General features: G+C 57.4%; 54 protein-coding genes (2 of these 54 only partly in view). 35 read left to right on the top strand and 19 right to left on the bottom strand.

What is annotated here, in order from left to right:
* The 4 genes from SERAS12_RS10440 to SERAS12_RS10425 form a co-directional block, all read right to left on the bottom strand.
* Nucleotides 1–1,322, bottom strand: the 5' portion of a protein-coding gene (locus SERAS12_RS10440) for a cytochrome c (RefSeq protein ID WP_013812627.1). It extends 16 nt beyond the left edge of the window; only the first 1,322 of its 1,338 coding nucleotides appear in the window; its start codon is at nt 1,320–1,322; its stop codon lies off the left edge, out of view.
* A 12-nt stretch (nt 1,323–1,334) separates the two neighbouring features.
* Complete coding sequence (locus SERAS12_RS10435; protein ID WP_013812626.1) at nt 1,335–3,116, bottom strand: GMC family oxidoreductase; 1,782 nt, start codon at nt 3,114–3,116, stop codon at nt 1,335–1,337.
* A 2-nt stretch (nt 3,117–3,118) separates the two neighbouring features.
* Entirely contained in the window at nt 3,119–3,838 is a 720-nt protein-coding gene (locus SERAS12_RS10430; RefSeq protein WP_013812625.1) for a gluconate 2-dehydrogenase subunit 3 family protein, read from the bottom strand.
* A gap of 310 nt (nt 3,839–4,148) precedes the next feature.
* Entirely contained in the window at nt 4,149–4,814 is a 666-nt protein-coding gene (locus SERAS12_RS10425; RefSeq protein WP_013812624.1) for a transglycosylase SLT domain-containing protein, read from the bottom strand.
* Between the two features lie 109 nt (nt 4,815–4,923).
* Here SERAS12_RS10425 and ghoS point away from each other — a divergent pair, with 109 nt between their 5' ends.
* From ghoS to SERAS12_RS10400, 5 genes are all read left to right on the top strand, one after another.
* Nucleotides 4,924–5,223 (top strand): type V toxin-antitoxin system endoribonuclease antitoxin GhoS, encoded by a 300-nt coding sequence (ghoS, locus tag SERAS12_RS10420; RefSeq protein ID WP_013812623.1) that lies wholly within the window; start codon nt 4,924–4,926, stop codon nt 5,221–5,223.
* Nucleotides 5,224–5,353: 130 nt separating this feature from the next.
* Nucleotides 5,354–6,298, top strand: a complete 945-nt coding sequence (locus SERAS12_RS10415) for a metal ABC transporter substrate-binding protein (RefSeq protein ID WP_013812622.1) — start codon at nt 5,354–5,356, stop codon at nt 6,296–6,298.
* Nucleotides 6,295–7,185, top strand: coding sequence for a manganese/iron ABC transporter ATP-binding protein (locus SERAS12_RS10410; RefSeq protein ID WP_013812621.1), 891 nt, complete (start codon nt 6,295–6,297; stop codon nt 7,183–7,185). The genes SERAS12_RS10415 and SERAS12_RS10410 overlap by 4 nt, the downstream gene beginning before the upstream one ends.
* Nucleotides 7,185–8,045 carry an iron/manganese ABC transporter permease subunit YfeC gene (gene yfeC / locus SERAS12_RS10405; protein ID WP_013812620.1) on the top strand — a complete coding sequence of 287 codons (861 nt, stop codon included), beginning with the start codon at nt 7,185–7,187 and terminating at the stop codon, nt 8,043–8,045. Before SERAS12_RS10410 ends, yfeC begins: the two co-directional genes overlap by 1 nt.
* Nucleotides 8,045–8,905, top strand: coding sequence for a metal ABC transporter permease (locus SERAS12_RS10400; protein ID WP_013812619.1), 861 nt, complete (start codon nt 8,045–8,047; stop codon nt 8,903–8,905). Before yfeC ends, SERAS12_RS10400 begins: the two co-directional genes overlap by 1 nt.
* Before the next feature lie 37 nt (nt 8,906–8,942).
* Here the strand turns inward: SERAS12_RS10400 and SERAS12_RS10395 are convergent, their stop codons facing one another.
* Entirely contained in the window at nt 8,943–9,392 is a 450-nt protein-coding gene (locus tag SERAS12_RS10395) for a GNAT family N-acetyltransferase (RefSeq protein WP_013812618.1), read from the bottom strand.
* A 255-nt stretch (nt 9,393–9,647) separates the two neighbouring features.
* On the opposite strand from SERAS12_RS10395, the gene SERAS12_RS10390 reads away from it, so the two are divergent.
* On the top strand, nt 9,648–10,517 hold the full coding sequence (locus tag SERAS12_RS10390; RefSeq protein ID WP_013812617.1) for a fructosamine kinase family protein: 870 nt from the start codon (nt 9,648–9,650) through the stop codon (nt 10,515–10,517).
* Nucleotides 10,518–10,557: 40 nt separating this feature from the next.
* Here SERAS12_RS10390 and SERAS12_RS10385 read toward each other — a convergent pair whose 3' ends face one another.
* Complete coding sequence (locus tag SERAS12_RS10385) at nt 10,558–11,118, bottom strand: YniB family protein (RefSeq protein ID WP_013812616.1); 561 nt, start codon at nt 11,116–11,118, stop codon at nt 10,558–10,560.
* 195 nt (nt 11,119–11,313) lie between these two features.
* On the opposite strand from SERAS12_RS10385, the gene SERAS12_RS10380 reads away from it, so the two are divergent.
* From SERAS12_RS10380 to SERAS12_RS10365, 4 genes are all read left to right on the top strand, one after another.
* Nucleotides 11,314–12,606 (top strand): HdeD family acid-resistance protein, encoded by a 1,293-nt coding sequence (locus SERAS12_RS10380; protein WP_013812615.1) that lies wholly within the window; start codon nt 11,314–11,316, stop codon nt 12,604–12,606.
* A gap of 63 nt (nt 12,607–12,669) precedes the next feature.
* Nucleotides 12,670–13,335, top strand: a complete 666-nt coding sequence (hxpB, locus tag SERAS12_RS10375; RefSeq protein ID WP_013812614.1) for a hexitol phosphatase HxpB — start codon at nt 12,670–12,672, stop codon at nt 13,333–13,335.
* Nucleotides 13,336–13,783: 448 nt separating this feature from the next.
* Entirely contained in the window at nt 13,784–14,332 is a 549-nt protein-coding gene (locus tag SERAS12_RS10370) for a metal-dependent hydrolase (RefSeq protein ID WP_004943534.1), read from the top strand.
* Nucleotides 14,333–14,514: 182 nt separating this feature from the next.
* Nucleotides 14,515–15,906 carry an L-cystine transporter gene (locus tag SERAS12_RS10365; RefSeq protein ID WP_013812613.1) on the top strand — a complete coding sequence of 464 codons (1,392 nt, stop codon included), beginning with the start codon at nt 14,515–14,517 and terminating at the stop codon, nt 15,904–15,906.
* A gap of 127 nt (nt 15,907–16,033) precedes the next feature.
* On the opposite strand, the gene kdgR is transcribed toward SERAS12_RS10365, so the two are convergent.
* A complete protein-coding gene (gene kdgR / locus SERAS12_RS10360; RefSeq protein ID WP_013812612.1) occupies nt 16,034–16,825 on the bottom strand; it encodes a DNA-binding transcriptional regulator KdgR in 792 nt (263 codons plus the stop codon).
* Nucleotides 16,826–17,055: 230 nt separating this feature from the next.
* Here kdgR and SERAS12_RS10355 point away from each other — a divergent pair, with 230 nt between their 5' ends.
* Nucleotides 17,056–18,450, top strand: a complete 1,395-nt coding sequence (locus SERAS12_RS10355) for an MFS transporter (RefSeq protein ID WP_013812611.1) — start codon at nt 17,056–17,058, stop codon at nt 18,448–18,450.
* Nucleotides 18,451–18,497: 47 nt separating this feature from the next.
* Here SERAS12_RS10355 and htpX read toward each other — a convergent pair whose 3' ends face one another.
* From htpX to SERAS12_RS10330, 5 genes are all read right to left on the bottom strand, one after another.
* Complete coding sequence (gene htpX / locus SERAS12_RS10350; protein ID WP_006320327.1) at nt 18,498–19,376, bottom strand: protease HtpX; 879 nt, start codon at nt 19,374–19,376, stop codon at nt 18,498–18,500.
* 196 nt (nt 19,377–19,572) lie between these two features.
* The gene (locus SERAS12_RS10345; RefSeq protein ID WP_013812610.1) at nt 19,573–19,953 is read right to left on the bottom strand and encodes a DUF4260 domain-containing protein; all 381 of its coding nucleotides are present in this window, start codon (nt 19,951–19,953) and stop codon (nt 19,573–19,575) included.
* Nucleotides 19,954–20,047: 94 nt separating this feature from the next.
* Complete coding sequence (prc, locus tag SERAS12_RS10340; protein WP_013812609.1) at nt 20,048–22,093, bottom strand: carboxy terminal-processing peptidase; 2,046 nt, start codon at nt 22,091–22,093, stop codon at nt 20,048–20,050.
* Between the two features lie 19 nt (nt 22,094–22,112).
* Nucleotides 22,113–22,823, bottom strand: coding sequence for an RNA chaperone ProQ (proQ, locus tag SERAS12_RS10335; RefSeq protein ID WP_004943519.1), 711 nt, complete (start codon nt 22,821–22,823; stop codon nt 22,113–22,115).
* Between the two features lie 95 nt (nt 22,824–22,918).
* Nucleotides 22,919–23,416: a GAF domain-containing protein gene (locus SERAS12_RS10330; RefSeq protein WP_013812608.1), complete on the bottom strand. Its 498-nt coding sequence runs from the start codon at nt 23,414–23,416 to the stop codon at nt 22,919–22,921.
* A 603-nt stretch (nt 23,417–24,019) separates the two neighbouring features.
* On the opposite strand from SERAS12_RS10330, the gene yebS reads away from it, so the two are divergent.
* From yebS to SERAS12_RS10280, 10 genes are all read left to right on the top strand, one after another.
* Nucleotides 24,020–25,267, top strand: a complete 1,248-nt coding sequence (yebS, locus tag SERAS12_RS10325) for a membrane integrity lipid transport subunit YebS (protein WP_041416567.1) — start codon at nt 24,020–24,022, stop codon at nt 25,265–25,267.
* On the top strand, nt 25,236–27,866 hold the full coding sequence (locus SERAS12_RS10320) for a PqiB family protein (protein WP_013812606.1): 2,631 nt from the start codon (nt 25,236–25,238) through the stop codon (nt 27,864–27,866). Before yebS ends, SERAS12_RS10320 begins: the two co-directional genes overlap by 32 nt.
* A gap of 101 nt (nt 27,867–27,967) precedes the next feature.
* Entirely contained in the window at nt 27,968–29,404 is a 1,437-nt protein-coding gene (gene rsmF, locus SERAS12_RS10315) for a 16S rRNA (cytosine(1407)-C(5))-methyltransferase RsmF (RefSeq protein ID WP_013812605.1), read from the top strand.
* 272 nt (nt 29,405–29,676) lie between these two features.
* Entirely contained in the window at nt 29,677–30,216 is a 540-nt protein-coding gene (locus SERAS12_RS10310) for a spore coat U domain-containing protein (protein ID WP_013812604.1), read from the top strand.
* A 2-nt stretch (nt 30,217–30,218) separates the two neighbouring features.
* Nucleotides 30,219–30,722: a spore coat U domain-containing protein gene (locus SERAS12_RS10305; RefSeq protein WP_013812603.1), complete on the top strand. Its 504-nt coding sequence runs from the start codon at nt 30,219–30,221 to the stop codon at nt 30,720–30,722.
* 5 nt (nt 30,723–30,727) lie between these two features.
* A complete protein-coding gene (locus SERAS12_RS10300) occupies nt 30,728–31,276 on the top strand; it encodes a spore coat U domain-containing protein (RefSeq protein WP_013812602.1) in 549 nt (182 codons plus the stop codon).
* Nucleotides 31,277–31,299: 23 nt separating this feature from the next.
* Nucleotides 31,300–32,064, top strand: a complete 765-nt coding sequence (locus tag SERAS12_RS10295) for a molecular chaperone (RefSeq protein ID WP_013812601.1) — start codon at nt 31,300–31,302, stop codon at nt 32,062–32,064.
* Between the two features lie 7 nt (nt 32,065–32,071).
* The gene (locus SERAS12_RS10290) at nt 32,072–34,561 is read left to right on the top strand and encodes a fimbria/pilus outer membrane usher protein (RefSeq protein WP_013812600.1); all 2,490 of its coding nucleotides are present in this window, start codon (nt 32,072–32,074) and stop codon (nt 34,559–34,561) included.
* Nucleotides 34,562–34,580: 19 nt separating this feature from the next.
* Nucleotides 34,581–35,513 carry a spore coat protein U domain-containing protein gene (locus SERAS12_RS10285; RefSeq protein ID WP_013812599.1) on the top strand — a complete coding sequence of 311 codons (933 nt, stop codon included), beginning with the start codon at nt 34,581–34,583 and terminating at the stop codon, nt 35,511–35,513.
* A 137-nt stretch (nt 35,514–35,650) separates the two neighbouring features.
* The gene (locus tag SERAS12_RS10280) at nt 35,651–35,890 is read left to right on the top strand and encodes a YebV family protein (RefSeq protein WP_004943489.1); all 240 of its coding nucleotides are present in this window, start codon (nt 35,651–35,653) and stop codon (nt 35,888–35,890) included.
* Nucleotides 35,891–35,944: 54 nt separating this feature from the next.
* On the opposite strand, the gene SERAS12_RS10275 is transcribed toward SERAS12_RS10280, so the two are convergent.
* Both SERAS12_RS10275 and SERAS12_RS10270 read right to left on the bottom strand, forming a co-directional pair.
* A complete protein-coding gene (locus SERAS12_RS10275; protein ID WP_013812598.1) occupies nt 35,945–36,547 on the bottom strand; it encodes a C39 family peptidase in 603 nt (200 codons plus the stop codon).
* A 1-nt stretch (nt 36,548) separates the two neighbouring features.
* The gene (locus SERAS12_RS10270; RefSeq protein WP_013812597.1) at nt 36,549–36,941 is read right to left on the bottom strand and encodes an ASCH domain-containing protein; all 393 of its coding nucleotides are present in this window, start codon (nt 36,939–36,941) and stop codon (nt 36,549–36,551) included.
* 330 nt (nt 36,942–37,271) lie between these two features.
* Here SERAS12_RS10270 and yniD point away from each other — a divergent pair, with 330 nt between their 5' ends.
* The gene (gene yniD / locus SERAS12_RS26605) at nt 37,272–37,379 is read left to right on the top strand and encodes a small membrane protein YniD (protein WP_020438901.1); all 108 of its coding nucleotides are present in this window, start codon (nt 37,272–37,274) and stop codon (nt 37,377–37,379) included.
* 30 nt (nt 37,380–37,409) lie between these two features.
* Here yniD and SERAS12_RS26445 read toward each other — a convergent pair whose 3' ends face one another.
* Complete coding sequence (locus SERAS12_RS26445) at nt 37,410–37,574, bottom strand: hypothetical protein (RefSeq protein WP_013812596.1); 165 nt, start codon at nt 37,572–37,574, stop codon at nt 37,410–37,412.
* A 168-nt stretch (nt 37,575–37,742) separates the two neighbouring features.
* Between SERAS12_RS26445 and SERAS12_RS10265 the strand changes: the two genes are divergently transcribed.
* On the top strand, nt 37,743–37,952 hold the full coding sequence (locus tag SERAS12_RS10265; RefSeq protein ID WP_004943477.1) for a hypothetical protein: 210 nt from the start codon (nt 37,743–37,745) through the stop codon (nt 37,950–37,952).
* Between the two features lie 208 nt (nt 37,953–38,160).
* On the opposite strand, the gene SERAS12_RS10260 is transcribed toward SERAS12_RS10265, so the two are convergent.
* Nucleotides 38,161–39,465 (bottom strand): 2-hydroxycarboxylate transporter family protein, encoded by a 1,305-nt coding sequence (locus SERAS12_RS10260; protein ID WP_371105546.1) that lies wholly within the window; start codon nt 39,463–39,465, stop codon nt 38,161–38,163.
* Between the two features lie 530 nt (nt 39,466–39,995).
* On the opposite strand from SERAS12_RS10260, the gene pckA reads away from it, so the two are divergent.
* Entirely contained in the window at nt 39,996–41,615 is a 1,620-nt protein-coding gene (pckA, locus tag SERAS12_RS10255) for a phosphoenolpyruvate carboxykinase (ATP) (RefSeq protein ID WP_041416061.1), read from the top strand.
* A gap of 146 nt (nt 41,616–41,761) precedes the next feature.
* On the opposite strand, the gene SERAS12_RS10250 is transcribed toward pckA, so the two are convergent.
* Nucleotides 41,762–43,159, bottom strand: coding sequence for an amidohydrolase family protein (locus SERAS12_RS10250; protein WP_013812593.1), 1,398 nt, complete (start codon nt 43,157–43,159; stop codon nt 41,762–41,764).
* Between the two features lie 147 nt (nt 43,160–43,306).
* Between SERAS12_RS10250 and SERAS12_RS10245 the strand changes: the two genes are divergently transcribed.
* Nucleotides 43,307–44,221, top strand: coding sequence for a LysR family transcriptional regulator (locus SERAS12_RS10245; RefSeq protein ID WP_013812592.1), 915 nt, complete (start codon nt 43,307–43,309; stop codon nt 44,219–44,221).
* Nucleotides 44,222–44,224: 3 nt separating this feature from the next.
* Here SERAS12_RS10245 and SERAS12_RS10240 read toward each other — a convergent pair whose 3' ends face one another.
* Complete coding sequence (locus tag SERAS12_RS10240) at nt 44,225–44,887, bottom strand: TetR/AcrR family transcriptional regulator (protein ID WP_013812591.1); 663 nt, start codon at nt 44,885–44,887, stop codon at nt 44,225–44,227.
* 93 nt (nt 44,888–44,980) lie between these two features.
* Between SERAS12_RS10240 and SERAS12_RS10235 the strand changes: the two genes are divergently transcribed.
* From SERAS12_RS10235 to SERAS12_RS10190, 10 genes are all read left to right on the top strand, one after another.
* Nucleotides 44,981–45,679: a DAPG hydrolase family protein gene (locus tag SERAS12_RS10235; protein WP_013812590.1), complete on the top strand. Its 699-nt coding sequence runs from the start codon at nt 44,981–44,983 to the stop codon at nt 45,677–45,679.
* A 92-nt stretch (nt 45,680–45,771) separates the two neighbouring features.
* Nucleotides 45,772–47,082 carry an MFS transporter gene (locus SERAS12_RS10230; RefSeq protein ID WP_013812589.1) on the top strand — a complete coding sequence of 437 codons (1,311 nt, stop codon included), beginning with the start codon at nt 45,772–45,774 and terminating at the stop codon, nt 47,080–47,082.
* Between the two features lie 267 nt (nt 47,083–47,349).
* Nucleotides 47,350–48,351 carry an ABC transporter substrate-binding protein gene (locus SERAS12_RS10225; protein WP_006324869.1) on the top strand — a complete coding sequence of 334 codons (1,002 nt, stop codon included), beginning with the start codon at nt 47,350–47,352 and terminating at the stop codon, nt 48,349–48,351.
* A gap of 64 nt (nt 48,352–48,415) precedes the next feature.
* Nucleotides 48,416–49,288 carry an ABC transporter permease gene (locus SERAS12_RS10220; protein ID WP_013812588.1) on the top strand — a complete coding sequence of 291 codons (873 nt, stop codon included), beginning with the start codon at nt 48,416–48,418 and terminating at the stop codon, nt 49,286–49,288.
* Entirely contained in the window at nt 49,288–50,058 is a 771-nt protein-coding gene (locus SERAS12_RS10215; protein WP_013812587.1) for an ABC transporter ATP-binding protein, read from the top strand. The genes SERAS12_RS10220 and SERAS12_RS10215 overlap by 1 nt, the downstream gene beginning before the upstream one ends.
* Nucleotides 50,059–50,068: 10 nt before the next feature.
* Complete coding sequence (gene hisD / locus SERAS12_RS10210) at nt 50,069–51,397, top strand: histidinol dehydrogenase (protein ID WP_013812586.1); 1,329 nt, start codon at nt 50,069–50,071, stop codon at nt 51,395–51,397.
* Between the two features lie 18 nt (nt 51,398–51,415).
* Nucleotides 51,416–52,750, top strand: a complete 1,335-nt coding sequence (locus SERAS12_RS10205; protein WP_013812585.1) for a hypothetical protein — start codon at nt 51,416–51,418, stop codon at nt 52,748–52,750.
* A gap of 60 nt (nt 52,751–52,810) precedes the next feature.
* Nucleotides 52,811–53,593, top strand: a complete 783-nt coding sequence (locus SERAS12_RS10200; RefSeq protein WP_013812584.1) for an SDR family NAD(P)-dependent oxidoreductase — start codon at nt 52,811–52,813, stop codon at nt 53,591–53,593.
* Nucleotides 53,594–53,784: 191 nt separating this feature from the next.
* Complete coding sequence (locus SERAS12_RS10195; protein WP_013812583.1) at nt 53,785–55,044, top strand: MFS transporter; 1,260 nt, start codon at nt 53,785–53,787, stop codon at nt 55,042–55,044.
* Nucleotides 55,041–56,483, top strand: coding sequence for a glycoside hydrolase family 32 protein (locus SERAS12_RS10190; protein ID WP_013812582.1), 1,443 nt, complete (start codon nt 55,041–55,043; stop codon nt 56,481–56,483). Before SERAS12_RS10195 ends, SERAS12_RS10190 begins: the two co-directional genes overlap by 4 nt.
* Nucleotides 56,484–56,532: 49 nt before the next feature.
* Here the strand turns inward: SERAS12_RS10190 and SERAS12_RS10185 are convergent, their stop codons facing one another.
* A protein-coding gene (locus SERAS12_RS10185) for a LacI family DNA-binding transcriptional regulator (RefSeq protein ID WP_013812581.1) crosses the window boundary here: on the bottom strand, nt 56,533–57,237 show its 3' portion. 297 nt of this gene lie beyond the right edge of the window; only the last 705 of its 1,002 coding nucleotides appear in the window; its start codon lies off the right edge, out of view; its stop codon occupies nt 56,533–56,535.

Below are 57,237 nucleotides of genomic sequence, written 5' to 3'. Positions count from 1 at the left end.
GGATGGTCCGGCACTTCGGCGCTACCCATCTCCTTCTCATTGCGGATCATCGTGCGATCTTTACGCACGTCGGCCACGTCCGAGGCATCGATAGGCTTGGCGCTGTTGCCCCAGCTGGAACGGATAAAGTTGACTACGTCCGCCACCTGCTGGTCGTTCAGGCGCCAACCGAACGGCGGCATGGTGAGGTTGGACACCGCCCCTTTCACCGCCGGCGTGGTATTGCCGGTCAGCACGATGTGGATCAGCGAGGTCGCATCGTCGGTTTGCACCACCGGGTTGCCCTTCAGAGCCGGGAAGGCGCGTTTGTAGCCCACACCGTCGGTACGGTGACAGGCCGCGCAGTTATCGACGTACAACGCCGCTCCTGGCTTGCTGTCGTTGCCGCGCCACAGATCCTTGGCAACGCTATCCTCGACCGGTGCCGCCTGCTGCTTGCCATCTTTCGGCGGCAGCGTTTTCAGGTAGCGCGAGATCGCCGTCAGATCTTCATCACTGAGATACTGCAGGCTGTGTTCAACCACATCGCTCATGCCGCCGAACACGATGGATTTGTCGTTGCGACCGGTTTTCAGGAACTCGGTCAGTTCGGCTTCGCTCCAGGACCCCAATCCGTCCTTGGTATCTCCGCGCAGGCTGGAGGCTACCCAACCGTCGATCGGCGCGTTGCTGCCCGACAGGTAGTTGTCGCCGTCGTTATTGCTCAGCGATTTTTCCTGCATGGTGATACTGCGCGGCGTGTGGCAGGCACCGCAGTGCCCCAATCCTTCCACCAGATAACGACCGCGCTCGACCACCGGATCGGCTTTGGCGTCAGCGACAAAATCCGCCGGCGTCGGTGCAAACATGCCGCGCCAAATACTCAACGGCCAGCGCATTGACAGCGGCCAGGGGATATCGGAATCCTTATTAGCCTGCTCCACCGGCTGCACGCCGTGCATGAAATAAGCGTACATGGCGCGCATGTCGTCCTCTTTCACCAGCGCGAACGACGGATAAGGCATCGCCGGGTACAAAGTGCTGCCGTTTTTGGCTACGCCCTTGCGCACTGCGTTATCGAAGTCTTCAAAGCTGTAATCACCGATACCGGTTTTTTTATCCGGCGAGATATTGGTGGAGTAAATGGTGCCGATCGGCGTTTCCATCGCCAAACCACCGGCAAACTCTTTACCGCTTTTACCGTTGGTGTGGCAGGCCACGCAGTCACCGGCACGCGCCAGATACTCGCCGCGTTTGATCAACTCGCTGCTGACCGTGGCGTCCTGCGCCCAAACGGAAAAACTCAATGCACTGAGAACCAGTGCGGGAACAAATGCTTTCATCGATCGCCGTCCTTATGCCTGCACCAGAGGGCCTGGGTTTTTCAGATACTGCTCGCGAATCGCGCGGGCAGACCAGTAAGCCAACGCGGCCACGGTGCCGGTCGGGTTGTAACCCAGCCCCTGCGGGAAGGCCGACGCGCCGATGGAAAACACGTTGTGCACGTCCCAGCTTTGCAGATAGCGGTTTACCGCGCTGGTCTTCGGATCTTCGCCCATTACCGCACCGCCGTTCATGTGCGTGGTCTGGTAACTGGTGGTGTCAAAATGGCTGTTGGCGTTTTTCGGGCTGCCGGCGATCAATTTCGGGTTCATCGCTTTGGCGATCGGCGCCATTTTGTCGTACATGAATTGGGCCATCTTGACGTCGTTTTCCTGCCAGTCGAACGTCATGCGCAGCAGCGGCTGACCAAACACGTTCTTGTAGGTGGGATCGAGGTCCAGATAGTTGCTGCGGTACGACTGGTGCGCGCCGTGGGCGTCCATCGACACGTGATGGGTGTAGGCGTCCGCCACTGCCGCTTTCCACTTGCTGCCCCAGGCTGGGGTGCCCGGAGGCGTCGGCAAGCCGGAAATCGGTTTGGTGCCCGCCTGGTTGACCCAGAATGGCGAACCGCCGACGAAACCTTCTTTGGCATGGTCGAAGTTATCGGCGTTGAAATCGTCCACCCCGACGCCGTTGCCGCCGGCACCGATGAACGGGTTGGTGAACACGTCTTTGTCGAAGAACGCCTTAATGGTGGTCAAGTTCTGATAGGCGAAATTACGCCCAACCACGCCCTCGCCGGTCACCGGATCGTAAGGTTTACCAATGCCGGACAACAGCATCAGATGCACGTTGTGGAATTGGAAAGCACCCAGGATCACCAGTTCCGCTGGCTGTTCAATTTCGCGGCCCTGCGCATCGACATAATTCACGCCGGTGGCTCGGGATTTGTCAGCGCTCAGGTTCACTTTCAGCACGTTGGCGTTGGTACGCAGCTCGAAGCGCTTCTCCATGCGCAACGCCGGCAAAATATTGACGTTCGGCGATGCCTTGGAATACATGTAGCAGGCGTAACCACTGCAGAAACCGCAGAAGTTGCACGGCCCCATCTGCGCGCCGTACGGGTTGGTATAGGAGTCGGAGGTGTTGGCGGAAGGCAGATTATACGGGTGATAGCCCACATCCCGCGCAGCCTTCTCAAACAGCTGCGCCGAAAAGGTATTCTTCTGCGCCGGCAGCGGGAAGGGATTCGATCGGTCGGCCGCGAACGGGTTACCGCCCTTTTGGCTCGCTCTCTGGCCTTTTACCGTCCAGGCGGTGCCGGAAGTGCCAAACACTTTTTCGGCTTTATCGAAGAACGGCTCCAGTTCGTCGTAAGTCACGCCGAAATCCTGAATGGTCATGTCTTTCGGGATAAAACTCTTGCCGTAGCGCTCTTCGTAGTGGCTGCGCATGCGCAACTCGATCGGGTCAACGCGAAAATGCACGCCGGACCAGTGCAAGCCCGCGCCACCTACGCCGGTGCCCGGCAGGAAGGCCGCCAGTTGGCGATAAGGCACTGCGGTTTGGCTGGTATTATGTCGAATGGTCACGGTGCTTTTCGACAGATCCTGGAACAATTTGCGGCGGATATTATAGGTTAGTTCGTCAATCACCTGCGGGTAGGAGCCGTCCGGATAGGTATCGCGCATCGGGCCGCGCTCCAGCGCCACCACGTTCAGGCCCGCCTCGGTCAGTTCTTTGGCCATAATCGCGCCGACCCAACCGAAGCCGACGATCACCGCGTCCACTTTTTTCATTACCGTTGCCATTGTTACCCCCTCTCCCCACGAATTGATACCGGTGGGAAGGGATAACGTTCCCCTCGCTCAACCCAGTCCATAAAGTCGGCGCGCGCGCCCGGAAAATTAATCAGCTTCCAGCCAACCATGTCTTTGTTGCCGCCATGGATTGGATCGCTGAAGAAACCTTCGCGGGTGTTTTGCAACAGGTAGGAAAAGAACAGTTTGGCCGGTAACTGCGAGAACTCCGCCTCACCTGATTCAAACTTCTGCAGCAGCGCATCCTGCTGTGCAGCGTCCAGCTCGGCAAAGGGTTTGCCGGCGGTTTTCTTGCAGTAGGCATCGGCGTCACTGATGCCCAGGTTGTAAATCTGTTTCGGCACCAGCGGTAGCTGGTAACCCATCTCTTTCGGCACATCCGGGTTGAATGGCCCTTGCATGTACCAGATTGAACCGGTGGCATACGGGGTATTCATCTGGCGATCGATAAACTCCGGCACGCCGGCTTCCAGGGCACCAGGGCCGCGATCGTCAGCCGGGATCAGGCGCGCCGCAGCAGCCTTGATAAATGCCCATTCTTCCGGGGTGAAAAACGTGGGCTGGTAGTCCGTTGGGGTGTCTGTAGCCGCAACAGCAGGCATGGGTGTCGTCAGGGCAGTGACGCCACTGCCGCCAATCACTGCTGCGGGAATTAAAGTCATCGATTTCAGCAGGAAATCGCGCCGTGAGTTGTTAGTTTTATCGTCCGACATGTCACATTCCATCCAAAGATAATCACAACTATTTAACCTCAACCTTGTGAACATTGCGGGATTTAAAAATAATTTGTTACGTATTTGTCTATTTTTTGAAGGTTACTTTGTAAACCAAAGCCAAAATGTTACCGGTAACTTATTGAATGAACGTAAAGAAATGACCGTTAATGTAAAATTAACTATTTGTGCGGTTTTTGAGGTAACAGAATGGGAAATAACGAAAAATGAGAGATACGTCGCGATGTTGTCGCGTCGATAAAGAAAAACCGGCCGCTGCGAGCGACCGGTTTTTAGTGAGAAATAAAGCTTACTGCGACATCGCCTGATAGGCCGTCGTGACCTTCCATAAATAGCGCGGCGCTTGCGGGGCCGGGTGCTTTTTCTGGATGTGCTGGTAAAACTCATCCGGGCTCATCTGATTAATGCGGTTTACCGCCACGCGCTTGTCTGATGAGAACGTGCGCAACATGGCGCCTGCCCCATTGACATAAGAAACGATGGTGGCGTAACGCAAGGTCTGTGGGTTGTTGATCCCGGCTAGCTGCTGGCTTTGAAGAATATTGATATAGGCCGTTCCCAGATCAATATTGACCGCCGGATCCTTCAACTCACGCGAGCTGGGTTGCCCACTTCTTCCCTTCATACGATAGGCATCACGCCCGGCGGTTGAAGGTTTCAGCTGCATTAATCCCACGGCGTTCGAGGTGCTGACCACGTTCGGGTTAAACCCGGACTCCACCTGAATAATCGCTTTAATCAGCGTTTCGTCAACGCCATAACTGCTGGCGGCCTGACGAATGTAATCGTTATAGGCTATCGGCGTCCCTGTGCGGTTAACCGGAGCCTGCGGGGGAGTTTTTAACCAACCGCCGCGCGATGTGCCACTGCCTGAAATAGTACTTGTCGTTTGCGGGTCTTTGGCGCACCCCGACAAAAGCAAAATTGCCGTCAGGCAACCGATTTTTGTTTTCACAGAATCCCTCACTCCTTTCAATGGGTTGCGTAGCATATACAACTTGTAAGGACGCCTGCATAATTTTTTTGGTCTAATCTCAAGCTATTCATATACCAAGAGGTGATTTATGAGTCAATCTGCGACGACGTGTTTTGTGGTGACTTTCCGCTATCAGGAAGAAGGATTGGCTGATTTGGCCAAGCTTACCGGACAATTAACCCGCGATGGATTTGTCACTTCTGTGACAGATGAACAGGGCATTCCGCATCCGTTGAGCAGCAACAGTTTTGCGTTTATAACCTCATTGGATCAACAGGATGTACAACAGTTGGCGCAAAAGCTCGGGGAGGTTGCCCTGGGGAAAACGCCGGAAGTCGACATAGCCCGCTATGAGGAGTACGTTAAGCGGTTACATACTGATACATAAAATGCTATAACTCACCTGACGGTATTATTTTTGCAATGGATTGATAACCTGCCGTCAGCCTGAAGGTGACGCTTGACTTTGCTATAAATGATATTGATAATCATTTTCATTTGAGCCAGGAGATGTCACCATGTTTTTGAAACAACGCGCTTTTCCCCGCCAGCCACTCATTCAGGCTACGGCGTTTTACCGCCCTTTTGCCCTGCTGTGGCTGCTGCTTGTCGCGGGCCTCGCCAGCAATCCCGCTTTAGCGGAAAAGAAACTGCGCGTGGTGACGACCTTCACCATCATTCAGGACATCGCTCAAAACGTGGCCGGCGACGCCGCGGTGGTTGAGTCTATTACCAAACCGGGAGCGGAGATCCACGATTATCAGCCAACGCCACGCGATATCGTTAAAGCACAGCACGCCGATTTGATCCTGTGGAACGGTATGAACCTCGAACGTTGGTTCCAACGCTTCTTCGAGAACATCAAACAGGTTCCCGCCGCCGTGGTAACCGAAGGCATCACCCCGCTGCCAATCCGCGAAGGGCCGTATAACGGCAACCCGAATCCGCATGCCTGGATGTCTGCCAGCAATGCGCTCATCTATATAGAAAACATCCGTAAAGCCCTGGTGCAGCACGACCCGGCCAACGCAGAAACCTATAACCGCAACGCCAAAGCCTATGCCGCCAAAATCAGCGCACTGGATGCCCCGCTGCGCGAGCGCCTGTCGCGTATTCCCGCAGCCCAACGTTGGTTGGTTACCAGCGAAGGCGCATTCAGCTATCTGGCGAAAGACTATCAGTTGAAAGAAGTCTATCTGTGGCCAATTAACGCCGACGAGCAAGGTTCGCCGCAGCAAGTTCGCCGGGTCATCGACGCCGTTCGCGCCAACCGCATTCCGGTGGTCTTCAGCGAAAGCACCATCTCCGACAAACCGGCCAGGCAGGTGGCGAAAGAAACCGGAGCGAAGTACGGCGGCGTGCTGTATGTCGATTCGTTGTCCACCCAGGGCGGCCCGGTACCGACGTATATAGACCTGCTGAACGTCACCGTACAAACCATCGCCAAAGGATTTGATCAATGACCACAGAGGTTTTTGTCCGCCCTGAGCTGATCGTGGATGACGTTACCGTTACCTATAACAACGGCCATACCGCGATCCACAACGCCAGTTTTAACCTGAGCGGCGGCGCCATTTGCGCGTTGGTCGGCGTCAACGGCAGCGGCAAGTCGACGCTGTTCAAAAGCATCATGGGGCTGGTCAAACCCACCACCGGCCGTGTGCAGTTGAACGACAAACCGGTGGCGCAAGCGCTGAAAAAAAATATTATTGCCTATGTCCCGCAAACCGAAGACGTCGACTGGAACTTCCCGGTCCTGGTGGAAGACGTAGTGATGATGGGCCGCTACGGCAAGATGAATTTTCTGCGCATCCCCTCCCGTGAAGACCGACTGCGCGTCGACAAGGCTCTGGAGCGCGTTGGCCTGAGCGAACTGCGCACCCGCCAGATCGGCGAGCTTTCCGGTGGGCAGAAAAAACGGGTGTTCCTGGCGCGGGCGCTGGCGCAACAAGGTTCCGTGCTGCTGCTGGATGAACCCTTCACCGGCGTGGACGTCAAAACCGAGAACGCAATTATCGATCTGCTGCGCGCGTTGCGTGATGAGGGTCACCTGATCCTGGTTTCCACCCATAACCTGGGCAGCGTGCCGGAATTCTGCGACCGGGTGATCCTGATTAACCGCACGGTGCTGGCCGCCGGCCCAACCGAAACCACCTTTACCCAAAGCAACCTGGAGCAGGCGTTCGGCGGCGTGTTGCGCCATATCAACCTGTCCGGCCCGGATCTGCATGACGATAACGATCCGCGCACCGTGACGGTATTGACCGATGACGAACGTCCGGCGGTGTTCTATGGCCATACCAAGAGCGACCCTCCGGCGCAAAGCCAGCCAAAGGAGAAGCAACTCTGATGCTGGACATTTTGCTGCAACCCTTCAATTACAACTACATGGTCAAAGCGATCTGGGTCAGCGCCATCGTCGGTGCCGCCTGCGCGTTCCTGTCGGCCTATCTGATGCTGAAAGGCTGGTCGCTGATGGGCGATGCGCTGTCGCACTCGGTGGTGCCTGGCGTCGCCGGGGCCTATGCCCTTGGTCTGCCGTACGCCGCCGGGGCCTTCTTCACCGGCATGCTGGCCGCGCTCGCCATGACGCTGGTACGCCACGTCACCCGCCTGCGCGAAGACGCAATCATCGGCTTTATTTTTTCGACCTTCTTCGCCGTTGGGCTGCTGATCATTTCACTCAATCCTACGTCGATTAACGTGCAGTCGATTATCTTCGGCAATATTCTCGGCATCGCCGACGAAGACGTACTGCAAGTCGAGATTATCATCGGCGTCTCGCTGCTGATTCTGTGCCTGGTGTGGAAAGACCTGCTGGCGGTGTTCTTTGACGAAAGCCACGCGGTGTCGATTGGTCTGTCGCCGCTGCGGATGAAAATCCTGTTCTTCACCCTGCTCAGCGCCTGCACCGTCGCGGCATTACAAACCGTCGGGGCGATTTTGGTGATCGCCATGGTGATTACGCCAGGCGCCACCGCCTATCTGCTGACCGACCGCTTTAGCCGTTTAGTGATTATCGCCATCGTCATCGGCGCGCTGACCAGCGGTGTCGGTGCCTACCTGAGCTTCTTCCTTGACGGCGCTACCGGCGGCGTGATCGTGACCCTGCAGACGCTGGTGTTCCTGGCGGCGTTTTTCTTCGCCCCCAAACACGGCCTGCTGGCGTCCCGGCGCCGCGTAGCCCGTGAACAGACCGGAGGCCACTGATGGAAACCCTGTATCAACTGCTCAGCGAACCCTTCGCCTACCCGTTTATGCAGCGGGCGATCCTGGCTGCTATCGTTACCGGCGTGGTGTGTGCTGTGCTGTCGTGCTATCTGGTGCTCAAAGGCTGGTCGCTGATGGGCGATGCTATCTCTCATGCTGTTCTGCCCGGCATTGTCGTGGCGTTCGTGCTTGGCATCCCGGTGGTTATCGGCGCGTTTTTCTCCGGCATTTTCTGCGCGCTAGCCACCGGCTATCTGAAAGAGAACAGCCGGGTAAAAGAGGACACGGTGATGGGCATCGTTTTCTCCGGCATGTTCGCCTTCGGGCTGGTACTGTTTTCCCGCGTCGATACCGATCAGCATCTGAGCCACATCCTGTTCGGCAATATGCTGGGGATTACCGACGCCGAGCTGAAACAAACGCTGCTGATTGCCGGCATTACGCTGGTGGTGGTGTTGCTCAAGCGCAAAGATCTGATGCTCTACTGTTTCGACCCGAGCCATGCCAGGGTCATCGGTCTGCCGGTAAAACTGCTGCATTATGGGCTGCTGTGCCTGCTGGCGCTGACGATTGTCGCTTCTCTGCAGGCGGTCGGGGTGATACTGGTGATTGCGATGCTGATAGCGCCAGGCATTATTGCCTTTATGCTGTGCCGCAGTTTTGATCGCATGCTGATCATCGCGACTCTGGTGTCGGTATTCTCCTGCGTGCTCGGCACCCTGATCAGCTTTCACATCGACGGTGCCACCGGCCCCTGTATTGTGATCGTCCAAGCAGTTGCGTTTATTGTCGCCCTGCTCTACAGCAAACTCAGGCCGTTACAACGTCACGAAGAGGCGTTGTTCAGCGAGAAACCTTAACGCTTGCGGCGGTGCGCCCCCTCACCGCCGCTTATCGTTATTGCTGCCGGTAGATATCTGGCCGGACGATATGCCAGACAAAGTCCTGACGATTCAGCGCTTCATATCCCACTTTTTGATACAGCCACGGCGCAGTGCCGGTCACCAGCATAACGCGTCGCAACCGCTGCAGCACGGGATGCTCCAGCGTGCAGTCCATCAGCCAGCGGGCCAGACCACGCCCCTGATAATCCGGTGCGACAAACACATCGCACAGATAACCGAAGGTGGCGTAATCCGTCACCAGACGCGCAAAACCTATCTGTTGCCGGTGATGATAGAGGCCAAAACACAGGCTGTTGTCGATGGAAAGTTGCACCGTCTCCTGCGAAATGCCTGACGCCCAACTCGAGGTGGTCAAAAATGCGTGGGTGAACGCCAAATTTAATTCATTTTTATCCGTATCGATCAGGTATTCATCGCGCTGCCACTGTGGGTTCTGCTCCATAAATCCCTCATCTTATTGATTATAAATATCATTCTATAAGTACCCCACTGCCGCCAACCTGATAAACATCGCTCCGGTGCCACGAAGTTGCAATAGGCCGCGTGCTTAAATGAATCAATAGCGTATATACTTTGAGCAAACGCGACTGACGAAAAAATCGCCTGCCGTCGGTGCCAGCTGTGCGCCAGGTCGTGTTTTCGGAACGGTAAAGAGGCTAACCTAATGAATTCGCAGGCAACACAGAGGGGGTGTACCATGTGGCAAGCCGTTAGCCGTCTGTTAAGTGAACATCTTGGCAGCGCAGAAATCCGCGAAAGGACTGAACTGCCCGGGGGAGAAATCCACCCGGCGTGGCGCGTGAGTTACGGTGACAACGAGGTATTTGTCAAATGTGATGCCCGCGAAATGCTACCGATCTTTACCGCCGAAGCCGATCAGCTGGCCTTACTGGCACGCAGTAAAACCGTGCGGGTGCCGCAGGTTTATGGCGTCGGCAGCGATCGTGACTACAGCTTCCTGCTGCTGGAATACCAGCCGCTGAAACCCTTCAGCGCCCACGACGCTCATTGCCTCGGCCAACAGCTGGCCCATCTGCATAAATGGAGTGAACAGCCGCAGTTCGGCCTCGACTTCGATAACGATTTGACCACCACCCCACAACCCAATGCCTGGCAGCGCCGCTGGTCGGAATTCTTTGCCGAGCAGCGCATCGGTTGGCAGTTGCAGTTGGCGGCGGAGAAAGGCATGACCTTTGGTGATATTGATGAAATTATCGACGTAGTGTATTTACGCCTGCAGCACCATCAGCCGCAACCTTCACTGCTGCACGGCAACCTGTGGCCGGGAAACTGCGGCATGACCACCGACGGTCCGATCCTGTTCGATCCTGCCAGCTACTGGGGCGATCGCGAGTGCGATCTGGCGATGCTGCCGCTGCACCCTGAGCTCCCGCCGCAGATTTATGACGGGTATCAGAGTGTCTGGCCGTTGGAACATGGCTTTATTGAACGCCAGCCGCTGTATCAGCTGTATTACCTGCTTAACCACAGCAACCTGTTCGGCGGCCAGCATCTGGTCAAGGCGCAGCGTGCAATAGACGCGTTGCTGCACCCTCAAGCCCGATAGTGTCAAGGCGCTGAATCCAGCGCCTTGACCTGACATGGTCTTAAGCCGCGCCGGCCAGTTGGCCGAGTAACTTGATGACGAACCAGGCAATGACCGCGATCACGACCGGCAGAATGTACAACGGGAAATACTGCAGAAAAATGGTGTGGCGTGGCAGCGTAATGCGTTCTTCCAGTTGTACACGCGTATGCCCTTCACTGCCCTTGGCCTGCTCGAGGATCATCTGGTCCTCCAGGCCTTCACGGATAAACCTCACCTGGCGCGACATGCGTGCGCCCGAGGCTTGCAACGCCAGCCCGACAAAAATCAAAAAATAGATAACGATAAACATCAGATTGGCGCCGCTGAACAGGCTTTTCGCTACGTCCGGCACCGGCGAGTTATACCAAAAGATATTCAGGAACGGCGTATTGAAGCGCACCATGTCCACCATGACGTGGACAAAATCCAGCATCACCGCATTGATGCCTTTGGTCTTCTCACTGTGTTGATAGAAAAACAGCAGCAGCGAGATCAGCGTTGACAGCAACGCAGGGATGAAAACTACCCAGCCAAGAATACGTTTCACAATGGCGATGCGCCCAGCCTGTTGATACGTCATGTGTTCCCCTTGTAAGCGACGTAACCGTAATTGGCTAAGTCTACCTGTAGTTACTGAAACTCGCCCACCGTTTTCTTTAGCCTTGCTGTGCTACAAGCGTAGCCGGGATTATCCGTTTTCAACAACTTAACAGCGACAGCGCATTCTCGTTAAATGGCTATATAGTTAATTCAATCCATTCTGAATGGGGGCGTCATGATTCGCCTTATCATCTTGTTATTGGGCCCACAGGCGCTGCGCGGCCAGCGACGTGCGCTGTTGCTGTTTGGCTGGGTATGGTTCGCCGTCGGTCTGCTGATGTTAGTTGACGTGCTAGAAGATGGCCGCTCGGTGTTGGCGCTGGATGCACTGGCGGTGGTGCTGGCGCTCGCGGGACTGGTGGCGATCTCCGCCGCACTGGTGATTGGCTCCGCCGCCAGCCGACCGGTATTGCTGAAGGGGCTGGGATTTCTGGTGATGGCTTTTTTGGTGCTGGACGTCCCCGCAGACGACAATATTGTCGCCACGCTGGTGTTCGGCAGCGCGTTGTTGCTGGACGGCTCAGTGCGTATCGCCTCTTCTACCCTGATCCAGCACAGCCGCTGGAAACTGGTCGCGTTGGCGGGCGGTTTCGAAATCTTGCTGTCGCTGTTTATTTTTACCGGCTGGCCGGCGCCGCACCGCATGACGGTCCCCTTTTGCGTCGGCGTCATGCTTTTGCTGTCGGGCTGGGCGTTACTGCGCATTGCGCAGCGGCTAGAGAACTTCTCCCTGAACCGACAACAGCCTGCTGCTGCGCTAACGGTTCAGGCCGCCCCCCTGACGGTCTATGTCTGGACACCGGTGGCGGCGGCGAAAGATGCGCGCCGGCGCTACATTGTTGACCGCTATATCGCCGCAGTGGATGGCGGCGGCCATATCTCCACCGGGCATGCCGCTCTGGCGCTGGCCCCGGATTTGTACATCAGCCATTATCCGCTGAATGACATCAGCCATTCAGTGCAGGATTTCCGCCAGTTACTGCACTCCGGCGAACAAAACAACGTCGAAGGTCGCTTTCTGCCCGGCTTGCAGCAAGAGGTGGCGGCCTGGTGCGCACCCGACAAGAAAATCCAGTTCCGCCGCTATAACCCCTCTGCCTTGCATGCTTTCTGGCAAGAGTATCGCCAGGACACAACCTACAACCTGACGCGACGCAACTGTTCCACCACGGTGATCCTGGCGCTGGACAGTGCGCTGGAGGGCATATTGGGCGACAAGCCTCTGTGGCGGCGTTTTCTGTTTTTGATCCTCGACCCCAACCTGTGGATGCTGGCGGTGTTGCGTAGCCGCGGCGAGACCATGACCTGGACGCCGGGGTTGGTGTTGGACTATGCGCGCATGCTGCAGCAGGTTACCGAGCGACAGCACCAGCGCTGGTGGTCAAAACTGCGCGATCTGTGGCGAATCCTGCGTTTCGGTAAGGCGTCCAGAGCGAATGCGGCGCAATCAGGCAGGCAAAAATTTTAGTCTGGTTCCCGGCGATGATAAGGTGGTGGCACATTCACCGACGCCGGCAGGAGTTAATCGCTAATGGCCTATTCGCAACGCATTGAAACCGCTATTTTTGATATGGACGGTTTGTTGATCGACTCAGAACCGCTGTGGCTACAGGCGGAACTGGATATCTTTGGCGCGCTGGGGCTGGATCTGTCTGACCGTCATAAACTGCCGGACACCCTCGGGTTACGCATCGATCTGGTGGTGAAAATGTGGTTTCAGGCCATGCCGTGGCAAGGCGTTTCGCTGGAGAAGGTCTCCGCGCGGATTATTGAACGCGCCATTGAGCTGGTGCATGAAAAACGGCCGTTGCTGCCGGGCGTGCAACAGGCGTTGGAACTGTGCCGCACTCTGGATCTGAAGATTGGTCTGGCCTCCGCATCGCCGCTGCACATGCAACAACAGGTGTTGAAGATGTTCGATCTGGCGGGGTATTTCGATCAACTGGTGTCCGCCGAATATCTGCCTTACAGCAAACCGCACCCGGAGGTTTACCTTATCGCCGCCGAACGTCTCGGCAGCGATCCGTTGCGCTGCATCACGCTGGAAGACTCGTTCAACGGTATGATTGCCACCAAGGCCGCGAGAATGCGTTCTATCGTTATCCCGGCGCAAGAATATCGCCACGACACGCGCTGGGCACTGGCGGACCATAAACTCGATACCCTCGAACAGCTCACTCCCGGCCATCTGGCGTAATCTTCGGGGCGGCGTTATCCTGCTGCCGCCCTGCGTCTCCCTTTTATCTCCGGGTTCCTCCCGCTAATTTTCAAAACCCTGCCTTAGGTCTAAAAATAAATAAAACATTATTTCATTTTTATTGAATTAACGTACCACCGTCTCTATGCTGGGACATCCAGAAAGCGCCGGGTGGCCGGCGAGCGTTGTCACTGCCACGCAGCGCAACTCTACCGCTCGGCGCTTTCTCCCGCATGCCCGCAGTCGAGATCTATTGGAGGAAGGTAGTCAACGCATTCCTCGCGATCGTCCACGACATCCACAACGGTCAATACTTAACCTTTTACGTAACAACTCATTGTAAAACCGGGTAAAACAAACAATTAGTTACAGGGTAACCGCTTCCGCAACTGTTAATTTTCCCATATACTGGATAAATTAACAGTTTATCAGCCGGAACAACAACAGCATGACCGCGGAAGGACATCTTATTTTCTCTGTCGCTTGCGCGATTTTCGCCAAGAAGGCCGAGGTGACACCGGAGCTGGCCACCGGCGACTGGTGGCACATTATTCCTGCCGCACTGCTAACCTCACTGCTGCCCGATATCGATCATCCCAAATCGGTCTTGGGCCAACGCCTGCGCTGGATTGCCATTCCCATCTCCCGTGCCTTCGGGCATCGCGGTTTCACCCACAGCCTGCTGGCGATCGCCGGCGGCATGGCGCTGTTCCAGTTAGATGTACCGCGCAGTTGGCCGATCCCGCCCGACGTGCTGCATGCGATGATTATTGGCTACTTCAGCCACCTGCTGGCCGATATGCTCACCCCTGCCGGCGTGCCGTTGCTTTGGCCCTGTCGCTGGCGTTTTCGCCTGCCGGTGCTAAATTCTCAGAAAGGCAACCAGCTGGAGCGCGCCCTTTGCCTCTGCCTGGTGGCCTTCGCCATCTACTGGCAGGGAGGATGCACCATTCCCGTGCAGTCATATTTTGAGCAAATCAAAAATATCAGACTGTGATCACAAAAAACCGGCTACCAAGCATTCATCAAGTATATTAATTAAACAAATTCATATTCAAAGTTATATCAAATTCCATTTGGATATAAGTGAGCTGTTGCGCAAACTGTTACGATATTTGATTCGCTACACCTTGGCGCGTAGCCGTTTTTATATAAGAAAAATGATTGGAGACATTGGGGATGAATTTTCCGCTGGTAATTAACGTGGTGGTTTTTGTCGCCCTCCTTTTGCTGTTGGCGCAAACCCGCCATAAGCAATGGAGCCTGGCGAAAAAAGTACTGGTCGGCCTGGTAATCGGCGTAGTGTTCGGCCTGGGCCTGCAACTGGTGTATGGCTCGGATAACCCGGTCCTGAAAGAATCCATCAGTTGGTTCAACATTGTCGGTAACGGCTATGTGCAACTGCTGCAAATGATCGTAATGCCGCTGGTATTTGCCTCAATCCTGAGCGCGGTAGCCAAGCTGCACAATGCCTCTTCACTGGGCAAGATCAGTTTCCTGACCATCGGCACCCTCCTGTTCACCACGCTTATCGCCGCGTTGGTAGGTGTGCTGGTGACCAACCTGTTTGGCCTGACCGCAGAAGGCCTGGTGCAAGGCACGCAAGAAAGCGCGCGCATGGCGGCGATCCAGAGCAACTACGTCGGTAAAGTGGCGGATCTGACCGTACCGCAACTGGTGCTGTCGTTCGTGCCGAAAAACCCGTTTGCCGATCTGACCGGCGCCAGCCCGACTTCGATCATCAGCGTAGTGATCTTCGCCGCCTTCCTGGGCGTGGCTTCGCTGCAATTGTTGAAAGACGATAAAGAGAAAGGCCAGCGCGTGCTGGTGGCTATCGACACCCTGCAAGCCTGGGTGATGAAGCTGGTGCGCCTGGTGATGAAACTGACTCCGTACGGCGTACTGGCATTAATGACCAAAGTGGTGGCCGGTTCCAATATCCATGACATCGTAAAACTCGGCAGCTTCGTGGTGGCGTCTTATCTCGGTCTGGCAATCATGTTTGGGGTGCACGCCCTGCTGCTGGCCTTCACCGGCGTTAACCCGGCGAAATTCTTCCGCAAGGTCTGGCCGGTCATCACCTTCGCCTTCACCAGCCGCTCCAGCGCCGCCAGCATTCCGCTGAACGTTGAAGCGCAGACTCGCCGCCTGGGTGTACCGGAATCCATCGCCAGCTTCTCCGCTTCGTTCGGTGCTACCATCGGCCAGAATGGGTGTGCAGGTCTGTATCCGGCGATGTTGGCGGTTATGGTTGCCCCAACCGTTGGCATCAACCCGCTGGATCCGGTGTGGATCGCCACGCTGGTGGGTATCGTCACCATCAGTTCTGCCGGCGTTGCCGGTGTGGGCGGCGGTGCCACCTTCGCCGCGTTGATTGTACTGCCTGCGCTGGGCCTGCCGGTCACGCTGGTCGCTTTGCTGATTTCGGTCGAACCGCTGATCGACATGGGCCGTACCGCGCTGAACGTCAGCGGTTCAATGACCGCCGGCACCGTCACCAGCCAGTTGATGAAGCAGACGGACAAAAGCATTATGGACAGCGAAGACGAAGTGGAACTGGCTCACCAGTAAGTGTCGTCCGCAATAAAAAACCGGAGCTGCGATGCTCCGGTTTTTTTATGTCTGCGACAGCGGTTCATTTAAAGGATAAAGGCGCTCCCGTGAGCGGCGCACCTTTACGCATCAACCACCGGCAGGATCAGAAGGGGTAATCGTGGTAGCCCATTTGCTCGGAAATGTTACGCGCGGCGGTATGCAGGCGTTTAACGTAATCCGCCTTGGCATCTTCGGAGAAACGGATAGTGGGGAACGAAATGCTAAGCCCGGCGATCACCACGCCAAAGCGATCGAATACCGGCACCGCAATGCAACGCAGCCCCTCTTCCTGTTCTTCAATATCTTCACCCACTCCGTGCTCGCGCACCTGTTCCAATACTGACAGCAGCGCAGCGGCGCTGGTAAGGGTATTTGGAGTACTGCGGGTAAACTCAATCTGCGACAGGATTGCTTCCACTTCCGCCCGATCGCGCCAAGCCAGCAGCACTTTACCGATGGCGGTGCTATGCAATGGGTTACGGCGGCCGATGCGGGAATACATCTGCAGGTTGTACATCGAGTCGATTTTATGGATGTAGACAATACTGTCTTCATCCAGCGCCCCGAGGTGAATGGTTTCACGGGTGTGATTCGACAACTCGCGCATCTGAATATCGGCGCTGCGGACCAGATCGACGTTCTGCAGCGACTTGGCGCCGAGTTCAAACAGCTTGAGAGTAAGCGCATATTTTTCCGATTCCCCTTCCTGCGACACATAGCCCAGCGACTTCATGGTCTGCAGAAAACGATAGACGGTGCTTTTGGACATCATCACCCGTTGGGAAAGCTCAGTAATGCCGATTTCGCGTTCATCGCCCAGTGCTTGCAAGAGACCAAACACTTTCAGCACTGATGAAACAGAATCCGGTTGTTTATCTAAATCTGCGTTAGCCATAGTAAATACCCTACTCAGCTTTTCTGTTTTAAGAAATTTGAACACGGGTTTCAGTATACGCGCAAGCCCTGACACCGTGCAATGAAACCAAGAAAAAATGCTTGAAGATTAATGAATTAGACTCTCATTCTCATCGGTTATTACAATTGAGCCGGCCACTGAAGGTGCAATTACCGACGAATATGATTAGCATGTTAATACTCCCCTGTATTAATACCTTCGAGATCAACATGCGTTCTTGTACTGACGGCCTCCCCGTCCCACAACGCTATGGGGCCATCCTCGCTATCGCCCTGGGCATTACCGTTTCCGTGCTTGACGGTGCGATCGCCAATGTGGCGCTGCCCACCATCGCACGCGATCTGAACGCCAGCCCGGCCAGTTCGATCTGGGTGGTTAACGCCTATCAGTTGGCCATCACCATTTCACTGCTGTCGCTGGCCTCGCTCGGTGACCTGATTGGTTATCGCCGTATCTATCAGGCCGGCTTGTTGGTCTTCAGCATTACCTCGCTGTTTTGCGCCCTATCCGATTCGCTGGTGACATTGACCATAGCCCGCGTGCTGCAGGGGTTTGGCGCCGCCGCCATCATGAGCGTCAACACTGCGCTTATCCGCATTATCTATCCGCAGCGCTTTCTCGGGCGCGGCATGGGCATCAACTCACTGATTGTCGCTTTTTCCTCGGCGGCGGGCCCCACGGTAGCGGCGGCGATACTGTCCGTGGCATCCTGGCAATGGCTGTTCGCCATAAATCTGCCGATTGGTATTGTGGCGCTGGCGCTGGGGATGAAGTACCTGCCCGCCAACAGCCAGAAAAGCAGCAATCAGCGTTTTGACCCGACCAGCGCCGTGATGAACGCCCTGACCTTCGGGCTGCTGATCACGGCCATCAGCGGCTTTGCCCAAGGTCAGAGCCTGACGCTGATATTCAGCGAGATCGCCGTACTGCTGGTGATCGGCTTCTTCTTCGTCCGCCGCCAGCTGCGGCAAGAGTTTCCACTGCTGCCGGTCGACCTGTTGCGCATCCCGATTTTCGCCCTGTCGATGGGCACCTCGATCTGTTCCTTCGCTGCGCAAATGCTGGCAATGGTCTCGTTGCCGTTCTTTCTGCAAAGCACGTTGGGACGTGATGAGGTGGCTACCGGGCTGCTGCTGACCCCCTGGCCGCTGGCGATTATCGTTATGGCGCCGATCGCCGGGCGGCTGGTGGAGCGCGTTCACGCCGGGCTGTTGGGCTGTATCGGGTTGGGAGTGTTTGCGCTAGGGCTGTTCCTGCTGGCGATGCTGCCGCATAACCCGTCGGATCTGGATATCATCTGGCGTATGGTGCTGTGCGGCGCCGGATTCGGGCTGTTCCAGTCACCCAATAACCACACCATTATTTCTGCCGCGCCCCGCAACCGCAGCGGCGGAGCCAGCGGCATGCTCGGCACCGCCCGCCTGTTAGGACAAACCTCCGGCGCCGCGCTGGTGGCGCTGATGTTCAACCTGTTCCCCACCTCCGGTACGCACGCCTCGCTGATCCTCGCCGGTACCTTCGCCACGCTGGCGGCAGCGGTCAGCAGCCTGCGTATCACCCAACCGCGCGCGGAGCCGGTGGAACACAGCCCGCAGGCCAAATAGCAGGCATAAAAAACCCCGGCAAGCCGGGGTGTTTAACCTTCTCAGCGTTACTTCAGATACTGACCTGAACGCAGCGCTTCGATACGCTTGTCGAGCGGTGGGTGCGACATGAACAGTTCGCTGAACGACTTGGATTTGCCGTTGATGCAAAACGCCATCATGCTGCCCGCTTCCTGCGGCTCGTAGCTGGTTTTCAGACGCTGCAGCGCAGCAATCATCTTCTCGCGGCCCACCAATTTGGCGGAACCTGCATCGGCGTAGAACTCACGGTGGCGTGAGAACCACATGGTGATGATGCTGGCCAGAATGCCGAACACCAATTCCAGCACCATCGACACACCGAAGTAAATCATCGGGTTGCCGTTGCTCTCGCCTTCACCGTCGCGGTTGCCGAGGAAACCGGCGGCCACTTGCGCAATCAGGCGCGAGATAAAGATCACGAAGGTGTTCACGATGCCCTGAATCAGCGTCATGGTGACCATGTCGCCGTTGGCGACGTGGCTGATTTCGTGTGCGATAACCGCTTCCGCTTCATCCCGACTCATGCTCTGCAACAGGCCGGTACTGACGGCAACCAGTGAAGCATCACGGCGTGCGCCGGTAGCGAAAGCGTTAATGTCCGGTGCGTGATAAATAGCGACCTGCGGCATGGCAATGCCTGCCTGCTGCGACTGGCGGCGCACCGTTTCCAGCAACCAGTTTTCGGTTTCGTTACGCGGCTGTTCAATCACTTCCCCGCCTACGGAGCGCAGCGCCATCCATTTGGACATCAGCAAGGAGACAAACGCACCGCCGAAACCAAACAGACCGGCCATAATCATCAGACCCTGAACGCTACTGGATTGGATTCCTGTCAGGCTGAGCACCAGCCCGAAAACCAACATCACCGCCAGGTTGGTGAGCAGGAACAGAGCTATACGCATCATAAAATGTTTACTTCCTCATAAATGTTAACAAAACACTGTCTCGGATACCCTAGATCGTATGGGCATTCGTCACAGTTTCAAGAGTTGCACGCCATTAACCTACTAAAAATACGAAACTTTACAAAATCGGCGTTCCAGCATGGCTTTTCAAATTGTAAACGATTGTTGCGTAATGCGGTGGTTTTTCTGCGGCAAATCAGCGGTGTTTGTTGTTCAAACGCCCAAGGTGGGTATAGGCGAAACCTTGGGCATATTTCAACCCGTAACCCAAGGTGCGGTCAAAGCCGATATGGGCACTCCAAATCAGCGCCGTCATCAGCCAGAACGGCTGCGGGAAAAAGACAAACAGTAAGGCGCACAGCGCCGGACCGATATAGGAATGAGCAAGGTTATAACCGATCGCCCCCACCTTTTTGCCAAACGCATAGCCCAGGAATGAAATGTCCGGTATCAGGAAACAGCCAGCGAACAGCCACCCGCTGTAATCCCGGTGGTGATACAACGCTACGGACACCAACAGAACCAGCAGCGACTCAAGCCGCAGAGTAACGCGCATCGGGGGAGTTAGTTCGCTCATCTTGCCTCACAGGATGTTTGACGCCTAAATGCGCCTTCAGCGGCGCTTAACAAAAAACGCACCCGAAGGTGCGTTTTTTATTTACTCGACTGCGTTATTTCGCCGCCGGCTGTTGGGTTGGCTGCGCCTGTTCAAGGTGAGCCAGATCCAGCGCGATATGCACGCTTTCATCCAGGTATGGGTCCGGCTCCTGGTAATCCTTCGGCAAATCTTCCAACGCCTTCAACGGTTTTTTACCGGCACGCTGCAGACGATCGTTGATGCGCTGCAAACGGGTAGCGTCATCATCGTGGTTCTCTTTCTCGCGCTGAACAAGATTGAGTGAGACGATGTTACGCTTGTCTTTCAGCGCCTTGTAATGAGCGATGTCCTGCGCGATGTACTGGAACTCCGGATCCTTGGCGATTCGCTGCTCATGGTCTTTCAGCAGTTCAGGATCGAACGCCGTCAGGTCGCCGGTTTTGCTGTAGGTAGCCGCATTGATGCTGTCCCAAGGCATGGCATTATCTTCGAACGCCTCGCCGGTTTCCGCTGGATCGACACCGGTAGGCATCAAGATGTCCGGCGTTACGCCCTTACGCTGGGTACTGCCGCCGTTAACGCGATAGAACTTCTGGATGGTGTATTGCACCGAGCCCAGCGCCGGCCATTCCGGCCGCAGCATTTGATCGTAAATGCGGTTCAGCGAGCGATACTGTTGCACCGTACCTTTACCGAAGGTCGGTTCACCAACAATCAGCGCACGGCCGTAGTCCTGCATCGCAGCGGCAAAGATCTCGGAAGCAGAGGCGCTGAAGCGGTCAACCAGCACCACCAGCGGGCCTTTGTAGTAAACGATGCCGTCGGTGTCCGCGTCTTCACGCACTTTGCCGTTGTTGTCACGCACCTGCACCACCGGGCCGCTCGGAATGAACAAACCGGAGAGCGAGACCGCTTCGGTCAACGCGCCGCCGCCGTTGGTTCGCAGATCGATGATCAGGCTCTTGACGTTCTGCTTGGCCATCTTCTGCAGTTGCACTTTTACGTCATCGGTCAGGCCCACGTAGAAGCCAGGAATGTCCATCACCGCCACTTTCTCTTTGCCGACGGTCTTGATGGTCATTTTCACCGCACGGTCTTCCAGGCGGATACGTTCGCGGGTCAGCGTCACTACGCGGGTTTTGGTGCCCTTGCCGGCTGGCAGGATTTCCAGACGCACTTTGCTGCCCTTCGGCCCTTTGATCAGGGAAACCACGTCGTCCAGACGCCAGCCGATAACATCGACCACAGGTTTACCCGTCTGGCCGACGCCGACAATGCGGTCACCCACGGTGATCGCCTTGCTCTTCGCGGCCGGGCCGCCCGGCACCATGGAGTTGATCAACGTGTAATCGTCATCCATCTGCAGCACCGCACCAATGCCTTCCAATGACAGGCTCATCTCGGTGTTGAACTGTTCGGTGTTGCGCGGGGAGAGATAGTTGGTGTGCGGGTCGATCTCATGCGCAAAGGCATTCATCGCCAGTTGGAACACGTCTTCGCTGTTGCTTTGCGTCAGGCGCTTAATGGCGAACTGATAACGTTTGATCAGCGTTTCGCGGATTTCTTTGTCGGTTTTGCCGGTCAGCTTGAGGTTCAGCTCGTCATATTTGACTTTCGCATCCCACAGGCTGTCCAGTTCGGCCTTGTCTTTCGGCCACGGCGTTTTGCTGCGGTCGAGATCGATAGTTTCGTTGCCGGTAAAGTTCATCGGCTTTTCGAGCAACGACAACGCATAGGTGTAACGCTCAAAACGGCGTTTCTGGGCCAGATTGTACAGCGCGTATGGCGTATCCAGCTTACCGCTTTTCAGTTCTTCGCCCAGCTGATTGCGCTTGTCGGCGAACTGCGCCACGTCGGAGGCCAGCAACACGTTATGGTTGTAGTCCAGCATATTCAGGTAGCGATCGAAGATCTTGCCTGAAAAATCCGCATCGAGGGCAAACTGGCGGTAATGAGAGCGAGTGAAGCGCGAGGTTACGCGCTCACTCACAGTAGCATGCTGCGGTTCCTGATGAAGCTGAGGCAGTTGGTCGATGCGGATGTTGGCTGTATCCGCTCCGTAACTGACACCCGCCCACAACAGACCCGCGACCGCTGTTAATCTGACAAATTTGTTCATGCCTTGGTTGGCCTCCGTATCAGAACTGCAAGTGTTCTGCGCGCACAATCATCGCCAGACCGGAAGAGAGCTGCACACGTACGCCATCTTTAGCGATTTCAAGTACGGTTGCATCCATCGCGCTCTGGCCTGCTCTGACTTTGATTTCTTGGCCAATTTGCAGTTTAGAGATATCCGTGACTGGCACATGACGCTGCTGGCTTTCCTCTTTTGCTGCACGAGGTTGGCGAGCTTGCTGTGGGCGAGTTTGTGGGCGCGGCTTGCGGTTCTCCGGTGCGGCTCCGCCTTCGCGACGTGCAGCAGGTTTTTTACCGGCTGGACGTGGACGGCGTGGCTCGGCATCGGCTGATTCACCGGCAGCTTCACGTTTTTTGGCATTTTGTTCGGCACGCTGAGCCTGAACGCGCGCTTTGGCTTCTTCAAGCTGTTGGCGGGCATGGTCGACATGCTGCTGTTCCAGCTCACCGCACGGATTACCGTCCAGATCGACGCGCTGCGCGCCAACTTTGACACCGTACAGATAACGCCAGCTTGAGGTGTACAGGCGCAGTGCAGAACGTAATTGCGTTTTGCTTAAGCTTTCTTCCCCCTGAACACGCTCTACCAGATCTTGAAAAATACCGATTTTCAACGGGCGAGCTTCGCCCTCGGCGCTAAAGCAGAGCGGAAAACGCTCGGCAAGAAAAGCAATGACTTCTTTACTAGAGTTCAACTTAGGTTGATTTTCCATGAAATTTCCTGATTACAACGGGTTGCCAACAAGCCACAGGCATGAACAGGCGTCATTATAATGACGTCATCGGTAAATGCCACGTTAACCGTAGATCAACTTGCCGTCACAGTGATGTATTTCGCACTATCACAGTGTTCCAGTTGCACGCAAAGCCCCGCCACCACTGCTTCCAGACCCTGTTGGTCCTGTTCGTCGAAACGTTGATAAACTGTGCTGTCGATATCAAGAACGCCGATGATCTGACCGCTAACCTGCAGCGGCAGTACGATTTCCGCATTACTGGCCGCGTCGCAGGCGATGTGACCCGGGAATGCATGGACGTCGCCAACGCGCTGCACGCGATTTTCCGCCACCGCGGTTCCGCATACGCCCTTGCCCACCGGAATGCGCACGCAGGCGATTTTCCCCTGGAACGGACCGAGCACCAGTTGGTTGCCGTCCATCAGGTAAAAGCCGGCCCAATTGACGTCGTCAAGACGCTCATTAATCAAGGCGCTGGCGTTGGACAGTGCGGCAATGAAGTTGGTTTCCCCGTCGAGCAACGCACCCAAATCGCGTTTTAATTCCGCGTAGAATTCTTCTTTTGTCATTTGTTAACCATGGTTATCTATTCCCGTGCTGAGTAGAGAGAAACACAGGAACCAGTCATAATGTGCGCAAGCTACAATAGATTTGATTTTCTATTGTATATCATGCAGGTAGTTTCGCTGTCTTGCCATTTTCCTGTCGGCTTACCTCCAGCATAATTGCTATTGCGCCGCGTTGTCCAAAGCAATCATGAGACGTTTTGAAACAGGGAGTTAGCGCAAGGAACTGCGGCTCAAACGCCCTGAAATTTATTCTTTTAATATCAATACATTGGTAGTTATGACGTTCAACGACGCGCAAGACCAGCCATCCGTTGCCTCCGCCGGCAGCCCGCAAATGGCCGCCGTGGCTATAATGAAGTCATGTCCAGAAAGGCCACCCCAGCAAATGCAGCGGCGAGCGTCGGCCCGCATTGTGCTTCCTACAAAAAATGCGTATAGCCATCGGCTTATTCATCTGTTGCTTCACAAACCCCTGCCGGGCAAGGTATGTTTGCCTCGCAGAAACCCTGTTTACCGCGCCGCGCGTTACCCGAAGCGGGTTACAGCAGGTTTATTTTTCAGCCACGCTATCCCTCCGGCGGGCTTTAGAGCAGCTTTGTCATGATGAAAATACACGCGATCACCGGCCCTCTTTCCAAAGCACGCCACCAGCGTTGTTGCGAATGCGACCTGCTGTTCGTGTTGCCGCCGCTGAACGGCAATCAGGCCGCTTACTGCCCACGCTGCAATGCTAAAGTGGTACATGGCCGCGACTGGTCGATGACCCGCCTGACCGCCATGGCGGTCGCCATGCTGCTGCTGATGCCGTTCGCCTTCAGCGAGCCGCTGATCAGCATCCGCCTGTTGGGCACGCGCATTGACGCCAGCCTGCTGGAAGGCATCTGGCAGATGAGCCGCCAGGGCGACCCGCTCACCGCCAGCATGGTGGCGTTCTGTACCCTGGGTGCCCCTTTGACGTTGGCGCTGTCGCTGCTTTACCTGCGTTTCGGCCACGCCATCGGCATGAATTTACGGCCGGTACTGCTGATGCTGGAGCGGTTGAAAGAATGGGTGATGCTCGATATTTACCTGATCGGCATGGCGGTAGCGGCGATAAAAGTCAAAGAGTATGCCGATATCCAGGCCGGCAGCGCGCTGATAGCCTATCTGTCGCTCACGCTGCTCAGTATCCTGACCCTGATTCACCTCAATCTGGAGCAGCTGTGGGAGCGCTATTACCCGCAGGAACAGCCGGAAGGCCCGCCGGCGGCACTGCATGTTTGCCTGTCGTGCCATTTCACCGGCTATCCGGACGAGCGTGGGCGCTGTCCGCGCTGCCATATTCCCATGTGTCACCGCCAGCCTTATAGCCTGCAAAAAACCTGGGCGGCGCTGATTGCGGCGATGATCTTGCTGATCCCGGCCAACCTGCTGCCGATTTCCATCGTTTACGCCAACGGTGCACGGCTCGAAGACACCATTTTCTCCGGGGTCGTGTCGCTGGCGACCTCCGGCAACGCACCGATCGCCGCTATCGTTTTTATCGCCAGCGTGCTGGTACCCTTTACCAAAGTCATCGTGCTGATCACCCTGCTGTTCAGCATACACTTCAAGACCTCGCACAGCCTGAAGACGCGCATTCGTCTGCTGCGACTGGTCACCTGGATCGGTCGCTGGTCCATGCTCGATCTGTTCGTCATTGCGTTGATGATGTCGCTGGTGAATCGCGACCAGCTGTTATCTTTTACTATGGGGCCGGCAGCCTTTTACTTTGGTTCTGCGGTCATTTTAACTATTCTTGCCGTAGAGTGGCTGGATAGCCGATTGATTTGGGATGCACATGCAACAGGAAACGCCGAATACACCGACTGAAGCGCGGGTCAAAAACAAGCGCCGCATTTCGCCATTCTGGTTACTGCCGTTTATCGCCCTGCTGATCGCGGGATGGCTGGTTTATAGCAACTTTCAGGAGCGCGGCAGCACGGTCACCATCGATTTCCAGTCTGCGGCGGGCATCGTCGCGGGCCGTACCCCTGTGCGCTATCAGGGGGTGGAAGTCGGCACAGTGCAGTCCATCAGCCTGAGCAAGGATCTGCGCAGCATTGTGGTTGAAGCCAGCATCAAGAGCGATCTGGAAGATTCGTTGCGCGAAGGTACCCAATTCTGGTTGGTTACGCCAAAAGCCTCACTGGCCGGGATATCCGGCCTGGACGCGCTGGTCGGCGGTAACTACATCGGTATGATGCCGGGTAGCGGCAAAGAGCAAACCCATTTCACCGCGCTCGATACCCAACCCAAATACCGTCTGAACACCGGTGAACTGATGATTCACCTGCATGCCGACGACCTCGGTTCGCTCAATACCGGTTCGCTGGTGTATTACCGTAAGATTCCGGTCGGCAAAGTCTACGACTACACCATTGCCGAAGGTAATAAGGGCGTTACTGTCGACGTGCTGATCGACCGCCGCTTCGCCAATCTGGTGAAAGGTAACAGCCGCTTCTGGAATGTTTCAGGCTTTAAGGGCGATTTCAGCCTGGCAGGCGCCTCGGTACAGGTTGAGAGCCTGGCGGCGCTGGTCAACGGCGCAATCGCCTTTGACTCCCCGCCCGACGGTCAACAGGCCAAGGCCGACCAAAGCTATGACCTGTACCCGGATCTGGCGCACAGCCAACGCGGCGTGAACATTACGCTGGATCTGCCGAGCGGCAATAACCTCAGCGAGAACCGCACGCCGCTGATTTACCAGGGGCTGCAGGTGGGCACCTTGACCAAGCTGACGCTGCAGCAGGACAGTAAGGTCAGCGGCGAACTGACCGTCGATCCCTCCGTGGTGGACCTGATGCGCAGCGGCACGCGCATTGTGATGCGCAGCCCGCGCCTCAGTCTTAACGACGCCAAAATCAGCCAACTGCTGACCGGCAATACCCTGGAACTGGCGCCGGGTGACGGAGAACCGCAGCAGCATTTCAACGTACTCGACAGCAGCGAAACCCTGCTGCAACAGCCGGGTGTGCTGACCGTGACGCTCAATGCCCCGCAAAGCTATGGCATCGACGTAGGCCAGCCGCTGATTGTGCACGGCGTCAAGGTCGGCCAGGTGATGAGCCGCGCACTGACCGACAGCGGCGTAGTATTCACCGCCGCCGTCGAAGCCCAATACCGCCGCCTGCTGCATAAAGACAGCAAATTCGTGGTCAACAGCCGCGTCGACGTCAAGCTGGGGATCGACGGCATGGAAGTGCTGGGCGCCAGCGCGCAAGAGTGGCTGGATGGCGGCGTGCGCATCATCCCCGGCAGCAAGGGTGAGCCGGTCGGCCAGTATCCGCTGTATGCCAACGCCGAGAAGGCCGAGGCCGGCATTATCGGCAACAGCCCAACGCCAACCCTCACGCTGAACGCCGTCAGCCTGCCGGACGTGCAGACCGGTTCGGTGGTGCTGTACCGCAAATTCCAGGTGGGCGAAATTGTTAACGTTCGCCCGAAAGCCAACGAGTTTGAGGTGGACGTCTATATCAGCCCGGAATACCGCAAACTGCTTACCAGCGAAAGCATCTTTTGGGCCGAAGGCGGCGCCAAGGTTCAACTGAACGGCAGCGGCCTGTCGGTACAGGCTTCGCCGCTCAACCGGGCGTTGAAAGGCGCCATCAGCTTCGACAATCTGCAGGGCGTGACGCTGGATAAAGGCGCCAAACGCGTGCTGTATGCCAATGAAACCGCCGCCCGCGCGGTAGGCAGCCAGATTGTCCTGAGAACTTACGATGCCAGCAAGCTGTCGCCCGGCATGCCGCTGCGTTACCTCGGCATCGATATCGGTCAGGTGGATTCGCTCAAACTGGCGCCGGAGCGCAACGAAGTGCTGGCCAAAGCGGTGCTGTATCCGGAATACGTACAGACCTTCGCACGTCTGGGCAGCCGTTTCTCCGTAGTGTCGCCGGAAATTTCTGCGGCGGGGGTCAGCAACCTCGATACGTTGCTGCAGCCGTATATCAACGTTGAACCAGGCCGAGGGCGCGAACTGCGCAGCTTCGAACTGCAGGAAGCCAGCATCACCGACTCACGCTATCTGGACGGCCTGAGCGTGATCCTCGACGCAGCGGAAACCGGCTCGCTGCAGGTCGGCACTCCGGTGCTGTTCCGTGGCATGGAGGTCGGTACCATCACCGGTTTCTATCTGGGCGCCATGTCCGACCGCGTCCACGTTGCACTGCGCATCAGCAAGAAATATCAGCACCTGGTGCGCAACAACAGCGTGTTCTGGCTGGCCTCCGGCTACAACTTGCAGTTCGGCCTGACCGGCGGCGTGATCAAGAGCGGCACCTTCCAGCAGTTCATCCGCGGCGGCATTGCCTTCGCCACCCCGCCAACCATTCCGCTGGCGCCTAAATCGACGCCGAACAAGCACTTCATGCTGAATGCGGAAGAGCCGAAAGACTGGAAGGAATGGGGCACCGCAATCCCAAGGGATTAAGCGCGTAACCCAATGCCGGCAGGGGGGCCCCACTCCCCCTGTCGGCCCGTTTTATGCTAGAATCCCGCCCTTATTTTGATTGTTGCCAGAGAGCTCGCCCCGTGGCCAAACCTGCCTCCGTTTTTTTGCCTCCCGCTTTTCTCGACGCGACGCGCGCCGTCATGCCCGCCGAACTGTCGATGGACGATTTTATAGCCGCCTGCCAACGCCCGCTGCGCCGCAGCCTGAGGGTCAATACGTTGAAGATCAGCGTCGCCGATTTTCAGGCGTTGGTGAACGATTATGACTGGCGGTTGGAACCCATTCCCTGGTGTGCGGAAGGTTTTTGGATCGAGCGTGAGGATGAAGAGTTGCGGCTTGGCAGCGCGGCGGAACACCTGAGCGGCCTGTTTTACATTCAGGAAGCCAGCTCAATGCTGCCCGTCAGCGCACTGTTCGCCGATCGGGAAAAACCGCATCGGGTACTGGACGTCGCCGCAGCGCCGGGTTCCAAAACCACCCAGATTGCCGCGTTGATGAACAATCAGGGCGGTATCGTGGCCAACGAATACTCCGCCAGCCGGGTTAAAGTCCTTCACGCCAACATCAGCCGCTGTGGCGTAAAAAACGTCGCGCTGACCCACTTTGACGGCCGGGTGTTCGGCGCGGCGCTGCCGGAAAGCTTTGATGCCATTTTGCTGGACGCCCCCTGCTCCGGCGAAGGCGTGGTGCGCAAAGACCCGGACGCCATGAGCAACTGGTCGCCGGAAAGCGTTGCCGCTATTGCGGCAACCCAACGCGAACTGATCGACAGCGCTTTCCACGCTCTGGCCCCTGGCGGCGTCATGGTTTACTCCACCTGCACGCTCAACGCGCAGGAAAATCAGCAAATCGTCAACGGCCTGTTGGCGACCTACGGCGATGCGGTGAGCATTGAACCGCTGGGCGAGCTGTTCCCCGGTGCGGAAAAGGCGCTTACCACCGAAGGCTTCCTGCACGTCTTCCCGCAGATCTACGACAGCGAGGGCTTTTTCGTGGCACGCCTGCGCAAGAACCATTCTGTTACCCCGTTGCCGAAACCGAGTTACAAACTGGGCAAATTCCCGTTCACCCCGCTTTCCGGCAAGGATTCGACCGTGGTTAGCCAGGCCGCAGCAACCTCGGGGCTCGCCTGGGATGAAACCAGCCGACTGTGGGCGCGCGATAAAGAGATCTGGCTGTTCCCTGCCGAACTGGAGCCGCTGATCAGCAAAGTGCGCTTCTCACGCATCGGGGTGAAGCTGGCCGAGTGTTTCCCTAAAGGATACCGCTGGCAACATGAAGCCGTTATCGCGCTGGCCACCGCCGACGGCAAACAGCGTTTCGAGCTGGACGCCGCGCTGGCGCAAGAGTGGTATCACGGCCGCGATCTGTATCCGGAGCCACCGCCGCAGAGCGATGAATGCATCCTGACCTACCAACAGCAACCGCTGGGTATCGCCAAACGTATCGGCAGCCGCATTAAAAACAACCTGCCGCGCGAACTGGTCCGCGACGGCACACTGGATTTCCATCAATAATTTATTAATTGGCCGGGAAATCCCGGCCAATTAATACCGTTAATAATATTCCTAAGGGTAAGCATTACCCTTCTAATGATTCTACATTTACGCCTTTCTGCTTCCCAGACTGCACAATATTGATACCTTTCAAAATAAAGAAAATTTTTAGCCCCCCCCACCAAGACAATTCTGAATTCTTATCCTATTAATTAACCTATAAAGAAATTAATGCGTTCAACCTTTTTTGGATGGCGCTTTGCGGATCTCTCTGGCACAGCAAGGAACAAAAAATGAAAAATACTCTGGTGGCATTGGCCTCGGTAGCAACCCTGCTGTGCGCAAACGGCGCAGCCAACGCAGCGGGTACCATTCAGGGCAACCTGGGGGTGACGTTAACCATTGGCGCAGGTTGCGTCGTGGGTGGCGGAAACAGCAGCGGCTCAGTCAATGATTTTGGCTCCATCAGCTTTGGCACCTACTCCTCGCTTGCAAATATTATCGACGCCAGCGCAACCGGTTCCGGCGGCGCAGGCACGCTGTCGCTGACCTGTACCAGCGGGACCGACTATACCGTAGCGCTGGACAACGGGCTGCACGTGACCTCCGGCACTCAGCGCCGCATGGCCAGCGCCGCCGGCGCCTTTATCAATTACAACCTCTACCAGGATCAAGCCCGCGCTACCGCCTGGGGCAGCGGCGCTAACGCCCGAACCGGCACCGGCACCGGCGCGGCAGTTCCTCTGATTGTTTACGGCCGTGTCCCGGCTGCGGGCAGCACTCCGGCGGCCGATACCTATAACGATACCGTGACGATGACGGTAACCTGGTAAGGGTGCGGCAGGCGGTTTTCGGTTGCGGATTACTGGCGTTAAGTCTGGCGGTTTATGCCGATAGCAAAACCGCCAATATTGGCGTCAGCGCCACTCTGCTGAATGCGTGCGAAGCCGGCAGCAGCTCGGGGGGCAACGTCAGCTTCGGCTCGCTGAACTTTGGCACGGTGTATTTTCTCACTACCGCCGTCAGCGTAGCCGGGCAACAAAATGCCGGTGCCATCCGCGTTAAGTGCAACAACGGCACCAGCTACAACGTGCTGCTTGGCGGTGGGCAAAGCGGCAACACCGCAGCCCGCTACCTGCAAAGCGCTGCCAGCCAACGGGTAAACTACAACCTGTACACCAACAGCGCCCATAGCGTCATTTGGGATAACCTGACCGGGGTATCCCAAACCGCTAACGGCCAGGATAACTGGTTGCCGGTGTATGGCATGATCCCGGTGCAATCCACCCCGCCGGTCGGCAGCTACACCGATACCGTACAGGTGACCATCAATTGGTAACGGCAATGCGCATTTCAGCCTGCGTGCTACTGCTCGGGATGACGGCGGCCCCGGCAATCGGTGACACCGGTGTCAATGACTTGCAAAAGAGCACGCCCCTTACCGTCAATGCAACGGTAGTCAAAGGTTGCGTCTTGGGCAGCGGCAACAGCGATGTCACCACCTTCGGCACCCTCAGCTTTGGTCAGATCTCTTCGTTGGCCAGCAATATCAGCATCGTTTCCAGCGCCGGGGCCGGTTCAGTGCTGCTACGTTGCAACCCGGGCCTGAGCGTCACGCTGGCGCTTGGCGTCGGCAACAACATCACCGGTTCCCTCTCCGCAGGGCGAAAACTAAAAAATACCCTGACCACGGAGACGCTGCTTTATCAACTCTACCAGGACAACAACTACTCCACGCTGTGGGGCGATGGCGGCAACGGTGGCGCTGCGCAAGTGATCGCCGCCACCGGCAGTACTCAGGAAATAAAAGTTTATGCCCGTTTGTTTTCGGCCAGTACCCTGCCCACCAGTGGCACTTACAACGATACGGTCTTACTGACGGTAACTTATTAAGTACTTTGAATAAGGATTTAGCTATGCGAATTCCCTTCCGTCTGCCGTTGACGGCAGCGCTGCTGCTTGTCGGCCAGCAACAGGCACTGGCTGCAGCGTCGATTCTGATTTGGCCCATCGATCCGGTAATTGAAGATCAACAGCCCGCAACGGCGCTGTGGTTGGAAAACCGCGACACTAAACCGGTCTACATGCAGGTACGGGTGCTTGGCTGGAGGCAAACCGACGGCAAAGACGATTACAGTAACCAGAGCGAGGTGATCGCCAGCCCGCCGGTCGCCTCGATAGCGCCGGGCAAGCGCCAACTGATCCGGTTGATTAAGCAGACCCCGCCGCCCGCCGGCCAGGAACGTGCCTACCGCATTCTGATTGATGAAGTGCCGGTAAAAGAAAACGACAGCTCATCCACGCCCGCCGGTGCCCAGATGGGGCTGAAATTCCAGATGCGTTATTCCGTGCCGCTGTTTGTCAGCGGCCAGGGCGTCTGGACCAAGCCGGATTCTGAAAAACCTCGCGACTACGCCACCGCCAACCAACCGCAACTCAGTTACCGGCTATTGCAGCAAAGCAGCCAACGCTGGCTGGAAGTGCGTAATCAGGGCATTGTGCACGCACGCATCTCCAAAGTGACGATACAGGGAAAAACGCTCAATGCCGGGCTGATGGGTTACGTGTTGCCCGGTTCGCAAATGCGCTTTGCCGTGCCGCCTTCAGGCAGTTTCAGCAGCGGTAAACTGCAGGCCACGGTCAATGACAATAAACAACCGATAACCTTCTCGTCTTACTGAGTTTCACATGCGGTTAACAGGGACGCCGTCACTCAGGAGCAACGGATTCGGGCTGAAGCCGTTGGCATTCGCCATACTGTGCGCGGTGGCTACGCCGTGGGCGCCGCTTGCGCGCGCCGATGATTTGCCGCCGCCGCCCAGCGCCATCAGCATGCCGGATACCACCCTGTATCTGGAGCCGGTGGTCAATGGCCGCCAGACCGGCAAAGTGGTGCCGGTGAACTACCGTGGCGGCCACTATTATCTCACGCCGCAGCAATTGATTGACGCCGGCCTGCCGGTGGCGGACAAGCAGGCAAAAGAAATTGCGGTCGACCTGTTGAAGCAGGTGGATGTCACTTACAGCGGCGAAACCCAGCAATTGCTGATCAACATCCCCAACGACTGGCTACCCAAACAAAAATTCAACGCGCAGAACCCGCTGGATCGCCTGCCGGCGCAAAGCAGCCTCGGCCTGCTGTTCAATTACGACGTTTACGCCAGCCAAAGCAACGCCAACGGTCAGCCGGGCTACCTTTCCGCCTGGAGCGAACAGCGGCTGTTTGACGGTTTTGGCGTGGTGGCGAACACCGGCATTTTCCGTGGCAGCTTTAACCGCTCCAGCAGCGATAGCCAGGAGAGCCGTTATATTCGTTACGACAGCCAGTGGCGTTACACGGATGATGAACGTCTGCTCAGCTATACCGCCGGCGATCTCACCACCGGCTCACTGCCCTGGAGCAGTGCCGTGCGTATTGGCGGCATCCAACTGGCGCGTAATTTTACCGCCCGCCCAGACCTGATCACCTATCCGCTGCCGCAGTTTTCCGGCCAGGCGGCGGTGCCCAGCAGCGTCGATCTGTATATCAACAGCTATAAAAACAGCACCACCAGCGTCAATCCAGGCCCCTTCACCCTGGATACGGTGCCCTACATCAACGGCGCGGGCGAGGCCAGGGTGGTCACCACCGACGCGCTGGGCCGCCAGGTCAGCACCCTGGTGCCTTTTTATGTCGCCAGCAACCTGTTGCAAGCCGGCATGAGCGATTTCAGCTTTTCCGCCGGCGCCCTGCGCCGAAATTATGGCCTGAATTCAGCCGATTACGGCCAATGGGTCACCAGCGGCAGCGGACGTTACGGCGTCACGGACTGGTTGACGATGGAAGGCCGCGCCGAAGCGGCGGCGGAACTGGCGGTGGGCGGTGCAGGTGCCGATATCAAACTCGGCCAGTGGGGCGTGTTCAACGCGTCGTACAGCTACAGCCAGGCCGGCGACAACGCGTTTAACGATTATCAATCTTCGCGACAGATAAACTATTACGATCCGCTGACCGGCCAACCATTGCCGCAGCCCGATCCGCAAGCGGTCTACCAATACACCAGCAACCGGGGCGATCAAAGCAGCTTCGGCTACACCTACAGCAACCGGTATTTCAGCCTCAACGCCCAGCGTATCCTGCGCAGTGCCGGCTTTGGCGATGTTTCGGTTTATAAGAGCGACTACCGCCTAAGCCGCCGTACCGATCAACTCACCGGCAGCCTCGGCCTTGGCCGCGCCGGCAGCATTGGCGCCGGCTATTTCGACGTGCGTGACGCTATCGGCACGCGCACCCGGCTGGTCAACGTCTCCTACAGCCTGTCGTTATGGCGCAACATGAGCCTGTATGCCTCGGTCAACCGGGAGATCGGCAGCAGCGGTTACAGTACCCAACTACAGCTCTCCATTCCCTTCGACAGTTGGGGCACTGCCAGCGTCAGCGCTTCCCGCGACAACAATAACCGCTGGAGCGAACGCGTCAGCTACAGCCGCGCCGCGCCGACCGACGGTGGCCTGGGCTGGAACCTGGCCTACGCGGATGGACAAAACAGCAGCAGCTACCGTCAGGCCGACATGACCTGGCGCACCCGTGTACTCGAGGCTCGCGCCGGAATGTACGGCAACAGCGACGACAATACCCGCTGGGGAGAAGTGAGCGGCTCGCTGGTGATGATGAAAGGCGATCTGTACGCCACCAACACCATCAACGACGCTTTCGCGCTGGTCTCAACCCAAGGCTACCCGGACATTCCGGTGCGCTATGAAAATCAGTTGATCGGCGTGACCAACGCCAAAGGCTACCTTCTGGTGCCGACTGTGACTTCGTATTACCACGCCAAATTCCAGATCGACCCGCTCAACCTCCCTGCGGACGTTGCCATTCCTACCGTCGAAAAAACCGTGGCGATCCGCGATCACAGCGGTTTCCTGGTCGATTTTCCGGTTCAGCCGATCTCCGCCGCCGACGTCAAACTGGTCGATGCGCAAGGCAAACCGCTGGCCAACGGCAGCGAGGTTGCGGTGACCGGCAGCAGTCAACGCAGCTATGTCGGTTGGGACGGCATGGCCTATCTGGATCCGGTGCAGCAGCACAACCGGTTGAGCGTTATTCCCGCAGACGGTAGCGCACCTTGTCAGGCGCAGTTCAGCCTGACAAAAACGCAGGGCATCCAGAGCATCGGGCCGATCGTTTGCCAGTAACCCATTTATGGAGAAAGATATGATTCGGGGATTCAAAGCGATATTACTGACGCTGATGCTACTGGCAAGTCAGCGGGCGTTGGCTGACTGCACCACCACCAATGGCAGCGTGACGCTGCCGGGCGGCAGCTCTTTCAGCGTCTACAACGGCCCGACCAGCGCCCAGGGTACTGCCGGACTGAACTGCACCGGCCTCGGCCTGTCGCTGCTGACGCAAAATACCGTGACGGTGAAAATCACCTCGACCACCCACAACATGGCGATAGCCAACACCGACGGTTCCGGCGATCAAATTCCGTACCTGATTTACCCCGATTCGAATTACCAATACGCGTTCAGCGTCGGGCAAACTATCGACTACAGCTCTTTGAACCTGCTGTCGCTGATTCTGATCTCATCCAACGTCAACTTCCCAATGTATATCAGGACCACCGCCGGGACGAACGTACGGTCCGGCACCTATACCGATACCGTCAACCTGACCTGGAACTACCATATCTGCGGTCTGGGCGTGCTCGGTCTGTGCATCTGGTGGGACGGCGTCAACAAAACCAGTACCGTCACCGTTACCGCCGTGATCACCAAAGACTGCCTGCTTGGCACCGCGCAAAACGTCAATTTTGGCAGCATGGCGCTGGTGGGCCAGTTTAATCCGGTGAACCAGAGCATCACCCTCACCTGCACCAAAACCGAGGGTTATAACACCTATTTCACCAACGGCAATAACCCGGTCACCGGTTGGCGGCAGATGAAAAGCGGCACCAGCAATTTTATGCAGTATCAAATTTACCTGCCCAATACCACCACCGTCTGGGACAGCACCAATAAGCAAAGCGGCGCCGGCACGGGGCTGGCGCAAAGCATTCCCTATCTGGCGGTGATTAACGCTGCGCAAACCGAAAGGCCGGTCGGCGCCTATCAGGACAATCTCAGCTTTGTCGTGGAATATTAGCCCCATGCGCTAGTCGCTTGCGGCGATTGTTGCCAGTTTGTATTTTTTATGTGGCATTTTTTGCTCATTTGGCTATGCTCATAGAGGTGACCTCAACTGGTCATACCTCATACCAGAAAATCGAGCAAGGAGTTCCAATGGGCAAAACCGTGGTAAAAATAGGCAGTTTTGAGGTTGATGATGCGCATTTGTCCTCCTCGTCCGAGCAGGCCAGCACGCTGACCATTCCCTGCAAGTCGGATCCCGACCTGTGCATGCAATTAGACGGTTGGGATGAACACACCAGCATTCCGGCGACGCTGGATGGCAAGCATTCGCTGCTGTTTAAGCAGCATTACGATCGGCAATCCGACGCCTGGGTGATGCGGCTGGCATGAACAACGATGAACTGAAAAACGCGCCGTGTACCACAGGGAACACGGCGCGTTTTTTTATGTGATGGCGATACCGCGACCGGCGAAGAAACGGCCAAAACGGCTCAGCGGCAGCGTCACCTGTTGGCGCGTGGCTTGGCTGTCGCCGGAAGGATTGTGAAAGGTTACGTTCTCGGCCTCAACGGCGGTGACCAGCACCAGATGGCCGCCCCGCTGCGGCGGGTGCCGATCGGGCTGGCGAATGCCTGGGTGCACCGAAGCCATAAAATAGCGTCGCTGCGCCAGCAATTGCGGCAACGCTTCCACGTCGAGGCCGACCCGCACCTCGGCGTCCAACGCAAACTGCTCACGCACATAGTCGACAAAGGGCGCGTAGATCAGCCCTTTGATGTGCTCGCCATCACGCACATAGGCACCGTACGGCAGGCTGCGGCGCGCCAGCTCCAACACCGGCGGCGCATCGCCGTCGCGGTGGCTCAGGACCATTTTCAGGCAGGCCATGCCGCAAACGTGATTGGCCCATTCGATATATTCCGCCCGATCGCGCGCCCCGCTGCGCGCCCAGTTGACGTCTTGCGCCAATGTCGCACGCCCGGCAATCAGATCGGCCGCCAGTTCAGGCGTCGCCCATTGGCAAACGTAGGGGACCGCGCTCGTCAAATCAGAAAGTCTCTATCACTTTGAAATTCATCAGCACCAGCGTCATATCCGGCGAAAACAGGTCGTACTCTTCAAAGAAACTCTGCAGCTCTTTACGCCAGTAAGCCAATGAACGATCGCCTTCCCCTTCGGCATAGGCATGCGCTTCATCAACCTGATCGTAGGTTTTCATCTCCACGGTGGTCAGTTCTACCGCACAGATCGGAACATTTTTACCGTCAACCACCACAAACACGTCGCCGGCCAGCGGGATACCTTCCCCGTCAAGATTGGAACAGGTGGCGGTCTTGGTGCCATTGAGGATCAGCTTGACCACATCATCAGCCTGCTGCTCGGTGTTGCCGAACGCCCAACGCTCGGTGTTCTCATATTTCTTCGGAATTGCTTCTGCCATTGCCTTACCTTATTAAATGAATCATTGTGCAGAGAGAATAGTACAACGTATTCCCCGCCGCCTGCACCTGCCGAATTCACCGCGCTGCGGCGCAAATCCACACCATTTACAGGCTTTTTACGGTAAATCTCTGTGCCTGCGCCGGGACAACAGGCATACTGTGAGCGATATTCACACCATGGCTTACAACCAGGCGGTAAAATGAAAAATGACGACAAAGACCCCGATGACACCTTCAGTGACTTATTAAAAGTCATTGCGCTGGTCGTGATTGCTCTCTTTGTTATCGGCGGCTGGTATTTCAGCTGATCAATAGAACAGGAGATCACCTTGGCAACCAAACGCATGCGCACCAAGCACTGGAAGATGTTTCTGATTTTGTTGTTAATCTGCGTCGCCCTGTTGTTATTGCGCTGGGCGGCAATGGTCTTCGGTTAACCCCCACCCGACCGAACGCCGGCGCTATTTTCAGTTACGTCGTTCGCCCGGCGTTTTAGCCACCGGCTCCAGCAGTTCCCGCAGATAGGCTATTCGTGCCTCCCCCTGCGGCAACCACAGACGGCACAACCGATTTTGCACTTCTGCCTGCCGGCTCAGGCGAAAGTATTCCGCCAGTTGATCGACCAGTTTCATCACGCACCCTCCAGATATTCGACAAGCTAAGTATTGGGCGAAAAAACCAGAAGAAACACTGATGCCTTATTTTTTATGCTTCCGGTTTTAGCGTTGTGCGACCGGTGCAGTGGCGAACCCCGGGCCCAACTGCTACATTGACCAAAAATCACCCAGCCGAGGTAAACGATGATGTTCTCGGAGCAGGAGATAAAACCCGTGTGGGATGAGGTCGCCCGTTTGATCGGTGACAGCGTGATGCAACTGCGCCATCGCGGCGAGGTATTATCGGTAGAAACGCTGGCGAAGCACCTGGCGCGGCAGTTGGCTGAAAGCAACGATATCGAACGCCGGATCCTGATCGGTGCGGCAATCAACATGCTGAAAGATGGAAAGTGAATCGCCAACCGGAATGGTTGGCGATTCGGCAGAAGCCCGAGGTATGCAAGCCCGGCCTTCTGAGCGTTACTATGTCAGGCTGCCCCGATGAAATTAATAGGAATTATCGCGTTTTTGCCAAAAATCCCTATTTTTGTTGCTCTGGTCTATCAGCAGCAAAATAAAAAACCGGAGGAATGTCCCCGATTTTCCATCATAAATTTTGGGCTCAGATTAACCAACCCAGCAATAACGTTGCGCCAATAACCGTCGAAGCACCGCCAATACGCGTGGCAATTTGCGCGAACGGCATCAGCCCCATACGGTTGGACGCAGAGAGGATCGCCACGTCACCGGTACCGCCCAACCCGCTGTGGCAGCAGGTGACGATCGCCGCTTCAATCGGGTACATTTTCAGGTAAGGCGCAATCAGGAAGCTCACCACGCCCATCGACAACACCACCGAACCGCAGACCACCACATAGCCCACCGAAAACACCGCCACCACACTTTCCAGCGGGACATACAGCATGCCCAGGCCAATCATCAGCGGCCACACCAGCGCGGTAGAAACGAACTTATAAAAACTGTGCGCGCCGGTTTCCATCGAGACCGGGATCACCCGGCAATATTTGCACAGGACGGCAAACAGAATCATCAGCACCGGGCCGGGAATGTGCACAATGTGTTCAAACAGACCGCCGACGATAAAGAATGCGCAGATCACCAGCAGCCCGCCGCCCATCAGTTGGAAATCGACATTGCCGTTGGTTTCCTTGATGGCGAACACCGCGTTTTCCTGCGCCGAGCGGATCAGCATGCCGTCCCCGCTCAGCGCTTTGCGCTGCAGGCCGATACGCGCCAGAACCCCAGCCGCGACGATAGCGAAGATGTTCCCCAGCACCGCCGCCGGCGCCAATTGCGCCACGTAAACGTCCGGCGTCGATCCCAAAATGGCGGAATACGCCAGCGACAGCGGCAAAATACCTTCACCTATGCCGCCACCGATGATTGGCACGATGATAAAGAAGAAGGTGTGATAGAAGGTAAAGCCAAACAGCTTGCCCACCAGCAACCCGGTGGCCACCGCCGTTACCGTCCCGACCACCAAAGGTACGAACATGCGGATCATGCCCTGGATCAGGATCACCCGGTTCATGCCGAGTATGCTGCCTACCACCAAACTGGCGATAACGAAGTACAGCAGGTTGGCTTCTTTCATCAGCAGATGGACGGTACCCATCACGTTAGGCTGGAAGACGTTAAAGTAAACCAGAACCGAAGGCACCATCAGGCACAAAATGGCCGGGCCGCCGATATCGCGCAACACGGGAATACTTTTGCCTAAATGCGCCAGTGCAAAACCCAGCGTCATAATCACCGCCAGGCCGCCGATCATATTTTTCGGCAAGAAGTTGGCGTAGGCCGACACGGTAACAATGGCGCAAATAGTGATAAACAACGCGACCGGAACCGCGCCGATATCCATTTGTCGAATTTGATTAATTAACCCTGATGAATCAGGTAGTGGCATATTTTTTTCACAGGCAACTTCTGCATTTATCTGTTTCATTATTCACCCTGCTGACAAGTGTTCGGTGCGGAACGGTTCGCCTAACCACAAGCGAAGAACGTTATTAAACAAAAACAAATGTTTATCATAAATTTTATTGCGTATTTTCGTTTTTTAATAATGGAAAAAACAGTGGACAGCTCAGACAATATGATAAAAAATAAAAATACAAAACTAAATTGCGTCGCGTTAATTCAATATTGTGAGCCCCAGTCAATGTTGGTTTTAATTAATTATCGTCAGCGTTTTGTAATTAAATTAATCAGGTTAAAATTCACTGCTATGCTATAGATGGAAGTAAAAATCCGTGCGTTTATTAATGAGAACCGGAGCAGTAATTAGCTGAATCCGGTCAGCTGTACCCGAGCCTCTTCTCTGCACGCGGCACCGTGCAGGAGTGAGGCACATAATATATGCCCTATGGCTTTCATTTTTGCCAACGACTCCACGGCTTGAAAGGCTACGGGCATAGAACCGATAAGGAAGTAGATATGTCTTCAATCGCTGTTACCCCACAAACACTGGCCCGCTACGGTATCCATCAGGCTACCGAGATCGTCTATAACCCAAGTTACGAACAACTGTTTACCGAGGAAACCCGCGCCGACCTGCCGGCGCTGGAACGCGGTACGCTGACCCAGTTGGGCGCGGTCAACGTCGATACCGGTGAATTCACCGGCCGTTCCCCGAAAGACAAATACATCGTTCGTGACGACACCACTCGCGATACCGTCTGGTGGTCCGATAACGGCACCGGCAAAAACGACAACCAACCGCTGTCGCCGGAAGTCTGGCAGCACCTGAAAACCCTGGTGGGCAATCAGCTCTCCGGCAAACGCCTGTTTGTGGTGGATGCGTTCTGCGGAGCCAATGCCGATACCCGCCTGAAGGTGCGCTTCATTACCGAAGTGGCCTGGCAGGCGCACTTCGTCAAGAACATGTTTATCCGCCCGAGCGACGCCGAACTGGTCGGTTTCGAACCGGACTTCGTGGTGATGAACGGCGCCAAATGCACCAACCCGGACTGGCAACAGCAGGGGCTGCATTCCGAGAACTTCGTCGCCTTCAACCTGACCGAGCGTATCCAACTGATCGGCGGCACCTGGTACGGCGGCGAAATGAAAAAGGGTCTGTTCTCCATCATGAACTACCTGCTGCCGCTGCAGGGCATCGCCTCCATGCACTGCTCGGCCAACGTCGGCGAACAAGGCGACGTGGCGATATTCTTTGGCCTGTCCGGCACCGGCAAAACCACCCTCTCCACCGATCCCAAGCGCCAGTTGATCGGTGACGACGAACACGGCTGGGATGACGACGGCGTGTTCAACTTTGAAGGCGGCTGTTATGCGAAGACCATCAAGCTCTCGCAGCAGGCAGAGCCGGAAATTTATCAGGCCATTCGTCGCGATGCGCTGCTGGAAAACGTGCAGGTGCTGGCAGACGGCAGCATTGACTTCGATGACGCCGGCAAGACCGAAAATACCCGCGTGTCCTACCCGATCGACCACATCGAAAACATCGTCAAGCCGGTGTCCAAGGCCGGCCACGCCAAGAAGATCATCTTCCTGACGGCGGATGCTTTCGGGGTGTTGCCGCCGGTTTCGCGCCTGACGCCGGAACAAACCCAGTATCACTTCCTGTCCGGTTTTACCGCCAAGCTGGCCGGTACCGAACGTGGCATCACCGCGCCAACCCCCACCTTCTCCGCCTGTTTCGGCGCCGCGTTCCTGACGCTGCACCCGACACAGTACGCCGAAGTGCTGGTGAAACGCATGGAAGCGGCCGGTGCCCAGGCCTATCTGGTGAATACCGGCTGGAACGGCAGCGGCAAACGCATCTCCATCAAGGACACCCGCGGCATTATCGACGCGATCCTGAACGGTGAGATTGAGCACGCCGAGACCTTCACCCTGCCGATTTTCGGCCTGGCGGTCCCAACGGCGCTGCCGGGCGTCGATCCTTCGATCCTCGACCCGCGCAAAACCTACGCCGATGAATCGCTGTGGCAGGAAAAAGCACAGGATTTGGCACAGCGCTTTATCGATAACTTCGCTAAATACACTGTGACTCCGGCAGGCGAAAAGCTGGTGAACGCCGGGCCGAAACTGTAAACACTCCCTGTTTTATCCGGGCGCCTGAAGGCGCCCTTTTTATTTCCATGATTCCTCCTGAATGGGTGAAACCACGGGGTGTTGGATAATGCCCAATCCCGCGCCGATGACCGGCAGATAATAGACTGCGCTCATCTCGCTCCTCCTTACCGGGCCGACTCAAGCGGCACAAACGTCTCGGCAAAAATGTCGGGCCGGTAGCCTGCAGCTGCAAAAAGATGCTGACGGGACTCGTCGATCGCCGCACGGAGCCGCTCGCTGTCCACCCCCAGTACCTTGCCGGCGCGCTTGACCACGCGTCCGCCAATCATGACCGTATCGATATTGCTGCGTTCGGTCGCGTGCACCACGGTACCGAATGCGTTGCCTGACGGGTAAAGGTTTATGTCCTCGGTACGTATAAGGATCAGGTCGGCCTGTTTTCCTGGTGCCAGGCTGCCGATTTTGTCCTGCAATCCTGCACAGGCAGCGCCGTCTGCAGTGGCGGCTTTGAGCAGGTTCTGGGCCTGCAGGGTCACCGAATGATGTTCTGATCCGCAACACTGCCGCTGGTGCATGCCCTTGACGCGCTGAAGATAAAATGCCACCCGCATCTCCATAAACATGTCGCCGCTGTAGGACGTTTCGTTATCCACGCTCAACCCCGGGCTGATACCGTGACGCAGGGCTGACTGCATAGCGAACATCCCATCCTCGATGCCGTAGTGCGCATCTGAGCGCGGACACACGTTAACTCGCACGCCCGCCTCACGCAGAATTTGCCATCCGGCATCCGGCAGTGCGGTGCAGTGGTTAAAGATATTATCAGAGCCCAGCAGTCCTTTCCGGTGTAGCCCTTCCAGCTCTGCCGCCATTTCTCCCCCGAAAAACTCGGTGATAATCGGCAGGCCAAGTCGCCGGGCTTCAGCCCACAGTTCAGGCTCCAGCTGTGCCATCACGGCCAGCGAGATCAGGTTGTTGTCTCCTTTTTTGAAATACTTTTCCTGCAGGCGCGCCAGATTGCCGGGCCAGTGCGCCTTGTCCCATTCTCCGGACACGGGTGCGCCGGAGGCATGTACGGACCGGATACCGGCGTCAATAAGCGCCTCGACGGCTGCATCGGAGTGTGCGCCGGTGCGACTGTTGTGCGAATTATCAATCACGGTGGTGATGCCGGCATCGATGCAGCCCAGAGCAGTAAGCAAGTTGCCGATATACATGTCAGCCGGGCGATAGTATTTGGCAAAAGAGTAGTGCGTAGCGTTGCAGTAGTCTTCAAGCGTTGCGGCATTCGGATTAAGCCGGCGCAATTGCCCCTCCCATGAGTGACGATGCGTATCGACCATGCCGGGTATGGCAATCATGCCGGACGCGTCGATAACAACGGCGTCGCTGGCCTCAATGTGTTCATTTATGGCCGTGATAGTGCTGCCTTCGATAAGGATATCGCCGCTGATCAAATTGCCAATATCACCGTCCATGCTGAGAACAGTGGCTCCCCGGATAAGCGTCCGGGGGGCCGGCGAGTCAGGGGTCTGTACGATATTCCGGGTATAATCAGTCATCTTCGGTTCACCTTTCTTGAATGTTGTGAAGCAAAGGTACGGAAAGTGATACTTCCAAAAAAGAGGGCTAAACTGTTTTCATTATTCAGTAATTACGAACAATAATGTGCCCCCCGCTTGCTTTCGTTGCGGCTTAAGGAAAAAAATATGGACCGTATCCAGGCAATGCAGATTTTCGTCCGAGTGGCAGAGGCAGGGAGCTTTATTCTCGCGGCGGAAACGCTTTCTTTACCGGCCTCAACGGTGAGCAGCACGATTAAAAATCTTGAAAAATATCTGCAGGTGCGGCTGCTGAACAGAACAACGCGGCGGGTCAGTCTGACGACCGAGGGCGCACAGTATCTGGCGCAGTGTCGGGAAATACTCGAGCTGATTGAGCATACCGAGTCCAGCCTGACTGATTCCGTAAAACGGCCGCAGGGACGTTTGCGGGTTGATATGCCTGGAGGCATTGCACATTTTGTCGTCATGCCAAACCTGAAAGACTTTTACAGACGGTACCCGGATATCTACCTGATGATAGGCGTCAACGATCGGCAGGTCGATCTCGTTCAGGAGGGCGTAGATTGCGTCATTCGGACAGGAGTGCTCAATGACTCAACGCTCGTTGCTCGCCCACTCGGGCGGTTTCGCTGGGTGACGTGTGCTTCCCCGGCCTATCTCAGCGAGAACGGTATTCCACAGACCCCAGAAGACTTGTCTCACCACCGGGCCATCCATTATTTTTCAGGACACACCAGGCGAGCGGGTGAAATGTGCTTCCTCAGCGGCGCTGAAAAAATATCGGTACCGGTCAGCGGCATTGCAGCCGTCAATGAGACGGGACTCTACATAAAAATGTGTCTTGAAGGATTCGGGCTGGCACAACTTGCTGAGAGAGTGGTATCCGAGCATCTGCAGGAAGGCCGGTTGATCGAAGTTATGGCGGACTGTCAACCCGCATCCGTGCCGGTGACCTTACTCTATCCGCATCAACGTTTTCTCTCGCCAGCCGTGCAGGCATTTGCTGACTGGATAACCGGATTATTAAAGGTTGATCGGTCAACGCGAGTGGACCGATGACATTTATCGATTCTGTGAAGCCATGGCATCCCCTACTAACCCCGGCAGCACCAGCGTCAATGCCGCCGTAATGCGAGTGTCGATGTCGCTGCCCGGCGGCAACAGTCCAAGCGCCATCTGGCGCAAGGGTTCGGCCATCACCATCGCCAACAGTAAATCGCTGGTCTGCGCACAGTCCAACTCACGTAACCAGCCGTGCCGTTGTTGGCGCTGCAGCCAGTCCGCCACAATGGCCCGACCGCGTTCAATGCCGTTACGCTGATAGGCCGCCAACAGGGCTTCCCTCCCAGGAAACTCGCTCTGCAACAGGCGAAAGACCCCCACCGCCTGCACGCTCAACACGTGATGCGCAATGGCGCGCAAACCCTGCTCAAGCAGCGGCTGCACCTCTGCCGCCCGCTGCGCATCCTGTTCAAACGCCGGCCGAAAAGCGTCGGTCCAACTGGCTATCGCCTGCATCACCAGCGCATCGCGGTTCTCGGCAAAACGGTACAGGGTCTTCTTGGCCATACCGGCCCGTTTCGCCACCGCATCCACGGTGGTGGCGGCATACCCCTGCGTCAGCAACAGCGCCAGAGTGGCCTCAACCGCCACCGCGCGCAGCTCCGCCTCCGGGGCCGAAGGCCTTCCACGCGAGCGCGGTGCGGCATCCTTTTCATTTGCCATGATAGTTCCTCGAAATCGTTGACAGAGACAGCATACCGGCATAGCCTTAATTAGGAAACCAATATCGTTTCCTAATTTATAAGGATGACCGCTATGACACATCAATCGCTGATGCTCCCTTGGGGCGTTAATGATATCAACGCGTTGCTTAAACCGGAACCGCTGCTGCTGGAAATGGGGCTGACGCGCAGCACCGACGGTTTGCTGACCGTGGCGATCCGCACCGACCTGCCCGGCTGCAAGGGCCGCATGCTGGACTGGTGGTTTACCTTTTTTGAGACCACCCAGCACATTCGCTGGTGGCATCCGCACGATCACGTTGAGCACCGCGGCTGGGACGGGCACTGGAAAAAAGGCGAAAGCTACATTGGCGCCAGCATCAACGCGGTGGAATGGCTGGCGGAGTTGCCGCCGGTGCCGGCTCGCCTCAAGTTTCACGCCGCCGAAGATTTTTTTGCCGCGCAACCGCTGCAACAGGCGCGCGACACCCAGGCGCTATCTGCCGCCATTTGCGCCCACATCGGCTTCGGCGAGCAGGTAGCGCTGGATGACAACGGTGATCCCCGCGACGGTGAAATGCTGCATTTGGCGCGTGACACGCCCTACGGCTGCGTGCTGCGCAGCCGCTTCCTGTTGGGTAAATCCTGTGCGAACGCGCATGACGAGCTGCCGGACGAGATTGGCTTTAATCTGATGCGCCACTGCTATAACGAATTCAGCTATCTGGCGCAGTTCCTGCCGTCGTTGTACTACGCCGAAAATGGTCGTGAGGCGGCGCCGTTACCCTGGTGAACCCCCTTCACACTTCCCGTTGAAAATAATTGATTGTTTTGTCATATGAATTTAGAAGTGGATGACAACAATTCAAACACACGGGAACGGGAATGGACGCACAAACGACGGTTATCGACGCACGCCAGTCGCGCCAGGCATTGCTGGCCGGATCGGTCGGCAACTTTATCGAATGGTATGAATTTGGCGTTTACGGTTTTCTGGCCACCGTCATCGCCGCCAATTTTTTCACTCTGCAGGGTGAAAGTGAAATCACCAGTCTGATCCTCACCTACGCCGCCTTCGCGCTGGCATTTTTCTGCCGCCCGATTGGCGCGGTGATTTTCGGCCGCATCGGCGACAGGATCGGCCGCCGACCGACGCTGATTGCGGTATTGCTGCTGATGACCCTGGCAACCGCCCTGATCGGCGTGATGCCGACCTATGCCTCTATCGGCGTCACCGCCCCGCTGCTGCTGACCCTGTTGCGCATGTTTCAGGGGCTGTTCGCCGGCGGCGAGTTCGGTGGTGCGGTGTCGCTGATGACCGAGTTCGCGCCCAAGGGCAAGCGTGGGCTGTACGGTGCCTGGCAATCGCTGACCGTGGCGTTCGGGCTGTTGGCCGGTGCCGGGCTGGTAGCGCTGCTGGCCGCGCTGTTGACCCCGGAACAGTTACATGACTGGGGTTGGCGCATTCCCTTCCTGTTGGCGTTGCCGATGGGTGCGGTGGCGCTGTGGTTGCGGCTGAAACTGCAGGAAACGCCGACCTTTAAACAGGCGCAACAAGGCGGCGGTGAAACGGCGCAAGTGCCGGAAGCGAAGCTGGGCGGCATGCTGAAAATCATTCTGATCGGCATTGGCCGCATGATGGGCTGGTCCGCCGCCGGTTACACTTTCCTGGTGGTGATGCCGTCCTACCTGCAAACCTCACTGCACGCCACCTTCCAGCAGGCGCTGGTGGCCACGGTGCTGGCCAACGTCGGCTTCGCTCTGACCATTCTGCCCGCCGGCATTCTCAGCGATAAGCTGGGGCGCAAAGTGGTGATGCTGGTGGCGGTTATCGCGGTGATCCTGTTTACCTTCCCGCTGCTGCACTTGCTGCAAGACCCGCAAAGCTCGCTGCTGGCCAAAGGCATCGCAGTATTGATCGCCGGTGCGGTGGTCGGGATGCTGGCCGGCCCCGGCCCGGCGATGCTGGCAGAGATGTTCCCGACCAAAGTGCGCTACACCGGTCTGGGGCTGGCCTACTCGTTGTCCAACGCGGTATTTTCCGGTTCAGCGGGGTTAATCATCACCGGTTTGATCAAGCAGACCGGCAACCTCGATATCCCGGCTTACTACGTGGTCGCCACCTCGGTGGTCAGCCTGTTCGCACTGATGACCCTGCGGCGCGACGATCATCTGCGCTCGCTGAACGAGCGTTAATCCCGAAGGGGCGCATAGCGCCCCAAGTTCGAACCGCTGCGCAATTTTTGTGCGCCGTTCTAGTGCATCCCCCCAGCCACCGTTTCAACACCTCTCTCGCCCCGTCAGCAAAATGACTGATTATTTATAGTTATTAATAAGTTGAAAAATAATTCCCGCCACTATTCGCAGTTGGCCCTTAACTTGCTCCACCTTGTATATACATGGACGGACATTACCGACACGGACATCACTATTACTCACCAGTGCGAAAGACGAGGTTCCCCCATGAAGCAACCCATAAAAACGCTGCAAAAAGTGCTCGCCACCGCCTGCTGCCTCAGCATGCTTGCCGCCCCGGCATTCGCCGCCGAGACACCACTGACCAAGCCGGAGGCCGGCACCTTCAAAATGGGCATTGAACCCTGGTTGGGCTACGGCCAATGGCACGTAGCCAATAGCCTTGAGCTGTTCAAACAACAGGGGCTGGACAAGGTGGATATCATCAACTTCGCCGAAGATAAAGACATCAACGCCGCACTGGCCAGCGGCCAGATCGATGCCGCCAATATCGCCACCCACACCGCCATGGGCATGGTGTCCGCCGGTCTGCCGGTCAAAATCGTGCTGCTGCTTGATCAAAGCCAAACCGCCGACGCGCTGATTGTCGGCCCTGGCATCAAAACGCTGAGCGATCTGAAAGGCAAACAGGTGGCATATGAAGAAGGCACCACCAGCGACATCCTGCTGCACAGCGCCCTCGCCTCCGCCGGAATGAAATGGAGTGACATAGTGCCAGTGCCAATGCCTGCCGACGCCGCAGGCAGTGCGCTGATCGCCAAACGGGTCAGCGCCGCCGTCACCTACGAACCTTACCTGAGCATGGCGAAAAAACAGGATGCCGACGTAAAAATGCTGTACAGCGGCGAGTCCGATCCGGGCCTGATCAGCGACGTGCTGGTGGTACGCGACGAGGTGATCAAGTCCAGGCCGGGCCAGGTCGCCGCCATGATTAAAAGCTGGGATGCCGCGTTACGGCATTATCAGCACAACACCGCGGCGGACCGGGCAATCATCGCCAAACAGGTTGGCGCCAGCCCGGCCGATCTGGCCAGCGCGTTTGACGGCGTGAAGTACTACTCGCTGGCGGAAAACAAGCAAGTCCTGAGCGAGCACTTCGCCAAACACACCTTCGCCCATGTGCTGAAAGCGGCCACAGAAGCCAAGCTGGTGAGCAAACCGGTCACGCCGGAAAACCTCATCGACGCGCGATTCGTTAACGGTCTGTAAGCCGGATTAGCGCCGGCTGGCGGTTTTTATGACCGGCGCAATTCCCCATCAGAGGAAAGACCCGATGAGCTCTATAAAACTGGATGCGCCTAACGCGCGCACGCATCTGAACAACGCCCCACCGCCAGGGCGGCGCAGGCGCAAGCCGCTTGGGCTGATGGTGATCGGCAAAACGCCGTCGCGCGGGCTGTTCGTCACCATCGCCGTGGCCGTGTTCGCGCTGCTGCTGCTGAGCTGGTGGCTGGCGACCCGCAGCGGCGCGGTACCGGCGATTTTTATGCCCACGCTGGACGGCGTATGGCGCCGCATGGTCAGCCTGACGCAGGACGGCACGCTGTGGAGCGATATTCGCAGCAGCCTGTACCGCATCTCGGTGGCCTTCCTGATTTCGTCGGTGATGTCCATTGTCATCGGCGTATTGGCCGGCTGTTACGGTTTTTTCAAAGCGGTCACCGAACCGCTGGTGGATTTTGTCCGCTATATGCCGGTGGTGGCCTTTGTGCCGCTGACCATTTTGTGGACCGGCACCGATGACGTGCAGAAATTCCTGATCATCTGGATCGGCACCTTCTTTCAACAGGTACTGATGGTGATCGACACGGTAAAACGCGTGCCGGGGGATTTTGTCGGCCTGGGGCGCACGCTCGGCATGCCGGACCGCAATATCCTGTTCAAGATCGTGCTGCCCAGCGCGCTGCCGGGCATCTGGGATGCGTTGCGCATCAGCCTCGGTTGGGCCTGGACCTGGCTGGTGCTGGCGGAGCTGGTGGCCTCCACCTCAGGGCTGGGCTACCGCATCGTGGTATCGCAGCGCTTTTTCCAGACCGACACCATTATCGGCTATATCCTGCTGCTGGGGCTGCTTGGGCTGATCACCGATCAACTGATGCGCGCCGCCGAGCGCGTGTTGTTCCGCTACAACGCGAGGCGTAAATAATGGCGACCCTAACCCTCAATGGTCTGAACAAAAGCTTTCAGGTCGGTAAGCGATCGCGTCAGGTATTGCATGACATCGATCTGACGCTGCACGACAACGAGTTTGTCTCTGTGGTCGGCAGTTCCGGCTGCGGCAAAAGCACCCTGCTGTCGATCGCCGCCGGGCTGGAGGATTTCGACAGCGGCAGCGTGCGCGTTGACGGCGTGGACATTCGCGGGCCGGGTATCGATCGCGGCGTGGTGTTTCAGTCTTATACCCTGCTGCCCTGGCTGACCGCCCGCCAGAATATTGAATTCGCCCTGAAGGCGGCGGGCTATGGCCGCGGCGAATGCAGTGACATCGCCGGCGACCACCTGGCGCTGGTCAAGCTGACCGAATTCGCCGATGCCTATCCCAACGAACTGTCCGGCGGCATGAAACAGCGGGTGGCGATTGCCCGCGCGCTGTCCTACCGGCCGAAAATCCTGCTGATGGATGAACCTTTCGGCGCGCTCGACGCCATGACGCGCCACCAGATGCAGCTGTTGCTGACGCGCATCTGGGAAACCCATCGCCTGACGGTGATGTTTGTCACCCACGATATCGAAGAGGCGGTGTACCTGTCGGACCGCATCGTGGTGATGGGGCCGGGCAAAATCAATACCACCTTTCAGATCGATCTGCCGCGCCCGCGCAGCGAAGAAGTGAGCGGTGACGCGCGCTATATCGATCTGCAACGTCAGGTTCTGAAATCTATCCGGGAACAGGCTTCCCAACACGAATTAGCTTAGGAGCATCCCCATGTCGCACACAGTGACCTTTCACGATCTCAGCCACAGCCGGCAATTGCCGGAAGCCCTGTTCCAACGCACCGAAGCCGACTTGTCGTTCTTTATCGAACGGGTGCAGCCGATTATCGCGGCGGTCCGCAGTGAAGGCGATGCCGCGCTACAACGCTTCGCACGGGAATTCGATGGCGTGCAGGCCGAGCGGATGTCGATTCGCGTCGAACAGAGCGAGTTCGACGACGCCATGGCGCGGCTGGATCCCACCGTCACCGCCGCTATCGCCTATGCCGCCGGCAATATCCGCGCGTTTCACGAAGCGCAGAAACCGGAAGAAATGTGGTTGAAAGAGATGCAGCCCGGCGCTTTTGCCGGCGATCGCCACCTGCCGATCGATTCCGTAGCCTGCTATGTGCCGCGCGGCAAAGGTTCGTTCCCCAGCGTGCTGCTGATGACGGCGATCCCGGCGCTGGTGGCCGGCGTACCCAGGCCGGTGGTGATTACCCCGCCCGGCCCGGATGGCAGAGTCGATGATGCCACGCTGGTGGCGGCGCAGTTGGTCGGCATCCGCGAAATTTACAAGTGCGGCGGCGCACAGGGGGTAGCGGCCGTGGCTTATGGCACTGAAACGGTGCCAAAGTGCCTGAAGATCGTCGGCCCCGGCAGCCCCTGGGTGGTGGCCGCCAAACGTCAGTTGGCGCAGTTGATCGATCCCGGCGTGCCGGCCGGCCCCAGCGAAAGCATTATTTTGGCCGATGACAGCGCCAACGGTGCGCTGGCGGCGTTGGACTTGATCATTGAATCGGAACATGGCCCGGACTCCTCCGCCTGGCTGGTGACCTCCAGCCGCCGGGTAGCCGAACAGGCGATCGCCGCGCTGCCGGGTTACTGGGCGCAACTGGACGAGAAACGCGCCGGCTTCTCGCAAAGCGTGCTGTGCGGTGCCCACGGCGGTGTGGTGCTGACGCAGGACTTCGCCGCCGCAGTTGCGTTTGTTAACGGCTACGCACCGGAACACCTGGAGATCCTGGCGGAAGAGCCGCTGGCGGTGATGGGCCAAATTCGCAACGCCGGTGAAATCCTGCTGGGCAATTACACCCCGGTGACGTTAGGCAACTTTGTGCTCGGCCCCAATGCGGTGCTGCCGACCAATGCCGCCGCCAAAGTGGCCGGGCCGCTGTCGGTATTCGACTACATGAAGCGTATTTCGGTGGGTTATGTCACCCGCAGCGGTTACGACGCGTTGGCGGAAAAGGCGCACGGGTTTGCCCTGTATGAAGGCTTCCCCGCACACGCGCTGGCGGTGTCACCGCTGCGTAAAACCCTGCTCGATCGTCAGTCCTGAACAGGCAGTGAGGTTACGATGACCGATAATCCTATTCCCCGCACCGCCCGAAGCGAACCCTTGGCGGCGCAGGCCAGAGCGCTGACCCACGCCGGCGAATGGCAGCAGGCGGCAGACAAACTGCGCCAACTGGTGCTGGAGATCACCGGGGTGGCGGTGGGCGAGTTGACCATCAACCGCGATCAGTACAGCCTGAACTCGCTGAACGGCCAGTTGCAATTGGCCGACGGCCGCGGCCTGTTCTTTAAATATCACCACGAGGAAGGTGAAGACCACACCATCGAGGAGTATTACAACGCCGAGCTGTTGCGCAATAACGGTTTCCGCGTCGACGTGCCTCTGTATGCCAGCGGTGAACCGGGGCGGCAGATCCTGCTGTATCGGTTGCGCCACGACCGGCGGCTGGCCGACGTGTGCCGCGAGATCGAACTGCAACAGAGCTGGCCGCAGATGGCCCCGGTGGTCGATGCCCAGCACCGTGCCGATGCGGAGATCCTGCGGATGACGCTGCCGACGCTGAAAATCGGCCAGCCTGCGGCGGTGGCGCGCGAGCCGATCCACCAGCTGTTTCATCACCGGTTGGTCAGCCCCGGTGCCACACCGGGATTGGGCGGCCGGGTGGCGCAGTTCTACGTAGGCAAAACCTTCCAACTGGCGCAGCAAGCGTTGAGCTGGGCGCAATTGCAAGACCTCCAGTGGGAAATCAACGGCGTGCGCTATCGCCATACGCTGGGTGAACTGCTGTTGCAGGCCGGTGAACTGTTGGCTCCGGCCGAACTGGCGCAGCACGGCGTGGTGATCGCCCACGGCGATGCGCACAACGCCAACGTATGGTACGAAACCGATCGCCCGCCGCCGCAGTTGGTCAGCTTCGATCCGGCCTTCGCCGGGCGCAATATCCCGGCGCTGCTGGCGGAGATCAAAGCGACTTTCCACAATATTTTCGCTCACCCGTTCTGGTTGTACGAACCGCAGCGCTGCGCGACGCATTACCGGGTGGCTGCCCGGCTGGAGGGGCAACGGCTGATCGTCGAGCATGACTGGCAATTGACGCCATTGCGCGCCGCCTTCCTGCAAGACAAAGGCGCGCTGTACTGGCGGCCATTGCTCAGCGAACTGACGGCGCGCGGCTGGCTGCCGCATAACTGGCGGCGGCTGATGCGGCTGGCGCTGTTCTGCTGCCCGACGCTGGTGCTCGATCTGCGCGCCGGTGGCGGCAGCGACCATACGCCGGAAAGCTCGGCGCTGGGTTTCGCCATCGCCATGATGCTGGGCAGCGAACCCGTCGACGGTAAGGACGTTGCCAGCCGCTGGTTCACCGCCATAGATCCGCAGTTCGGCGGTAAAGTATGAAAGCCGCACGTTTTAGGGCACAGACGTGTTGAAACCCTGGTGGTTCCCTGAGGAGAATTTATGCAAAACACCCATTTGCCGCCGGGCCTGGCCCCCTTTTCATTGCTCGGCAAGCGTGCACTGATCACCGGCGCTACGCGAGGGATTGGTCAGGCGCTGGCGATCGGGCTGGCGCAGGCCGGTGCGCAGGTGATCGTCGCCGGGCGACAACGCGCCGCGCTGCAAGAGGTGGTACAACAGCTGAATAATTGGGGAGAACACCCGGAAATGCTGCTGTTGGATGTCCAGGATCCGGCGTCGATTGAAACCGCCTTTGCCACGCTGGCGGGCAAACCGCTGGATATCCTGATCAACAACGCCGGTATCGAACGCTTGTGCCCGTCGCTGGAGGTGGATGAAACGCTGTGGGACAGCATCGTCGGCACCAACCTTAAAGGCGCTTTCTTCTGCGCGCAGGCGGCGGCGCGCCTGATGGTCAAACAGGGCAGCGGCAGCATCATCAACCTGTGCTCATTGACCAGCGAAGTCGGCGTGCCGGGGGCTACCGCCTACGGCGCGTCAAAATCCGGGCTGGCCGGCATGACGCGTGCGCTGGCCAGCGAATGGGCTACCTACGGGATCCGGGTCAACGGCATCGGGCCAGGCTATTTTCAGACCGCGATGACCGAGGTGTTTTACCAGGACAACGGTTGGCGCGAGTCCATGCAGGATAAAATTCCGCTAGGCCGTTTTGGCAAGCTGAGCGACCTTACCGGTGCGGCCATTTTCCTCGCCGGCCCGGCGGCGGCCTACATCACCGGCCAGATCCTGTATGTCGACGGCGGCTATCTGGCCAGCATCTGAATAAACGCAGGCGTGGGCGATATCCCGCCCACTCTCCAGCGCCTTGCATCCATCCAGTGATGACGATCACAACGCAAATATGTTAACGTTAACTTTTGTGATTAACATCGCAATCCCTGACGTTGGTGGCTTTATTTGGCGAAAGGTTAACGTTAACAATAAGACTGACATCATCCATCAGGGCATCTCACATGAACCGCGAAACAAAAAAATATTATGTACTTCTAAGCGGCCTGTTGTTTTTCTTCTTCTTTACCTGGTCGGCCAGCTTCTCACTGATCTCCATCTGGCTAAACCAGAAAATCGGCCTGAAAGGCACCGAAACCGGCCTGATCTTCTCGGCCATGTCGATCATGGCGCTGTGCGTGCAGCCGCTGTACGGGTTTATTCAGGACAAACTCGGGCTGCGTAAGCATCTGCTGCTGTTTGTCGGCGTGCTGCTGTTGCTCACCGGGCCGTTCTTTATCTATGTTTACGCCCCGCTGCTGCAAACCAATCTGGTGGCCGGCGCACTGGTTGGCGGCCTGTTCGTCAGCCTGGCGTTCAACGCCGGCATTGGCGCGCTGGAATCCTATACCGAGCGCGTCAGCCGCATCGTCGGTTTCGAGTTCGGCCGGGCGCGTATGTGGGGCTCGCTGGGCTGGGCCAGCGCCACCTTCTTTGCCGGCTTTATCTATAACATCAACCCGAACATCAATTTCTGGATTGCCTCGGCCTCGGCGGCGGTATTCCTGCTGTTGCTGTGGCAGGTGCGAGAGCTGAAACCCAATGCCATGGCCGGGCTGGAATACGGCAAACCGGAAAACCTGAAGTTGCAGGACGCCCTGGCGTTGCTGCGCCTGCCGGGGTTCTGGGCGTTGGTGGTGTTCGTGCTCGGCACCAGCATCTACGGCGTCTTCGACCAGCAGTTCCCGGTGTATTTCGCTTCGCAGTTCGCGACCCACGAGGAAGGCAACCGCATGTACGGTTTCCTTAACTCGCTGCAAGTGTTTCTGGAAGCCGGCGGCATGTTTTTGGCGCCGCTGCTGGTCAACCGCATCGGTATCAAACAAAGCCTGCTGCTGGCCAGCAGCGTGATGGCGTTTCGCATGTTCGGCTCCGGCTTCGCCAACGGCGCGCTGATGATTTCCGCCATGAAACTGCTGCATGCCGTGGAGCTGCCGATTCTGCTGGTAGCCATGTTCAAATACATCACCACCCGCTTTGACAGCCGCCTGTCCTCCACGCTGTACCTGGTGGGCTTCCAGTTTATCAGCCAGATCGTCGCCGGCATTCTGGCGCCGCTGGCCGGTCTCGGCTACGACCGCATCGGTTTTGCCGACACCTATTTGCTGATGGGCTGCGCCGTCGCCGGTACCACGCTGGTTTCCTGCTTCCTGCTGCGCGGCGAGACTCCCGCCCGCGCACCTCAATTTCAATCCACGATAAAATCAAGTGAGCCAATCCAATGAACAATGCCTTAGCTCAAGCCGACCATGCGGTCGAAACCCTGCGCGCACAGCGTCAGGACGATTACTACCCGCAATTTCATCTGGCGCCTGCCGCCGGCTGGATCAACGATCCCAATGGGCTGGTGTACATTAACGGCGTTTATCATGCGTTCTATCAACACCACCCCTACGACGAAAACTGGGGACCGATGCACTGGGGCCACGCCATCAGCCGGGATCTGGCGCACTGGCAGCACCAGCCGATAGCCCTGGCGCCCGGCGACGACTACGACAAAGACGGCTGTTTCTCCGGCTGCGCAGTGGACGATAACGGCGTGCTGACGCTGATCTACACCGGCCACGTCTGGCTGGACAAAGTGGGCGATGACGATCAGGTACGTGAGGTACAGTGCCTGGCCACCAGCGAGGACGGCGTACATTTCGTCAAGCACGGGCCGGTGTTGGCGCCGCCGGAAGGCATTCAGCATTTCCGCGATCCCAAGGTCTGGCGCGAGAGTGACGGCTGGTGGATGGTGGTCGGCGCCAAACAAAACGGCCTCGGGCAGGCACGGCTTTATCGTTCAAAAGATCTGCGTGACTGGCAGTTTGACCGCGTGCTGGACGGCGCGCAGACGCTGCATCAGGGCTATATGTGGGAGTGCCCGGATTTCTTCCCTCTCGGCGAAAAACAGGTGCTGCTGTTCTCGCCGCAGGGGCTGGCGGCGCAGGGCTACCGCCACCGTAACCGCTTCCAGAGCGGCTATTTGCTCGGTCACTGGCAGCCGGGCGCTGATTTCAACGTCACTCAACCTTTCTGCGAACTGGACGCCGGGCATGATTTCTATGCGCCGCAAACCTTTACCGCCGCCGACGGTCGCCGCCTGCTGTTCGCCTGGATGGACATGTGGGAATCGCCGATGCCGAGCAAGGCGCACGGTTGGGCCGGCGCGCTTACCCTGCCCCGCGAACTGACGCTGAATGCCGAAGGCGATGTGCTGATGAACCCGGCGCGGGAGTTGGCGGCGCTGCGCGGCATACCGCAGACGTTTGCCGCAGCGCAACTGCGCAACCAACGCCAGCTTCTGGCGGAGAACGTGCAAGAGCTGACGCTGTCGCTGGATCTGGCCGCCAGCGATGCCGAACGCTACGGTATCGCCATTGGCAACGCCGCGCGGCTGTACGTGGACAACCAGGCCCACAGGCTGGTGTTGGAGCGTTTCAGCGAGGAACCGGGTCTGTGCGGTTGCCGCAGCGTGCCGCTGCCGGCGGGCGACACGCTGTCGCTGAGCGTGTTTATAGACCGTTCATCGCTGGAAGTGTTCGTCAATCAGGGCGTTGCCTGCCTGACCAGCCGCATCTACCCGACCGATGGCCTGCGCAGCGTGAGCCTGTTTGCCGAAAGCGGCCAGGCGCAGTTTGGCGCGCTACAGGGGTGGGAACTGAAAAGCATCTGGGCCTGATAGCCCTCGGCGCCTGACTGGCGGGGCACGTTTGTCGTGCCCTGTTTGATCACATCGACTCGCGCAGCAACAGCGGGCAAGCAACCTTCACCGTCTCGCAGTGATCCAACTGGTTAATCAGATGCAGCGCCGCCTGACGACCCAGTTCGTAATGCGGCAGTTGCACCGTGGTCAAGGGCGGCAGGAACAGTTGACCGATGCCGACCATGTTGTCATAGCCCAACACCCCCACCTGCTGCGGGATCTGCCAGCCCTGCGCCAACAGCACCTGATACACCATAAACGCCACCCGATCGTTGCCGCACACCACCACATCGCAATCGCGCCGCCCCGGTGCGAAATGCCGTTCCAGCAAGGCCACGCAATCGCGGTAGCGCTCATCGCCGTCGCTCAAATCAAGGTGATATTGCTTGAGTTGGTCTACGTCACCGCCCGCGTCACGCCAGGCGCGCTCCAGCCCGCGACGGCGCAGCCCGGCTGCCAGCGTATTTTCCGGCAGATGAATGCAAAGCGGCGCACGGTAGCCTTTGGCGATCAACGCGCGTATGGCGTCGTACTGGCCCTGTTCGTCATCCGGAATGTAGCTGGCAACACTATTTCCCTGGCTGACGCAGTTGGCCAGCACCAGCTTTTTATCCAGTAACTTGGGCGGCACGGTGACCTGTCGCAGCCCCATGGTGGTGAAAATCACCCCATCCGGCCGGTGCGCCAGCAGCAAGTCTATGGTGTGTTCGGCGCTGTCGTCGGCGAACAG

Source organism: Serratia sp. AS12 (assembly GCF_000214195.1).
Classification (GTDB): domain Bacteria; phylum Pseudomonadota; class Gammaproteobacteria; order Enterobacterales; family Enterobacteriaceae; genus Serratia; species Serratia plymuthica.
This window is presented reverse-complemented; position numbering and strand designations above follow the sequence as displayed.

Coding starts and splice junctions, on each gene's coding strand:
- SERAS12_RS10435 (WP_013812626.1), bottom strand. CDS start 3,116: ATGGCAACGGTAATGAAAAAAGTGGACGCGGTGATCGTCGGCTTCGGT.
- SERAS12_RS10430 (WP_013812625.1), bottom strand. CDS start 3,838: ATGTCGGACGATAAAACTAACAACTCACGGCGCGATTTCCTGCTGAAA.
- ghoS (WP_013812623.1), top strand. CDS start 4,924: ATGAGTCAATCTGCGACGACGTGTTTTGTGGTGACTTTCCGCTATCAG.
- SERAS12_RS10415 (WP_013812622.1), top strand. CDS start 5,354: ATGTTTTTGAAACAACGCGCTTTTCCCCGCCAGCCACTCATTCAGGCT.
- SERAS12_RS10410 (WP_013812621.1), top strand. CDS start 6,295: ATGACCACAGAGGTTTTTGTCCGCCCTGAGCTGATCGTGGATGACGTT.
- yfeC (WP_013812620.1), top strand. CDS start 7,185: ATGCTGGACATTTTGCTGCAACCCTTCAATTACAACTACATGGTCAAA.
- SERAS12_RS10400 (WP_013812619.1), top strand. CDS start 8,045: ATGGAAACCCTGTATCAACTGCTCAGCGAACCCTTCGCCTACCCGTTT.
- SERAS12_RS10395 (WP_013812618.1), bottom strand. CDS start 9,392: ATGGAGCAGAACCCACAGTGGCAGCGCGATGAATACCTGATCGATACG.
- SERAS12_RS10390 (WP_013812617.1), top strand. CDS start 9,648: ATGTGGCAAGCCGTTAGCCGTCTGTTAAGTGAACATCTTGGCAGCGCA.
- SERAS12_RS10385 (WP_013812616.1), bottom strand. CDS start 11,118: ATGACGTATCAACAGGCTGGGCGCATCGCCATTGTGAAACGTATTCTT.
- SERAS12_RS10380 (WP_013812615.1), top strand. CDS start 11,314: ATGATTCGCCTTATCATCTTGTTATTGGGCCCACAGGCGCTGCGCGGC.
- hxpB (WP_013812614.1), top strand. CDS start 12,670: ATGGCCTATTCGCAACGCATTGAAACCGCTATTTTTGATATGGACGGT.
- SERAS12_RS10370 (WP_004943534.1), top strand. CDS start 13,784: ATGACCGCGGAAGGACATCTTATTTTCTCTGTCGCTTGCGCGATTTTC.
- SERAS12_RS10365 (WP_013812613.1), top strand. CDS start 14,515: ATGAATTTTCCGCTGGTAATTAACGTGGTGGTTTTTGTCGCCCTCCTT.
- kdgR (WP_013812612.1), bottom strand. CDS start 16,825: ATGGCTAACGCAGATTTAGATAAACAACCGGATTCTGTTTCATCAGTG.
- SERAS12_RS10355 (WP_013812611.1), top strand. CDS start 17,056: ATGCGTTCTTGTACTGACGGCCTCCCCGTCCCACAACGCTATGGGGCC.
- htpX (WP_006320327.1), bottom strand. CDS start 19,376: ATGATGCGTATAGCTCTGTTCCTGCTCACCAACCTGGCGGTGATGTTG.
- SERAS12_RS10345 (WP_013812610.1), bottom strand. CDS start 19,953: ATGAGCGAACTAACTCCCCCGATGCGCGTTACTCTGCGGCTTGAGTCG.
- prc (WP_013812609.1), bottom strand. CDS start 22,093: ATGAACAAATTTGTCAGATTAACAGCGGTCGCGGGTCTGTTGTGGGCG.
- proQ (WP_004943519.1), bottom strand. CDS start 22,823: ATGGAAAATCAACCTAAGTTGAACTCTAGTAAAGAAGTCATTGCTTTT.
- SERAS12_RS10330 (WP_013812608.1), bottom strand. CDS start 23,416: ATGACAAAAGAAGAATTCTACGCGGAATTAAAACGCGATTTGGGTGCG.
- yebS (WP_041416567.1), top strand. CDS start 24,020: ATGAAAATACACGCGATCACCGGCCCTCTTTCCAAAGCACGCCACCAG.
- SERAS12_RS10320 (WP_013812606.1), top strand. CDS start 25,236: ATGCAACAGGAAACGCCGAATACACCGACTGAAGCGCGGGTCAAAAAC.
- SERAS12_RS10310 (WP_013812604.1), top strand. CDS start 29,677: ATGAAAAATACTCTGGTGGCATTGGCCTCGGTAGCAACCCTGCTGTGC.
- SERAS12_RS10300 (WP_013812602.1), top strand. CDS start 30,728: ATGCGCATTTCAGCCTGCGTGCTACTGCTCGGGATGACGGCGGCCCCG.
- SERAS12_RS10295 (WP_013812601.1), top strand. CDS start 31,300: ATGCGAATTCCCTTCCGTCTGCCGTTGACGGCAGCGCTGCTGCTTGTC.
- SERAS12_RS10290 (WP_013812600.1), top strand. CDS start 32,072: ATGCGGTTAACAGGGACGCCGTCACTCAGGAGCAACGGATTCGGGCTG.
- SERAS12_RS10285 (WP_013812599.1), top strand. CDS start 34,581: ATGATTCGGGGATTCAAAGCGATATTACTGACGCTGATGCTACTGGCA.
- SERAS12_RS10280 (WP_004943489.1), top strand. CDS start 35,651: ATGGGCAAAACCGTGGTAAAAATAGGCAGTTTTGAGGTTGATGATGCG.
- SERAS12_RS10270 (WP_013812597.1), bottom strand. CDS start 36,941: ATGGCAGAAGCAATTCCGAAGAAATATGAGAACACCGAGCGTTGGGCG.
- SERAS12_RS26445 (WP_013812596.1), bottom strand. CDS start 37,574: ATGAAACTGGTCGATCAACTGGCGGAATACTTTCGCCTGAGCCGGCAG.
- SERAS12_RS10265 (WP_004943477.1), top strand. CDS start 37,743: ATGATGTTCTCGGAGCAGGAGATAAAACCCGTGTGGGATGAGGTCGCC.
- SERAS12_RS10260 (WP_371105546.1), bottom strand. CDS start 39,465: ATGCCACTACCTGATTCATCAGGGTTAATTAATCAAATTCGACAAATG.
- pckA (WP_041416061.1), top strand. CDS start 39,996: ATGTCTTCAATCGCTGTTACCCCACAAACACTGGCCCGCTACGGTATC.
- SERAS12_RS10250 (WP_013812593.1), bottom strand. CDS start 43,159: ATGACTGATTATACCCGGAATATCGTACAGACCCCTGACTCGCCGGCC.
- SERAS12_RS10245 (WP_013812592.1), top strand. CDS start 43,307: ATGGACCGTATCCAGGCAATGCAGATTTTCGTCCGAGTGGCAGAGGCA.
- SERAS12_RS10240 (WP_013812591.1), bottom strand. CDS start 44,887: ATGGCAAATGAAAAGGATGCCGCACCGCGCTCGCGTGGAAGGCCTTCG.
- SERAS12_RS10235 (WP_013812590.1), top strand. CDS start 44,981: ATGACACATCAATCGCTGATGCTCCCTTGGGGCGTTAATGATATCAAC.
- SERAS12_RS10230 (WP_013812589.1), top strand. CDS start 45,772: ATGGACGCACAAACGACGGTTATCGACGCACGCCAGTCGCGCCAGGCA.
- SERAS12_RS10225 (WP_006324869.1), top strand. CDS start 47,350: ATGAAGCAACCCATAAAAACGCTGCAAAAAGTGCTCGCCACCGCCTGC.
- SERAS12_RS10220 (WP_013812588.1), top strand. CDS start 48,416: ATGAGCTCTATAAAACTGGATGCGCCTAACGCGCGCACGCATCTGAAC.
- SERAS12_RS10215 (WP_013812587.1), top strand. CDS start 49,288: ATGGCGACCCTAACCCTCAATGGTCTGAACAAAAGCTTTCAGGTCGGT.
- hisD (WP_013812586.1), top strand. CDS start 50,069: ATGTCGCACACAGTGACCTTTCACGATCTCAGCCACAGCCGGCAATTG.
- SERAS12_RS10205 (WP_013812585.1), top strand. CDS start 51,416: ATGACCGATAATCCTATTCCCCGCACCGCCCGAAGCGAACCCTTGGCG.
- SERAS12_RS10200 (WP_013812584.1), top strand. CDS start 52,811: ATGCAAAACACCCATTTGCCGCCGGGCCTGGCCCCCTTTTCATTGCTC.
- SERAS12_RS10195 (WP_013812583.1), top strand. CDS start 53,785: ATGAACCGCGAAACAAAAAAATATTATGTACTTCTAAGCGGCCTGTTG.
- SERAS12_RS10190 (WP_013812582.1), top strand. CDS start 55,041: ATGAACAATGCCTTAGCTCAAGCCGACCATGCGGTCGAAACCCTGCGC.